The organism is Streptomyces sp. NPDC050988 (assembly GCF_044456225.1).
Lineage (GTDB): Bacteria > Actinomycetota > Actinomycetes > Streptomycetales > Streptomycetaceae > Streptomyces.
Map to the genome: position 1 here is coordinate 1 of NZ_JBITFQ010000042.1, position 57671 is coordinate 57671.

The window sequence follows — 57671 nt, forward strand, 5'->3', positions numbered from 1 at the left end:
GGGAAACCAGAGACGACATGCACGACGCCTTCCTCCAGCTCGCCCACTGCATGACCCTCGCCCGCAAACACCCGGCTTTCTGAAAGCACCCCTTACTGGCTCGTGCGGGGGCGGAGCGATCACCCTCGATTAATATGCTCACTTCATGACGGGCGGTTTCCGCTGTTTGACAGCTCCAAGGTCGTCCATGGATTGCAAGGTCAATGAAGCAGGTGGCCCGAGAAAATGCTGAGGAAAGTTGGCGCGACCCGCTACGTCGAACCCCTCCGGGCAGGCGGCTCCGTCCCCGGGATCGTCGAAGCGGACGACCTGGGCACCTACGTCGTGAAGTTCACGGGCTCGGCGCAGGGGCGCAAGGCGCTGGTCGCCGAGGTGATCGTGGGCGAACTGGCGCGCGCCCTCGGACTGCGGTTCCCCGAGCTGGTGCTGGTGGACTTCGACCCGGCGGTCGGCGCGCACGAGCCCCATCAGGAGGTCCAGGACCTGCTCCGGGCGAGCGCGGGCCTGAACCTCGGCATGGACTACCTGTCCGGCGCCAAGGACTTCACCCCGGAGGTCGCGAAGACGTTCTCCGTCGACCCGCTGGAGGCGGGCCGGATCATCTGGCTGGACGCCCTCACGGTCAACGTGGACCGTACGACGCACAGTTCGAACCTGATGATCTGGCCCACGCTCGGCTTCGCGCCCCCGCGGCTGTGGCTGATCGACCACGGCGCCGCCCTGGTCTTCCACCACCGCTGGGACGCGTCGGAACCGCAGAAGGCGTACGACTTCCGGCGCCACGCGCTCGGCGGCCACACCCCTGACACCCGCGCGGCGGACGCCGAGCTGGCGCCCAGGGTGACGGAGGAACTGCTGCGCGCGATCGCGGCGGAGGTGCCCGACGCCTGGCTCGCCGACGAGCCCGGTTTCGCGACCCCGGACGAGGCCCGTGAGGCGTACGTCGGCTATCTCCTCGCCCGTGCCAGAGCCTCCGAGGCCTGGCTTCCCACGGACTTCCCTACCCGCGAACAGCTCGCCGCCGAGGACGCGGACCGCGCGGTGAAGACTCGGCGGGGCCGGCCGGACTGGCTCAAGCAGGTCCCCGACCTGCACGGCAAGCCGGCGGTGGAGCACGACGGGTCGGTACACCTCGGATGACCGCCGAGAATGGTCACGTGACTACCGAGAACGTGACTACCGAGAACGTGACCACTGAGAACACTCACCGCGTCCAGATCGAGTACTGCACCCAGTGCCGCTGGCTGCCCCGCGCCGCCTGGCTCGCCCAGGAACTCCTCACCACCTTCGAGCAGGAGCTGACGGAGCTGGCACTGAAGCCCGGTACCGGCGGCGTCTTCGTCGTACGGGTCGACGACGAGGTGGTCTGGGACCGCCGTGAGCAGGGCTTTCCGGAGCCGACGGCCGTCAAGCGCCTCGTACGCGACCGAGTGGCCCCGGAAAAGTCCCTGGGCCACTCGGAGAAGTGAGACGTCCGCGGCTGTTCCGGCTCAGCCGGCCAGCTGTTCGTAGGCCGGCAGGGTCAGGAAGTCCGCGTAGTCCTCGTCGAGGGCGACGGTGAGCAGCAGGTCGTGGGCCTGCTGCCAGCGGCCGGCCGTGAAGGCCTCCTCGCCGATCTCGGCGCGGATGTCGGCCAGTTCCTGGTCCGCGATCTCGCGGGCCAGCTCGGGCGTGGCCTTCACCATGCTCCCGTCGTGCTCGAACTCGACGCCCGCGTTGATCCACTGCCAGATCTGCGAGCGGGAGATCTCGGCCGTCGCCGCGTCCTCCATCAGGTTGAAGATCGCGACGGCGCCGAGACCGCGCAGCCAGGCCTCGATGTAACGGATGCCGACCTGAACGGCGTTGACCAGTCCGTCGTACGTGGGCCTGGCGTCGAGGGAGTCGACGGCGATGAGGTCGGCGGCCTTCACGTCGACGTCCTCGCGCAGGCGGTCCTTCTGGTTCGGCCTGTCGCCGAGCACGGCGTCGAAGGACGCCATCGCGATCGGCACGAGGTCCGGGTGGGCCACCCACGACCCGTCAAAACCGTCGCCCGCCTCCCGGTCCTTGTCGGCCTTGACCTTCTCGAACGCGACCTTGTTGACCTCCTCGTCCCGCCGCGAGGGGATGAACGCCGCCATGCCGCCGATCGCGTGCGCGCCGCGCTTGTGGCAGGTACGGACGAGGAGTTCGGTGTACGCCCGCATGAACGGGGCCGTCATCGTCACCGCGTTGCGGTCCGGCAGCACGAACTTCTGCCCGCCGTCACGGAAGTTCTTGACGATGGAGAAGAGGTAGTCCCAGCGGCCCGCGTTCAACCCCGAGGCGTGGTCGCGGAGTTCGTAGAGGATCTCCTCCATCTCGTACGCGGCCGTGATCGTCTCGATCAGGACGGTCGCGCGGACGGTGCCCTGCGGGATGCCCACGTAGTCCTGCGCGAAGACGAAAACCTCGTTCCAGAGGCGGGCCTCCAGGTGCGACTCCGTCTTCGGGAGGTAGAAGTACGGGCCCTTGCCGAGGTCGAGAAGGCGCTGGGCGTTGTGGAAGAAGTACAGGCCGAAGTCGACGAGCGCGCCCGGGACCGGTGTGCCCTCGGCGTCCACGAGGTGACGCTCGTTCAGATGCCAGCCGCGCGGGCGCATGACGACGGTCGCCAGCTCCTCGGGGGCCTTCAGGGCGTACGACTTGCCGGTGCGCTCGTCGGTGAAGTCGATGTTGCGGGTGTACGCGTCGGCCATGTTCACCTGGCCGGTGACCACGTTCTCCCAGGTGGGCGCGGAGGCGTCCTCGAAGTCCGCGAGCCACACCTTCGCACCCGAGTTGAGGGCGTTGATGGTCATCTTGCGGTCGGTGGGGCCGGTGATCTCGACGCGGCGGTCGTTCAGGGCCTCCGGTGACGGGGCCACCCGCCAGGAGTCGTCCGCGCGGATCGCGGCGGTCTCCGGGAGGAAGTCGAGGCTGGAGGTGCGGGCGATCTCGGCGCGGCGCTCGGCACGGCGGGCGAGGAGCTCGTCACGCCGGGGCGTGAACCGCCGGTGCAGCTCGGCCACGAAGGCGAGGGCCGCGTCGGTGAGGACCTCTGCCTGCCGGGGCAGGGGCTCGGCGTCGACGATGGCCAGCGGGGACGGCGCTGGTGCGGACATGAACTGTCACTTCCTTCAGCGAGCTGACGTGAGTACGCCGCGGCACCGGGTGCCAACGGAACCTGAAGCGGCCGACGGGACCCGGAGGAGAGCCGGACGCTTCTGAACAGTGGATAGTAGTTTCCTCATGGTGGAAGTTCAATAATTTGTTGACGTCGAGATTCTCCGCTTCGAGGGAATGTGGCGCTCGGTGCCACCCCGTTCACTCAAGGTGGACCAGGTCGCTCTCCGTGTCGATGTCAAAGGGCTGTGCCACGTCCCCGCACTCGACGAGCACGATCTCGTCCTCGTGGGCCTTGAGGTAGGCGCGCGCCCCCCGGTCCCCGGTCGCGGCCGAGGCGATCCCCGCCCAGTGCCGGGCGCCGAACAGCACCGGATGCCCTCTTTCCCCGTCGTACGCGGCCGCCGCGAGCGTCTCGTCCGACGCGTACGCGGCGTGTACGCGGGCCACGGCTTCCGGCCCGATCCCCGGCTGGTCCACCAGTGACACCAGCACGGCCTTGACGCCCGTACCGGCCAGCGAGTCCAGACCGGCCCGCAGTGAGGAGCCCATGCCCTGCGCCCATTCGGGGTTGTCCACCAGCACACAGCCGGGCAGTACGGCCCGCTCGCGCACGGCGTCCGCCCCGGCGCCGAGCACCACATGGATCCTGGTGCAGCCGCCCGCCCGCAGTGTTCCGGCCGCGTGTTCGACGAGCGGGTGTCCTTGGTGGGTCAGCAGCGCCTTTGGGCGCCCGCCGAGACGCCGGCCCCCGCCGGCGGCCAGCAGCAGCCCCGCGACCTGCTCGTTGTTCTCCATCATTACCCCTGCATACCGGACCGGGGGCGGGTGCGCCCCGAAACCCCCGCGGGCCTCGCGGTGTCCGGGGACTGAATTTCGGTCCTCGTGGTGGCGCCCACCGCATCGGGTGGCGTTTACTGTCCCGCGTCCCTGGGCGCCTGACCAACGCCACGGGGCGGTTTTTGGGCGGGCGGCGCGGAGCAGGCACGACGTATCGCGCACAAGGACGTGCGAGGGGGGAGAGCTGTGTTGCGGAGCTTGGGACAGAGGCGAGTGACCGGCAGCGACGAGGACCCGAGAGTGGCGGAGTTGAGGACCGCGGTGTCCAGGCTGCGCCGCGAACTCGCCGCGCATCCGGCCGAGTTCCCGGACCGCGGCATCGCCGAGGACGAACTCGCGGCGCTCGCGGCGATGGCCGTCACCGGGATGCCGGAGGTACCCCGCCTGCGGCGCTCACTGCTCCTGATCGCCGGTTCCATCGGCTCGGTCAGCGCACTGGCCACCGGACTCGCGGGCGTACGCAGCGCGGTGGAACTCTTCGGGGAGCCACCGCGACGCTGAGACGGGCCAAGTGGCCGATCCCGGACGGGAGTTCAGGTCGCCGAGCCCCACCGGCGCTCAGGTCGCCGATCCCGAGCCGGCGCTCAGGTGGCCGATCCCGAACTGGCCAGGGCCTCCGACAGCTCCACCGCCACCTGCTGGAGCACCGGCACGATCCGCTCCGTCGCCGTCTCGGTGACGCGGCCGGCCGGACCGGAGATCGAAATCGCCGCCGCGGTGGGGGAGTTGGGCACGGAGACGGCGAGGCAGCGGACCCCGATCTCCTGCTCGTTGTCGTCCACCGCGTACCCGGCGCTCCGTACCTCTTCGAGCGCGCTGAGGAACTCGTCCGGGGTCGTGATCGTCTTCTCCGTCGCCGCGGGCATGCCCGTACGGGACAGGAGGGCGCGCACCTCGTCCGCCGGGACGTGCGCCAGCAGGGCCTTGCCGACGCCCGTGGAGTGCGGCAGCACCCGGCGGCCCACCTCGGTGAACATCCGCATCGAGTGCTTGGACGGGACCTGAGCCACGTACACGATCTCGTCGCCGTCGAGCAGTGCCATGTTCGCCGTCTCGCCGGTCTCCTCGACCAGGCGCGCCAGATAGGGGCGGGCCCAGGTGCCGAGCAGCCGGGACGCGGACTCGCCGAGCCGGATCAGACGCGGGCCGAGCGCATAGCGCCGGTTGGCCTGCTGGCGTACATATCCGCAGGCCACGAGCGTGCGCATGAGACGGTGGATGGTGGGCAGCGGCAGCCCGCTGCTCACGGACAGCTCGCTCAGCCCGACCTCGCCGCCCGCGTCCGCCATCCGCTCCAGCAGATCGAAGGCGCGCTCAAGAGACTGGACGCCACCGGAGGCGGCGGCTGGCTTGGCGTCGGTGGTGCTGGCGCTGGACGTCGGCACGGGCGCGGTCCTTTCAGGCGGGCAGGGAGGCAGCCTACCCGGCAGTTGGTTGACTGCACGGCTCGGTGTGGTTACGTTCTGCGTGGTGGAAGTGTAATTCCGCTTTGTGGAAACGTCCAGGGAATTCGCCTGCAGAGGTCGGCCGAGAAGCCGACTCTTGACGGCGTGGAGCGAGGAGTGAAGACTCCTTCAACAGAACGTTGAATTCCGTTACGTGGAAGTAAACGGCGGAAGGCAGCGGGCGGCACAGAGACATGTGCGGCGTGGAGAAACGTGCGGCATGGAGAGGGGTCCGGGTGTCCGACGACGGATGGGGCGAATTGATCCTGCGCTCAACGCGCGTGATCACCCCCGAAGGGACGCGGGCCGCCTCGGTCGCCGTCTCCGGGGGCAAGATCACGGGCGTGCTCGCGCACGACGCCGAGGTGCCGGCCGGAGCACGGCTGGAGGACTTCGGTGACGACGTCCTGCTGCCCGGCCTCGTCGACACCCACGTGCACGTCAACGACCCGGGCCGCACGGAGTGGGAGGGCTTCTGGACCGCCACGCGCGCCGCGGCGGCCGGCGGCATCACGACCCTGGTCGACATGCCCCTCAACTCCCTGCCGCCGACCACGACGGTCGACCACCTCCGTACGAAGAAGGACGTCGCCCGCTCCAAGGCGCACATCGACGTCGGCTTCTGGGGCGGCGCCCTGCCTGACAACGTCAAGGACCTGCGGCCCCTGCACGACGCGGGCGCCTTCGGTTTCAAGGCGTTCCTGTCGCCCTCCGGGGTCGATGAGTTCCCTGAGCTGGACCAGGAGCAACTCGCCCTGTCCCTCGCGGAGATCGCCGGATTCGACGGGCTGCTGATCGTGCACGCGGAGGACCCGCACCACCTCGCGGCGGCCCCGCAGAAGAGCGGCCAGAAGTACGCCGACTTCCTCGCCTCACGGCCGCGCGACGCCGAGAACACCGCCATCACGAACCTCATCGCCCAGGCCAAGCGGCTCAACGCCCGCGTCCACGTGCTGCACCTGTCGTCCAGCGACGCGCTGCCGCTGATCGCCGCCGCCAAGGCCGAGGGCGTACGCATCACGGTCGAGACCTGCCCCCACTACCTGACCCTGACGGCCGAGGAAGTCCCGGACGGCGCAAGCGAGTTCAAGTGCTGCCCGCCGATCCGCGAGGCCGCCAACCAGGACCTGCTCTGGCAGGCGCTGGCCGACGGCACGATCGACTGCGTGGTCACCGACCACTCCCCGTCGACGGCCGACCTGAAGACCGACGACTTCGCGACCGCGTGGGGCGGCATCTCCGGCCTCCAGCTCAGCCTGTCTGCTGTTTGGACGGCCGCCCGGGGGCGCGGGTACGGCCTGGAGGACGTGGTCCGCTGGATGTCCTCGCGCACGGCCCAACTGGTCGGCCTCGACGACCGCAAGGGCGCCATAGCGGTCGGCCGTGACGCCGACTTCGCGGTCCTCGCACCCGACGAGACCTTCACCGTCGACCCCGCCGCGCTCCAACACCGCAACCGGGTCACCGCGTACGCGGGCCGAACGCTGCACGGAGTAGTGAGATCCACCTGGCTGCGCGGCGAACGCATCGTGGCGGACGGGGAGTTCGCTGAACCGAGGGGCCAACTCCTGTCCAAGCGACCGTAGTTAGCCCCCGCCCTCCCCAAAAAATGGATCTGCTCATGGATCTACTCAGAGCCCACTGAAAGAGGAAGAAGAGCCGGTACCCGTACCAGCGATTCGCGCACGACCCGCACCCGCAGCGGCCGACTCCAGAAAGGCAGACCTGATCACTGTGACGGCGCAGCACCAGTCCCCCCTGGCCCGTTTCACCGGCGACGCGAACCCCTACGGAGGCGGCGACCCGTACGCGGACCACCGCAGCGCCGACTTCCCCTTCACCCAGTACGCCAACCTCGCCGACCGGCAGCTCGGCGCCGGGGTCATCGCCGCCAACGACGAGTTCTTCGCCCAGCGTGAGAACCTGCTCCTGCCCGGGCGGGCCGAGTTCGACCCCGAGCACTTCGGGCACAAGGGCAAGATCATGGACGGCTGGGAGACCCGGCGCCGGCGTGGTGCCTCCGCCGAGCACCCGTGGCCCACGGCCGACGACCACGACTGGGCGCTCGTACGCCTCGGCGCGCCCGGTGTCGTACGGGGCATCGTCATCGACACCGCCCACTTCCGCGGCAACTATCCGCAGGCGGTGTCCGTCGAGGGCGCCTCGGTCACCGGCTCCCCGTCCCCCGAGGAGCTCCTCGCGGACGACGTCAAGTGGACAACTCTCGTACCCCGTACGGCGGTCGGCGGCCACGCGGCCAACGGCTTCGCCATCGACGTGGAGCAGCGCATCACCCACCTCCGCGTCAACCAGCACCCGGACGGCGGGATCGCGCGCCTCCGGGTGTACGGCGAGGTCGTACCCGACCCGCGATGGCTGTCGGTCCTCGGCACCTTCGATGTCGTCGCCCTGGAGAACGGCGGGCAGGTCGAGGACGCGTCCAACCTCTTCTACTCGCCCGCCACCAACACCATCCAGCCGGGGCGGTCCCGCAAGATGGACGACGGGTGGGAGACGCGGCGGCGGCGGGACCAGGGGCACGACTGGATTCGCTACCAGCTGGTGGCTCGGTCGGAAGTCCGCGCGATCGAGATCGATACGGCGTATCTGAAGGGCAACTCGGCGGGGTGGGCGTCGGTTTCTCTGAGGGACGGTGGGGACGGTGGGGACGGTGGGGACGGGGAGTGGGTCGAGGTTCTGCCTCGCACTCGCCTCCAGCCCGATACGAACCACCGGTTCGTCCTCGCGGGCCCGGCCGTCGGCACGCACGCGCGGGTCGACATCTTCCCTGACGGAGGTATCTCGCGGCTGCGGTTGTTCGGTTCCCTGACGGGGGATGGCGCGGCCCGGCTTGCAGCCCGCCACCAGGAACTCGGCGGCTGACCTGGGGAGTTCCTCGCCCCCGCCGCCCCTACCCATTCCCGTCCCCTGGGGCTCCGCCCCAGACCCCGTGGGGTGTGTTTTCGGGTGCGGGCCGGTGGGGGTTGATCGCGCAGTTCCCCGCGCCCCTAAAGACCTTAGGGGCGCGGGGAACTGCGCAATCTTTTGGGGGTTCGGGGGCGAAGCCCCTGAGTTAGTGACGGGAATGGGTAGGGGCGGCGGGGGCGAAAAAAGCCCTCCCCGACGGCGTCAGGCCGCGTGACCCCCGTCGACAGAGAACTCCGCCCCGGTGACATACCCCGCCTCCACCCCCGCCAGATAAGCCACCGCCGAGGCAACCTCCTCGACCGTCCCGAACCGCCCCACCGCGGTCATCGCGGCCTGACCCCCCGCATACGGCCCACCCGCCGGATTCATATCCGTATCGATCGGCCCAGGATGCACGATGTTCGCCGTGATCCCCCGCTCACCCAACTCCCTAGCCAACGCCTTGGTCAGCCCGACCAGGGCGGACTTCCCGGTGGCGTACAGCGTGCCACCGGGACCGGGCACCCGCTGCGTCATACACGTACCGATGGTGATGATCCGCCCGCCACGCTCCATGCGCGCGGCCGCGGCCTGGGAGGCGAGGAAGACACCGCGCACATTGACGGCGAGGACCCGGTCGACGTCCGCGAGGGAGAGGGTGTCGAGGGGCCCGAGCAGCCCGATGCCCGCGTTGTTGACGAGGACGTCGAGACGCCCGAGCCCCTCCGCCGCACGCGCCACGGCACCGGCGGCCTCCTCCGCGTCGGCGGCATCCGCGCGGAGGGCGAGGGCCCGCCGCCCCAGCGACCGGATCCGGTCCACGACGTCGCAGGCGGCCTCCTTGTCGCGTACGTAGGTCAGGGCGACGTCCGCGCCCTCCCGGGCGAGCCGTAGGGCGGTCGCGGCGCCGATCCCGCGGCTGCCGCCGGTCACCAGGGCAACTGTTCCGTTCATGGTTGCTTGTGAGGTCATGGGTCCATCCCAGCGGCCGGCCCGGCGAAGTGCTGGCGGCGAACGGACACCGAGGTCACCGCCGCTCCGGCGCTCGACGTGACCCGCGCCCGGACCCACTCCCGGGCCCGCACCCGGCCGCGACGTCACCCATGCGGAGGGTGCCCGGAACTCTCCCCTCCGCTTCAAGCGTTCTCCCGTCGTGGCCCTTCAGCAAGAAATCGTCGGCACCGCCATGCAGATGGCGGTCGTCAGCCTGCAGCCCGGTCAGACGGTGTACTGCGAGGCGGGAAAGTTCCTGTTCAAGACGGCGAACGTGACCATGGAGACACGGCTCTCCGGGCCTTCGGGCGGCGGCGGTCAGCCCCAGGCCGGCGCGGGAGGCGCAGGCGGCACCGGCGGCGGCATGGGGGGAATGCTGCGGCAGGCCATGGGCACGGCCATGCAGGTCGGCCAGCGCGCGCTCGCGGGCGAGTCGCTGGCGTTCCAGTACTTCACGTCGACCGGCGGCGAGGGCACCGTCGGCTTCGCGGGCGTGCTGCCCGGTGAGATGCGGGCCCTGGAGCTGGACGGCACGCGCGCGTGGTTCGCGGAGAAGGATGCCTTCGTCGCGGCCGAGTCCACCGTCGACTTCGGCATCGCCTTCCAGGGCGGCAGGACCGGCCGCAGCGGTGGTGAGGGCTTCGTCCTGGAGAAGTTCACCGGCCGGGGCACCGTGATCATCGCGGGCGCGGGCAACTTCATCGACCTGAACCCCGCCGACTTCGGCGGCCGCGTCGACGTCGACACGGGCTGTGTCGTGGCCTTCGAGGAGGGCATCCAGTACGGCGTGCAGCGCGTCGGCGGACTCAACCGGCAGGGCGTGATGAACGCCGTCTTCGGAGGCGAGGGCCTCTCCCTCGCCACCCTGGAGGGCAACGGCCGCGTGATCCTCCAGTCGCTGACCATCGAGAGCCTGGCCAACGCCCTCAGGAAGGCCCAGGGCGGCGACAAGCAGGGCCCGACGGGCGGCCTGTTCTCGACGAACGCGGGCTAGCCCCGAAGGCGCGCGGGTCGGATCCGCTCACGTACGCGCGAGTCGGATTCATCGGCGGGCGGCCGATGAGTTGCGGGTGCCCGGAGGGTCTGAGCTGATGACAGGACACCCCGCTTCGGAAGAAGGCACGTCATGGGCAAGCTGACCCTCACCGCTTTCGTCACTCTCGACGGCGTCCACCAGGCCCCGGGCGGCCGGGAAGAGGACCGCCGTGACGGGTTCGAGCACGGCGGCTGGAGTTTCCCGTACGACGACGAGGACTTCGGGGAGTTCATCACCGAGGTCTTCGGCCGCGCGGGCGCCTTCCTGCTCGGGCGCCACACGTACGAGATCTTCGCCGGGTTCTGGCCGAAGGTGACCGACCCGGCCGACCCGGTCGCGGGGAAGCTCAACTCCCTGCCGAAGTACGTCGCCTCGTCGAGCATCACGCGGCCCGAATGGGACGGCACGACGGTGATCAGCGGCGATCTCGCCAAGGAGGTCACCGCGATCAAGGAGAACACCGAGGGGGAGCTCCAGGTCCACGGCAGCGCCGCCCTCGCCCAGTCCCTCTTCGCGCTCGACCTCGTCGACACCATGCACCTGCTGTCCTACCCGGTCGTACTCGGCACGGGCCGCCGTCTCTTCGCCGAGGGCGCCGTGCCGACCGCGTTCCGGCACGCAGGCGCGCGGCTCACGAGCAAGGGCGTCGCCATCCACACGTACGACCTGGCAGGACGCCCGGAGTACGGCACGTACGAACTGCCGGAGGCGAGCGCGTAGCGGCGGGGCGCGAGGTCGTCAGGGGTAGTCGCCGTCGGGGTGGGTGCGCCAGGACAGGAGCAGCGCGCGCAACGCCCGGTCGGCCAGGTGGGCTGCCCGTGCATGGCCCACTGTGTCGAGGTTTCCCAGGCCGGCGATGCCGTACAGGGTCGCCCAGGTGATCTCGCAGGTCTCCGTCGGGTCGGCGAGGACGATGTCGTGTGCGCCGGCCCAGTTCGTCATCAGGTCTTCGACGAGCCGGACGACAGGGGCGGCGGCACGGAAGCGGTCGTGCGCGTCGACATCGGCGCCGTTCATCAGCCGGTACAGGTGGGGGTGGACGGCCGCGAACGTCACATAGGCCCGTCCGGTGTCGAGAACGCGGTCGTCGGCGGTGACGGCGTTCCCGGCGGCCGTGGCCATCCGCGTGTGCAGTCGCGCGTAGCCGACCTCGACCAGCGCCAGCAGCAGGGCTTCCTTGTTGGCGAAGTGCTGGTAGACGACCGGCGCCGTGTACTCGACCTCGCCCGCGACGCGGCGGACGGTCACGGCTGCCGTGCCCTCACGCTCCAGCACCGTCAACGCGACCTGGACGAGGCTGTCGCGGACCTTCGCCCGCTCCCGCTCACGTCGTGTGCCGGCCGACATCGCCCTCCTTCAGGTCGTGTGGGCTTGATCGTAGCCGCGGGACGGCGAGGAGGGAGTTGACAGCCGCGGCGGGCGCTCATGAGGATGGGCGTACCTCATGTCTAACGTTGTTAGACAATCTATCGCTGTTAAATGCGCGGGAAGGAAGCCGACGGCATGCTGTTCGTGGCCCGGCAGGCGGAGCTTCGCGCGATCGAGCAGATGACGCGGGCGGCGGCGGACGGGCGCGGTGGTGCACTCGCGCTGGTCGGCGAGGCGGGCATCGGGAAGTCGGCGCTCCTGGACACCGCGGTGGGGGCGCTCGACGGGTGGCTGGTCCTGCGCGCGGGCGGCACCGAGTTCGAGCGGGATCTCCCGTACGCCGTCCTTCACCAGCTCTGCGCCCCGGTGCTCGAACACCGCGTCGGACTTCCCGAGGTGCAACGGCAGGCGCTCGAGTCGGTGTTCGGGCTCGGCGGCGGGACGGCACCGAGCCCGCTGATGGTCCGGCTCGCCGTGCTCGGTCTGCTGCACGAACTCGCCCGGCACCGCCCGGTGTGCTGCGTGGTGGACGACACCCACTGGATCGATTCCGGCACTCGGCAGGTCCTGGCCTTCGTCGCACGGCGCGTCGCCGCCGAGCGGATCGCGATGGTGTTCGCCGGACGGGACCGCGGTCCCGGGACCCGGGTCCCCGATCTCCCGCACCTGTCGCTGCCCGGTCTCGAAGACGAGGACGCACGGGCACTGCTCCAGTCGACGGCCCGGGCCGGTCTGGACGACGAGGTGATGGACCGGATCCTGGCCGAGGCGGGCGGCAATCCGCTGGCCCTGCTGGAGTTCGGGCGTGTGGCCGCCGGGCCGCTGGGCCTGCCGGGCGGCCGTGACGGACCACGGGACGGTGTCGTGGACGTACTGGAGGACGAGTTCGCCCGCCGCTTGCGGCGGTTGCCGGCCGCGACACGGACGCTGGTGGTGCTCGCCGCCGCGGAACCCGTCGGCGACCTGGCCCTGCTGCGCCGAGCGGCCAAGCGCCTGGACCTGGATCCGGCCGGGCTGGCCGACGCGGAGGACGACGGACTGGTGTTCCTCGGGCCGCGGCTGCGCTTCCGGCATCCGCTCGTGCGTTCCGCCGTCTACCGGCAGGCCGCCCCGCCCACCCGCCGACGCGTGCACGCCGCGCTCGCCGACGCGACCGATCCGGACACCGATCCCGACCGCCGCGCCTGGCACCGGGCCCACGCGGTTGTCGACACCGACGAGGACGCCGCGACGGAGCTGGTCCGGGCGGCCGGCCGGGCACAACTGCGCGGCGGCTTCGCCGCGGACTCCGCGTTCCTCGAACGCGCGGCGCACCTGACACCCGATCCGGGGCGGCGGGCCGAGCGGCTGCTCGCCGCGGCACGGTCGCGACTGCGGGCCGGCGCACCGGCCGAGGCGCGGAGGCTGGTCGCACAGGCCGAGCGGTGCCCGCCGGCACCGGGTGACCGCGCCGAAGCCCGTCTGCAGCACGCCCTGATCGACTTCCACGTCGAGCGCAGCGCGGCCGCCACCGCCGCGCTCGTGGACGCCGCCGTCGGCCTCGACCCCGACCGGGCCAGGGAGACCTACCTCGAGGCCTTCGCGTCCGCGATGTTCGTCGACCGCCTGCCGGGTCGCCTGCGGCAGCTCGGCGCCCGCATCCGCGCACAGGCACCGCCGCGGCGGCGGTCGGCGCGACCGGTCGACCTGCTGCTGGACGCGCTGCTCGACCAGGTGCTGCTGCCCGTCGAGGAGGCGGTACCCGCGATGAGACGCGCGGTCGACGCGTTCCGTACGGCCGCCGACCGCGCGTCCGCGAGCCCGTGGTGGATGGAACTCGCCTGTCTGATGGCCATCGACCTGCGCGACGACGAGGCGATGGAGGCGATCTCCGCCCGCCAGGTGGAACTGGCCCGCGGACAGGGCGCCTACGCCGTACTGCCGCAGGCCCTGCGCTGCCACGCCATCGCCAGGACGGCCCTCGGCCGGCACGGCGAGGCGTCCGCGAGCCTGGCGGAGGCCCGCGCGGTCGACGAGGCGGCAGGCACCGTCAAACTCGCCTTCGGTGAACTCATCCTCGCCGCCTGGCGTGGTGACGTCGACCGCGTCGGAGATCTGCGGGCGGCCCTGCACCCCCGCCTCGGCCGCGAGGACGTGGTGGCCGAGCTCTACGCCATCGCGGTGCTGAGCAACGGGCTCGGCGACTGCGCCACCGCGCTCGATGCCGCGCTCGACGCCCAGGAACAGCAACGACGCGGCTCCTACGTCATCTGGAGCCTCAACCAGGAACTCGTGGAGGCGGCCGCGCGGACCGGGCGTCCCGAAGCCGCCGCCACGGCGTTGAACCGCATCGAGGCGGTGGCACGCACCAGCGGCACGGAGTGGGCCGTCGCCACCCACCTCCTCGCCCAGGCACTCCTGGAGCCCGGGTCGGCGAGCACGGACAGCCGCTATCGGGAGGCCATCGACCTGTTCGCCCGGACCGAGGTGCGCGTCCACCACGCCCGCGCACGTCTGACGTACGGGGAATGGCTGCGCCGCGAAGGCCGCCGCGCCGAGGCACGGGTCGAGCTACGGGCCGCGCACGAGGCGCTCAGCGCGATCGGCGCGGACGCGTTCGCCGGCCGGGCGGCTCGCGAACTGGTCGCCACCGGGGAACGTCCGCGTCGCGACGGGACGAGCCCGCTCGGGCTGCTCACCGCGCAGGAACGTCTCATCGCCGGGAAGGTCGCCGCCGGCGCCACGTCCAGGGAGGTGGCCGCGACGTTGTTCCTCAGCCCCCGCACGATCGACACCCACCTGCGCAACGTCTACCGGAAGCTGGGCATCTCCTCCCGCCGCCAGCTCCGCGACCTGTCGCTCTGACATCTACGTAGTTCTCACGGACGCAGCCGCCCCCGCCTGCGCGGGAGGGTCGACGCAGTACCGGTTCGTCGACCGCACGCAGCAGGAGCTTGTGATGACCCTCGCCGTCGCCCGCCGCCGCAGGAAACAGATCAGTTGGGCATTGGTCGCGGTGTCCGCCATCGGGATCGCCGTCTTCTCGGCACCCGCCTACCTCACCGGCGACACGTCGGTGAGCCGGATTCCCATCAACCCGGACGTCGCGGTGCACTACCTCTCCATCGTGGTGCACGCTCTGCCCACATGCCTGGTGCTGTTCATCCGACCGTTCCAGTTCGCGGCCACCCTGCGGGCCCGCCGTCCGGCACTGCACCGCATACTCGGCCGCGTCTACATGATCAGCATGGTCATCGCCTCGATCGCCTCGATCGCGGCGGCCACCTTCACCACCTCCGGCTTCTCCGTCCAGGTCGGCTTCTACCTGCTCACCGCCGCGTGGCTCTACAGCCTCGTCATGGCATTCCGCAGCATCCGGCAGGGCCAGGTCCAGTTGCACCGCATCTGGATGATCCGCAACTACGCGCTGACCTTCGCCGCCGTCTTGCTGCGAGTCTTCCTGGGCACCGGCCTGCTCCTTCGGGAGGGACCACTCCCATGGCTGACCTTCGACGAGGTCTACGCCGCCAGTGTCTCGGCCTCGATCCTCGTCTGCGCGGTCTACGCGGAGTACTTCATCATCCAGAAGACGCTCACCCCGCTGCTGCGCAGGAGGGAACGCGGCCCGGAGGCAGCGGCGCGCGCCGCGAGCACGCCGTGACACCCGGCGATTCCACAACAGGGGACGCTCCGGCCAGGGCGACGACCCCGGAGCACACTGCCTGCCGGGCCGGTCGGCGGCTGCCGCCCTCCAGGCCGGGCATACCTGGCCCCGCGGCCGATGAGCGTGGGGGGTCCGCGGGGCGAGGAACTCGTGGGGCGGGTTCGGGAAGCGCGGGGTGCCGTCGGCCTGGTGCGCGAACTCTGTCGTTCGCGCGGTTCGCGCTGTTCGCTGCTGAGGGAGTCGCGAGCCCGGTCGCTGCTGAGTCGGCCGGAGGCACCGGAGGTGCACACACCGGGCCTCCGGCCGACCGTGCGTTGAGCGGGATCGCTCCTACACGCGGGTCAGCAGCTGTAGTTGACCAGCTTGAACGAGGCGTAGTGATCGGAGGTGTAGTAGTCCTCCTGGCTCCTGTTGCCGGTGACGATGCGACGGGCACCGCGCGTGGAGGAACCAGGGGTGATCACGGTGTACTCGTGATAGTAGCCAGAGGACTGACTGGGCAGGATGCCTTCCCGGTTCTGGAAGACGCTGCCGTCCTGCGAGAAGGGGTAGGGGCCGCCCTGCTCGATGAGGTCGAGCGTGTCGTGTGCCTGGGACGGCAGGCTGCCGTAGCAGATGCTGCCGACCGCCGCGGCGGACGTGCCCGCGGCGTTGGCGGTGACGGTGCCGCCGACGAGAAGGGCGGACAGAACGGCGGCCGCGGCGCCGATGCGAGTGATTCGTGGGGGGAATCTCATGCCTTCATGATGACGCGCGTAGACAGTGGCATGTCAATGTCAAGTTCGAAGATTTTCCCGTCAAGTCCGATGAGTTTTCCGGAAGTTAACCTCGTGATCTGCGCCTCCGCGAAGCGGAACCCGACACATCGAGGGAGGCCGGGCGTGGTCCCCGCCCGTCAGGGCTTCCGGCTCTCGGCCGCCGCGAACAGCGCGAACGCCAGCACCAGCAGCGCGATGCTCCCGTAGATCTCGCGGCCGTCCAGGAAGTCGAGCCGCTGTACGAGGCCCCAGCCGCGCAGCCGGCCGGTGAACTCGTACACCAGGCCCGCCACGCCCTGAACGAGCGCGATCACACCGAGAAACTCCAGCACCTGCTTCATACAAGGATCCTCGCCCCGCGGACCCCCCACTCTCATCGGCCGCGGGGCGAGGTACGCCCGACGGAAGTCCCCGACCGGCTAACCGTGGCTGCGTCCAAAGTCTGTCGCGCGACGACTTTGGTCGGTGATCGGGCGGCAGGGGCGGTGCGAGCGGACAACGATGCGTAGATTTGCCGACTGTGAGTGATACCGCGCCACTGCCGAAGCCTCCGCCCGTCCCAGGGCGCCGGTGGTTTCTGCCGTCGGCCGTCACCGCCGAACTCGACCCCGACCCCGACCAGTCCGGCCGGAAGAGGCGCCCCAAGCGCACCGCGCGCGACTGGCTCGTCGACTTCGCCTGTTTCCTGATCGCCGTCACGGTGGGGCTGATCGGCGCGGACGAGATGTCCGGGAACACCGACATCCCGTACGCCCTGCAAGCCGTGGACCAGTGGCTCGGCGCGCTCGCCTGCGCGGCGGTCTGGCTCCGGCGGCGCTGGCCGGTCGGCCTGGCCGTGGCGATGGTCCCGGTCTGCTTCATCTCGAACACGGCGGGCGGAGCGGGCCTGGTCGCCCTGTTCACGGTCGCCGTGCACCGGCCCTTCAAGTACGCCGCCTGGACCGGCGGTGCCTCCGCGGCCCTCCTTCCCCTCTTCTACTGGCTGCGCCCCGATCCCGAGGTCCCGTACATCCTGATCGTCGCCCTGGGCTGGCTGCTGACCGCGACGGTGGTCGGCTGGGGCACACTCGCGCGCTCCAAGCGCCAGCTCATGCTGAGCCTGCGGGACCGGGCGCGGCGGGCCGAGACCGAGTCGGCGCTGCGGGCCGAGCAGGCCCAGCGGCTGGCCCGGGAGGCGATCGCACGCGAGATGCACGACGTCCTGGCCCACCGGCTGACCCTGCTCAGCGTGCACGCCGGGGCGCTGGAGTTCCGCCCGGACGCGCCCCGGGTCGAGGTGGAGCGGGCCGCGGGGGTCATCCGGGAGAGCGCGCACGAGGCGCTGCAGGATCTGCGGGAGATCATCGGCGTACTACGGGCCTCCGGTGACGGCGCCGAGGAGTCCGGGCGGCCTCAGCCGACCCTCGATGCCCTGGAGGGGCTGGTCTCCGAGAGCCGTGAGGCCGGCATGAAGGTCACGCTGGACAACCGCGTCACGGACGCCGGCACGGTCCCCGCCTCCGTCGGCCGCACCGCCTACCGCATCGCCCAGGAGGGTCTGACCAACGCCCGCAAGCACGCCCCGGGCGCGGAGGTCACGGTCACGGTGGCCGGGGTTCCGGGCGACGGTCTCACCATCTCCGTACGCAATCCGGCGCCGCCCGGCGATGTGCCCCATGTCCCCGGTTCCGGCCAGGGGCTCATCGGCCTCACCGAGCGGGCCACGCTCGCGGGCGGGCGCTTCGAGCACGGGCCCGGGGAGGACGGCGGCTTCCAGGTGAGCGCGTGGCTGCCCTGGGGGTGAGCGCGCCCTGAGGTCCGCGCCGGAGCGTGAGCAGGGCGCGCGGCCACGACGACCGAGTGAGGGGGCACTTCCGCTGATGAGCCGGGGAAAAGCACAAGGTCAGACGGAGAAGGGTCACTACGGTAAGCCCATGACTCCGATCCGTCTGCTCCTCGTCGACGACGACCCACTGGTCAGGGCCGGCCTCTCCTTCATGATGGGCGGCGCCGACGACCTCGAGATCGTGGGCGAGGCCGCCGACGGCAGCGAGGTCGAGGCACTGGTCGACCGCACACGCCCGGACGTCGTCCTCATGGACATCCGCATGCCCACGGTGGACGGCCTCACGGCCACCGAACGCCTCCGGATCCGCAAGGACGCCCCGCAGGTCATCGTTCTGACCACCTTTCACGCCGACGAACAGGTACTGCGGGCACTGCGCGCGGGCGCGGCCGGCTTCGTCCTGAAGGACACCCCGCCCGCGGAGATCCTCGACGCGGTCCGCCGGGTCGCGGCCGGCGATCCCGTGCTCTCGCCCACCGTGACAAGGCAGTTGATGGCCCACGCCGCGGGCACCTCCGCCGACACCCGGCACACGAGCGCCCGTACACGCGTCGCCACGCTCAACGACCGTGAGCGCGAGGTCGCCGTCGCCGTCGGCCAGGGCCGTTCGAACGCCGAGATCGCGACCGAACTGTTCATGAGCATCGCCACCGTCAAGACGCACGTCTCCCGCATCCTCGCCAAGCTCGACCTCAACAACCGTGTGCAGATCGCCCTGTTGACGTACGACGCCGGACTCCTGGAGGAGGACGGGCACTAGCCGATGGCCATGGCCGTTGGAGTGGACGGAGGGGGGAAGCACATGGCGGACGTGATCGATCTCGGGAAGTACGGACCGGCTTTCACGGAGGACCCGCATCCGGTGTACGCGGAACTGCGCGCGCTCGGACCGGTCCACCGGGTGCGGCTGCCGGCACCCGACGCACACCACGAGACCTGGCTGATCGTCGGGTACGAGGAGGCGCGGGCCGCGCTCGCCGACCCCCGCCTCGCCAAGGACGGCCAGAAGATCGGCGTGACGTTCCTCGACGAGCAGCTGATCGGGAAGTACCTGCTGGTGGCAGACCCGCCGCAGCACACACAGCTGCGGTCCCTCATCGCCCGTGAGTTCACCGGGCGCCGGGTGGAGAAGCTCAGGCCGCGCGTCCAGGAGATCACGGACACCCTGCTCGACGAGATGCTGCCGCGCGGCCGCGCCGACTTCGTGGAGTCCTTCGCCTATCCGCTGCCCCTCACCGTCATCTGCGAGCTGCTCGGGGTGCCGGAGGTCGACCGGGCGGCGTTCCGCGCGCTCTCGACGGAGGCCGTCGCGCCGACCAGCGGGGAGAGCGAGTACGAGGCGTTCGTCCAACTCGCCGCGTATCTGAACGACTTGATCGAGTACAAGCAGAGCGCCGGGCCCGCTGACGACCTGCTCAGCAGCCTCATCCGGACAACCGCCGAGGACGGCGACCGGCTCTCGCCGCAGGAGCTGCGCGGCATGGCGTTCGTGCTGCTCATCGCCGGTCACGAGACGACGGTCAACCTTCTCGCCGGGGGCGTCCACGCGCTGCTCACCCATCCCGACCAACTCGCCGCGCTGCGCGCCGACATGACGCTGCTCGACGGGGCCGTGGAGGAGATGCTGCGATACGAGGGGCCGGTGGAGAACGCGACGTTCCGGTACGCGGCGGAGGCGTTGGAGATCGCCGGTACGGCCGTCGGGGCGGGGGAGGCGGTGATGGTCGGGCTCACGGCGGCCGATCGCGACGGGGTCCGCTATCCGGCCCCCGACCGCTTCGACATCCGGCGCGACGCCCGTGGCCATGTCGCCTTCGGCCACGGCATCCACTACTGCCTGGGCGCCCCGCTGGCCCGCCTGGAAGCGAGGGTGGCGCTCCGCGCCTTGTTGGACCGCTGCCCCGACCTGGCCCTCGACGGGCCGACGGGTGGCTGGCTGCCGGGGATGCTGATGCGGGGAGTACGCAGCCTGCCGCTCCGCTGGTGAGGATCTCCTGGGCGTCGTCGGGTGCGGGTCTGACAGTGGCTGATCGCGCAGTTCCCCGCGCCCCTTTTCAGGGGCGCGGGGAACTGCGCAATCTTTTGCGGGGGTTCGGGGGCGAAGCCCCTGAGTAAGTGACGGGAATGGGTAGGGGCGGCGGGGGCGAAGAAAACCCCTCAGTCCCGCGCCCCCGCGATCTCCCCAAGACGCACGACCCGGCGCTCGCGCCGAGACAACTCACACGCCTCGGCGATCCGCAGCGCCTGCAACGCCTCCCGCCCGTCACAAGGGTTGGCCCGTTCCCCCCGCACGACCTCGACGAACGCGTGCAGCTCCGCCTCGTACGCGGGCCCGAACCGCTCAAGGAACCCGGTCCACGGCTTCGTCGCGGCAGGCGGCCCGGCCGGCTCGGTGGAGGCGATCGGCGTACGGTCGTCAAGCCCGACCCCGATCTGGTCCAGCTCACCGGCCAGCTCCATGCGCACGTCGTACCCGGCGCCGTTGAGCCGGGTCGCCGTGGCGGAGGCGAGCGTGCCGTCGTCCAGGGTGAGGACGGCCGCGGCCGTGTCGATGTCGCCCGCGTCGCGGAACATCTCGGGCCCGGCGTCCGAGCCCATCGCGCACACCTCGGTGACCTCGCGGCCCGTCACCCAGCGCAGCATGTCGAAGTCGTGCACGAGCGTGTCCCGGTACAGCCCGCCGGACAGCGGCAGGTAGGCGACCGGCGGCGGCGACTGGTCGGACGTCATGGCGCGCACGGTGTGCAGCCGCCCGAGCGAGCCGGAGCGAACGGCTTCCCGCGCGGCCGTGTACCCGGTGTCGAAACGCCGCTGGAACCCCATCTGCAGGATCGTTCCCGCAGTCTCGACCTCCGCGATGGCCGTTAATGTGCCTTGCAGGTCGAGGGCGATGGGCTTCTCGCAGAACACCGGAAGCCCGGCCCGTGCTGCCCGACCGATCAGTTCGCCGTGTGCTGAGGTGGCGGCCGTGATCACCACGGCGTCCACGCCCCAGGTGAAGATCTCGTCCACGCCGGGCGCCGCCGTGGCGCCCAAGCGGTCCGCGAGCCGACGGGCGCGTGCGGTGTCCGCGTCCGTGACGATGAGAGAGCCGCCGACCTCGCGGTGCCGGCTGAGGGCGGTCGCGTGAAATGTACCAATTCGACCCGTCCCGATGAGTCCGATGCGCATGGGACCAAACTGAGGGCGGACCCTACACCCTGTCAACGCTTTGTCCGGACAATCGAACTTCACAACTTCCCGTCATCACCCCCCGGAGCTACGCTCGGCCCCGTGCCCAAACCAGACGTGGACCCGACCGTGCCGCTCCAGCTCAGCGTCGACCGGAACAGCCCGGTGCCGCTGTACTTCCAGCTCGCCCAGCAGCTCGAAGCCGCGATCGAGCACGGCGCCCTGACTCCGGGCAGCCTGCTGGGCAACGAGATCGAGCTCGCCGGGCGTCTCGGCCTGTCCCGGCCCACGGTCCGCCAGGCCATCCAGTCGCTGGTGGACAAGGGCCTCCTCGTACGCCGTCGAGGCGTCGGCACCCAGGTCGTGCACAGCCAGGTCAAGCGGCCACTGGAACTGAGCAGCCTCTACGACGACCTGGAGGCGGCCGGTCAGCGCCCGGCGACCCATGTCCTCGTCAACACCGTCGTCCCGGCGTCGGCCGAGGTCGCCGCCGCCCTCTCGGTGGCCGAGGGCAGCGACGTGCACAGGGTGGAGCGGCTGCGCCTGGCTCACGGCGAGCCGATGGCGTACCTCTGCAACTTCATGCCGCCGGGTCTCCTCGACCTGGACAGCTCGCAGCTGGAGGCCACCGGTCTGTACCGGCTGATGCGCGCCGCGGGCATCACCCTGCACAGCGCCCGCCAGTCCGTCGGCGCCCGCGCCGCCACGGTCGTGGAGGCCGAGCGCCTCGGCGAGCCCGAGGGGGCCCCGCTGCTCACCATGCAGCGCACCACTTTCGACGACACGGGCCGAGCCGTCGAGTTCGGCACCCATACGTACCGCGCCTCGCGCTACTCCTTCGAGTTCCAGCTGCTCGTACGCCCCTGAGTGTGTGGATCCCTCAAGGCGTGGATCTCTGACCGCATACTCCCCCGACCGCATACGCCCCTGACCTCGTACGACTCGACGTGCGCCGCAGGCACGCCCGGGTCGCCGTGATGTGCTCGCGCGGTATCCGCCGTCCGAATGGGTGATCGCTGGGTCCGATACTTGGTATCTCCATGTATCGGATTCGAGAAGGGCACGACTTCGTGGCACGGTTTCGGATCTGAGTCGGCATCGCGGTGGCGGGGCAGCGGTGGGCACGCCCCGCTGGATCTTCGCGATGATCACCCACTCGGGTGACGGCGACCGAGCGCCAGTGCGTGGCGGGCGGCACGGAGCCGGACGACCTGCGCCACGAGCTGGAGAACCCCGCACACCAGGGCGCCACCTTCAGGGGCGCGGGGCTGTGTCGATGCGTGGCTCCGCCGCGTGGGCGCGACCAGCCACAGCGGTCCCGCGGACAGCGGACGACGGGCAGCCTTACAGGGCCGCTCCAAGCGCGGCGAGGGACGCCGCCGTGCAGCCAAACCCCCACGTGCGGCAGAATCGGCGCGATGAGCACCTACCGCGACCTCGCACTCCCCAAGGCGCTCGGCTCCGCCAGAGCCGCGGGCGCCCCCATCGGCTCCCGCCGGGCCACCGTCCTGCGCACCGTGGGCACACGCGAGCGCCGTTCACACCTGACGGCGCCGCGCGTTCCGACCGTCGGCATCGACATCGGCGGTACGAAGGTGATGGCGGGAGTCGTCGACGCGGACGGCAACATCCTGGAGAAGGTCCGCACGGAGACCCCCGACAAGTCCAAGAGCCCCCGGGTCGTCGAGGACACCATCGTCGAGCTGGTCCTGGACCTCTCCGACCGGCACGACGTGCACGCGGTCGGCATCGGCGCGGCCGGCTGGGTCGACGCGGACCGCAACCGCGTCCTGTTCGCGCCCCACCTGTCGTGGCGCAACGAGCCCTTGAGGGACCGCATCTCGGGCCGCCTCGCGGTGCCCGTCCTGGTGGACAACGACGCCAACACCGCCGCCTGGGCCGAGTGGCGCTTCGGTGCCGGACGCGGCGAGGACCACCTCGTCATGATCACACTGGGCACCGGAATCGGCGGCGCGATCCTGGAGGACGGCCAGGTCAAGCGCGGCAAGTTCGGCGTCGCCGGCGAGTTCGGCCACATGCAGGTCGTGCCCGGCGGCCACCGCTGCCCCTGCGGCAACCGCGGCTGCTGGGAGCAGTACAGCTCCGGCAACGCGCTGGTCCGCGAGGCCCGCGAGCTCGCCGCCGCCGACTCCCCGGTGGCGTACGGGATCATCGAGCACGTCAAGGGCGACATCTCCGAGATCACCGGCCCGATGATCACCGAGCTGGCCCGCGAGGGCGACGCCATGTGCATCGAGCTGCTCCAGGACATCGGCCAGTGGCTCGGCGTCGGCATCGCGAACCTCGCGGCGGCCCTCGACCCCTCCTGCTTCGTCATCGGCGGCGGCGTCAGCGCGGCCGACGACCTGCTGATCGGCCCGGCCCGCGACGCCTTCCGACGCCACCTGACCGGCCGTGGCTACCGCCCCGAGGCCCGGATCGCCCGCGCCCAGCTCGGCCCCGAGGCCGGCATGGTCGGCGCCGCGGACCTCGCCCGGCTCGTCGCGCGCCGCTTCCGTCGCGCCAACCGGCGCCGGGTGGAGCGCTACGAGCGGTACGAGCGGTACGCGGAGTCCCGCCGTTCCGCACAGGACTCGCTGTGACGGCCTCTCTACCCCGCCAGGCCTCGCCGCCGGACGAGCCACCGCGGCCGCCCGAGGACCGCGGCCACATGATCCGCCGCCGTGCGCTGACCCTGCTGATCATCGGGCTGCTCATCGGTGTCCCGGCCGGCTACCTGGTGATCTCCGCCAACCAGAGCCGCGACAGCGGCAAGGACAAGGAGGAGAAGTACTCGGCGACCGGTCTCACCCCGGGCTGGCCCTCACGCGTCCAGCGCCGCCTCTACCGGATCCCCATCCCGGGGTCCTCGGCCGAGGTCGCGTACTACGAGACGAACAACTGGAAGACCAGCCGTCTCTACGTCCAGTTCCTGACCAGCGACGAGGGCCTCGACAAGTTCCTCAAGACCATCGGCACCAGCCGTGCCGCCCTGAAGAAGAACGACGTCGCCATCGGCGCCCGCGACCGGCGGGTCGTCGGCTGGGAGTTCACCGGCCCCGGCCCGTGGTCGGGTCTGACCCACGCCCAGAAGAACCCGGCGCCCACCCAGGACATCGTCGTGGACTGGGCGAAGCCCGGCCATCCCATGGTCTACGTGGTCTCCAGAACCACACCCTGACCCGCCCCGCTCCGCCGCCGGGCCGCACTGTCAGACCCGGCCCGTAGAGTCGAAGACGAGTGATCCGACCAGGGCGGGTCGTCGAGTCGGACCGGGGCGAGGGAGGTGGCCGGGAGCATGAGCGTGGTTCAGACGCGTGCCGCTGTCGGCACCGAGCCCGAGGTGTCCGCGCGGCTGGCCGCCGTCTTCCTGCCCGCCGCCCTGCCGCGCGACGGCCGGATCGCCTTCTGGGCCCCGGACGAGGACGCACCACTCCTCGGCCCGGACACCGAGCTCACGGTCGTACGGAGGCACGGTGCGGGTGTCCGAAGGGGGTCGGTGCCCGCGCTGACGTTGCCGGTCGTCGAGGCACTGCCGCTGCTGGTGCGCGCCCGGCGGGACCCGGCGGCACACCCCGCCACGGCCTGCTGGGGCGCCGCCGCACTGCACGCCCTGCGCCTCGTCGCGCGCGGGCGGCTGCTGCCCGGCCTCACACCCGACGGATTCGACGCTTGGCGGGCCGGCCCGCTGGACCCGGACGACATCGCCCACCTGAGGGCGGTGGCCGCCTCCCTTCCGTACGAGGGACACGCCGTGCCCCTGCCGGGCCGAGGCCCGCTCCAGCTGCCCGACCGGGAAGCGCTGATGCGCGCCTTCGTGGACGCGGTCGCCGACGCACTGCCCCGCACCGCCGCCGCGCCGTACGCCACCGGGAAACCCTTCGCCGCCGCCGGGCCCCAGCGGCTGCCGGGCGCCCAGGACTGGGCGGCGGAGGTCGCCGCGGGCATGGACGCGGGGGTGCGGATCTCGCTGCGCCTGGACCTGTCCGCGTACGACCTCTTCGACGACAGCGAGGGCGCGCGGCGCGCGGGCGCCGCCGTCGTCCAGGTGCACAGCCTCGCCGACCCCACCCTCGTCGTCGACGCCGCGGCCCTGTGGGCGGGCGCCGCCGACACGGCGTTCGGGCCGCGTGCCCGTGTCGACGCGGCTCTGGCCGTGCGCCGCGCGGCCCGAGTCTGGCCGCCCCTGGACCGGCTGTCCGCACAGGATGTGCCGGACGTACTGGCGCTGTCCGATGACGAGTTGTCGGACCTGCTCGGCGTCGCCGCGACCCGCCTCGGCGCGGCCGGGGTCGCCGTGCACTGGCCCCGCGACCTCGCCCAGGACCTGAGCGTGGCGGCGGTCGTCCGTCCCGCGCCGGGCTCGGCCACGGACGGCACGGGCTTCTTCGAGAGCGAGGAACTGCTCCAGTTCCGCTGGCAGTTGGCGCTCGGCGGCGACCCGCTCTCCGAGGCCGAGATGGACGCGCTCGCCGAGGCACACCGCCCCGTCGTGCGGCTGCGGGACCAGTGGGTGCTCGTCGACCCGGCCCTCGTCCGCAAGGCGCGCAAGCGCGAACTGGGTCTGCTCGACCCGGTGGACGCCCTCTCCGTGGCGCTCACCGGCACCGCTGAGGTCGACGGCGAGACGGTCGAGGCGGTGCCGGTCGGCGCGCTGGCAGCCCTGCGCGACCGCCTCACGGCAGGACTGCGCCCCGCCGAACCGCCGCCCGCCCTCAAGGCCACCCTCCGGGACTACCAACTCCGCGGACTGGCCTGGCTCGACCTCATGACCTCCCTCGGCCTCGGCGGCTGCCTCGCCGACGACATGGGCCTCGGCAAGACCGTCACCCTCATCGCGCTGCACCTGAAGCGGGCGCGCACCGAACCGACCCTCGTCGTCTGCCCCGCCTCGCTGCTCGGCAACTGGCAGCGGGAGATCGAGCGGTTCGCCCCGGGCGTGCCCGTGCGCCGCTATCACGGGCCGGGCCGCTCCATCGAGGACATGGACAACGGGTTCGTCCTCACCACGTACGGGACGATGCGGTCGACGGCACCGCAGCTCTCCCGCCAGAAGTGGGGCATGGTCGTCGCGGACGAGGCCCAGCACGTCAAGAACCCGTACTCGGCGACGGCCAAGGCCCTGCGGACGATCGGCGCGCCGGCCAGGGTCGCCCTCAGCGGCACCCCCGTGGAGAACAACCTCTCCGAACTGTGGGCCCTGCTCGACTGGACGACCCCGGGGCTGCTCGGCCCGCTGAAGTCCTTCCGGGCCCGGCACGCGCGCGCGGTGGAGAACGGCGAGGACGAGGAGGCCGTGACCCGCCTCGCCCGGCTGATCCGGCCCTTTCTGCTCCGCCGCAAGAAGTCCGACCCCGGCATCGTCCCCGAGCTGCCGCCCAAGACGGAGACGGACCACCCCGTCCCCCTCACCCGCGAACAGGCCTCCTTGTACGAGGCCGTGGTCCGAGAATCGATGCTGGCGATCGAGACCACCGACGGCATCGCCCGGCGCGGACTGGTCCTCAAGCTCCTCACCGCGCTCAAGCAGATCTGCGACCACCCCGCGCTGTATCTGAAGGAGGACACCGGTGAGCACCTCGGCAGCGGCGCAGGAGGGGCCGCCCGCCAGGCCGCCCGCTCCGGCAAACTCGCCCTCCTGGACGAGCTGTTGGACACGCTGCTCGCCGAGGACGGCTCGGCGCTCGTCTTCACGCAGTACGTGGGGATGGCCAAGCTGATCACCCACCACCTCGCGGCCCGCGCGGTCCCCGTCGAACTCCTTCACGGGGGTACGCCGGTGGCCGAGCGCGAGCACATGGTGGACCGATTCCAGAGCGGGGCGACGCCGGTCCTGGTCCTCTCCCTCAGGGCGGCCGGCACAGGCCTGAACCTCACGCGCGCGGGGCATGTCGTCCACTTCGACCGCTGGTGGAACCCCGCCGTGGAGGAGCAGGCCACCGACCGCGCCTATCGCATCGGCCAGACCCAGCCCGTCCAGGTGCACCGCCTCATCACCGAGGGCACCGTCGAGGACCGCATCGCCGAGATGCTCGCCTCCAAGCGGGCCCTGGCCGACGCGATCCTCGGCTCCGGCGAGGCGTCCCTGACGGAACTGACCGACCGCGAGCTGTCCGACCTGGTCTCGCTGAGGAGGTCGACGTGACGTCTTCGACGGATCGGCCCGACTGGTCGGAGAGGCCTGATCAGCCGGAACAGCCGGAACAGCCGGAACAGCCGGAACAGCCGGAACAGCCGGAACAGAGGGATCAGCGGGACCTGCCGGACCAGCGGGACCAGCCGGATCAGCCGGCGCAGGAGGGCTCGCCCGGCACCGGGGCGTCTCCGGCCGGTGGGGCGCCCTCGGCCGGTGAAGCACCGGTTGGTGAGGCCCGGCCCGCCGACGCCGCTCGGCGTGCCCTGCGGGCGGCGCGGCGGGGAGATGGCGGAGGGCCGGCGGCCGGCGCGGGGGAGGGGCACCCCACGAAGGCGGACGCGCGTCCGGCGGAGCCCGGAAGGGCGACGGGAGCCGCCCAGGGGACCGTGTCGCCGGGGCCCCGGCCAGGTGACAAGGCACGCGAGGCGCTGCGGCGCACGGCTGCGGCCGGTCGCGCGGGTGGCGCTGTTGCCCCGCGAGTGGAGGAGTCGCAGGGGGCGCAGGGCAGGCAGGGTGTGTCAGGCGCGCAGGACAGGCAGGGCAGGCAGGCCAGGCAGGACGCGCCAGGCTCGCAGGGGATGTCAGGCGCGCAGGAGACGCCAGGCGCGCAGGAGGAGCCGGACACTCAGTGGCCCTGGCCCTCGAATCTGCAAGGGACGCCGGACGCGCATGGGGCATCGGACGCGCGTGGGGCGCCGGACGTCGGTGGCGGCGAGGGTTCCGGGTCGGACGTCGAGCCGTCGGTGCCTGGGCGATCCGACGCGGCTTCCGGACCTCCGCGTCCCGGTGATGTGGCCCGCGAGGCGTTGCGTGCCGCGAGGATTCAGGCGGAACGGGAGCGAACTGCCGCCCGGGACAAGGGAGTCGAGCGCCGGAAGCGGCGCGGAGTGGCCGAGTCCGGCACTCCCACGCCCCGTCCGACCATGGCGAACCGCCGCGCCGCGGCACAGGTCCGGGAGCTGGCCGACCGGTTGGGCGATGCCTTCGACCTGACGGCCCGGCTGGAGAGGGAGGAGTCCGAAGACCGACCGGCTCGACCCGACGCCGCGCCGTGCAGCACCCCTCCATCGGAGGGTCCCGCCCCCGAAGACCGGCCTGTGGGCCGGCCCGCCGGCCGGCCGTCCCCGGACGTCACAGGGCCCATGGACACGGATACCGCCACCGCGGCGCCCAACACGGCCCAAGCCTCGGTCGCCGACCAGCACCCGTCCACCGGACCCGAGCTGGCGCCGCAGCCGGAGCCGAATCCGGGACTGGGGCGGGAGCCGAGGCCCGAGCCCCAGCGCGGACCCGCGCCAGCACCCGCACCCACCCCCACCCCCACCTCCCACGCGGCAGCAGCACCCGGCGGCGGTTCCATCGCCGACACCGTGCGAGCCGCCATGGCCAGGGCGGCCCGCGACCCTCACGCCGATCCCGATCCCGATCCCGATCCCGACCCCAGCACCACCCCCACATCCGCACTCGCACCCCACCCCGGTGTCACCCCCACCTCCACCCCAGCCCCCCACTCCGATACGCCCGCCACCCCCGCCCAACTCCCCATCGCAGCGCCCCCGCGCTCCATGGCCGCCCCAGGCCGTGACGGCGAGCTGCGGCGGACCTTCCCAGCGCTCCCCGCACCGCCCGCGCGGCCGCAGGGCACGGACGGATTCGCCGAGACATGGTGGGGGAACGCGTGGGTGGCCGCGCTGGAGGAGATGGCGTTGGACGCGGCGCGGCTCGGGCGGGGGAAGGCGTACGCGCGGGCGGGGCACGTGGACGCCATCACCGTCACGCCCGGGCTCGTACTCGCCTACGTGCACGGCAGCCGACCGCGGCCGTACCGCGTGCAGATCCGGATGCGCACCCTCTCGGACGACGACTGGGAGCGGTTCCTGGACGCCGCGGCCGAACGGCCGGGGCACATCGCTGCGTTGCTCGACAAGGACCTGCCGCAGTCACTCGCCGACAGCGGAGTGGGCCTGCTCCCGGGCCCCGGCGACCTGGTGCCGCATTGCAGTTGCCCCGACTCCGGCCACCCCTGCAAACACGCGGCCGCGCTCTGCTACCAGACGGCACGGCTGCTGGACGAAGACCCCTTCGTGCTCCTCCTGTCGCGCGGCCGGGGCGAACGCGAGCTGCTGGACGCGCTGTCCCGCCGCAGCGCGACCCTGGCGGCCCGCTCGGCCCGCGCCGAGCGGGAACCCGCACTTCCCGGCGTACGAGCCACCGACGCCCTCGCCCCCCGCACACTGCCGCCGCTCCCGGCCCCGCTGCCGCCGCCCGCGCACCCCGAGCAGCCCCCGGCCTACCCGGCGTCACCGGGCGGCCCGGACCCGTTCGCACTGGACCAGTTGGCCACCGACGCGGCGGCCCGCGCGCACGCGCTGCTCACGACGGGCCGCGACCCCGTGGCGGAGCTGACCCTCTGGCAGGACGCCGTCCGCCTCGCGGCCACCCGCCCCGGCTCCGGCCTCACCGCCACGACCCGCGCCCTGTACGCGTCCCTGGCCACCGCGGCCGGACGCACCCCGGCGGACCTGGCGCGGGCGGTCGCGGCCTGGCGGCAGGGCGGACTGGAAGGGCTCGCCGTCCTCGAAGAACCCTGGGACCCGCCGGCCGGCCGTTTCGACCGGGCCCGCCCGCTCCTCCTGGCCGCCGACTTCCCCGCCTTCCGCCCCTGGCACAACCACCTCACCCACCCCCGCGGCCACATACAGCTCCGGCTGGGCCACGACGGCCTCTGGTACGCGTACGAGTCGGAACCGGGCCACGACGACTGGTGGCCCAGGGGTACCCCCGACCTCGACCCGGTCGGCGCTCTCACGGGCCTCGGCTCCCCGACCGACCTGTGAGCGCGAAACCGTTCGCGCGCCCCCAACTTTTTTCCTGGACCCCGGAGGGCCGTAACACTCCGCTGACCTGCCCTCCGGCCCGCCCTGAGACATGTGGTGGCTCCGTGCAGGCCGCGTGGACAAATCGGGCTCGTTTCCGCGACCACAGGTGCGGAAGTTAGCGTGGAGCGGTGAGTGAGATGAAGTCCCCAGCCCTCCAGTACCGCTTCGACGGCCCGGAAGACGCCCCCGTGCTCATCCTCGGTCCCTCGCTCGGTACGACCTGGCACATGTGGGACCGGCAGGTCCCGGAGCTGGCCAAGCAATGGCGGGTCTTCCGCTTCGACCTGCCGGGCCACGGCGGCGCGCCCGCCTACCCGGCCGGTTCCGTCACCGAGCTGGCCGAGCGGCTGCTCGTCACGCTCGACGGACTCGGCGTCCAGCGGTTCGGGTACGCGGGCTGCGCGCTCGGCGGTGCCATCGGAGCCGAGCTGGCGCTGCGCCACCCGGAGCGCCTCGCCTCGCTCACGCTGATCGCGGCCTCACCGCGCTTCGGCACGGCTGACGAGTTCCGGCAGCGCGGCGTGATCGTACGGTCGAACGGCCTGGACCCGATCGCCCGGACGTCCCCGGAGCGCTGGTTCACGCAGGGCTTCGCCGCGGCGCAGCCCGCGATCACCGAGTGGGCCGTGCAGATGGTGCGCACCACGGACCCGGGCTGCTACATCGCCGCGTGCGAGGCACTCGCCTCGTTCGACATCCACGCCGAGCTGGGCCGGATCGGGGTGCCGACACTCGTCCTGGTCGGCTCCGACGACCAGGTCACCGGCCCCGCCGAGGCCCGCACCCTGGTCGCCGGCATACCGGACGCCCGCCTCGCCGTCGTACCCGGTGCCTCGCACCTGGTCCCCGTGGAACAGCCCGCCGCGGTCACGGACCTTCTCGTACGGCACTTCTCCACCGCCTGGCAGCAGCCCGCCTACGACTCGTCCACCGGGCAGATGGCGGTCGTGGTGCCGCAGGCGAGCCCGGTCGTGGCCGCGCCGCAGCAGATGTCGCCCGTCGCCGAGATCGCCCCGGCCGTACAGCCCGAGGCGGTCCTGGGCAGACCCGACCCGTACGACGCGGGCATCAAGGTCCGCCGGGAGGTACTCGGGGACGCGCACGTGGACCGCGCGCTGGCCCAGGCCGACGAGTTCTCCGGGGACTTCCAGGAGTTCATCACCCGCTACGCCTGGGGCGAGATCTGGGACCGGCCCGGCCTCGACCGGCGCTCGCGCAGCTGCGTCACGCTCACCGCCCTGGTCGCGGGCGGCCACCTCGACGAACTGGCTTTCCACACCCGGGCCGCCCTCCGTAACGGCCTCACCCCGGTCGAGATCAAGGAGGTGCTCCTCCAGGCGGCCGTCTACTGCGGTGTACCGGCCGCGAACAGCGCCTTCAAGGTGGCCCAGCAGGTCATCCGCGAGGAGACCACACCCCAGGAGTGAGCACGAGGAGCGGGTACGAGGAACGGGCGGCCAGGAAGCTGGAGCTGGGGACGACCGGGGATGAGAAGCAGGTGTGAGATTCCGGGAGCACGCCCCCTGAAGTGAGTCCGCGCACCCGCCCGGAGGCAGGATGGGAAGCATGAAGCTCACCAAGAAGTCGCACGCCTGCGTCCGCCTGGAGAAGGACGGCCGCACGCTCGTCATCGATCCCGGCGTCTTCAGCGAGGAGGACGCCGCGGTCGGCGTGGACGCGATCCTCGTCACGCACGAGCACCCCGACCACTTCAGCGAGGGCCACCTGCGCGCAGGCCTCGAGGCCAACCCGGGCGCGGAGATCTGGACCCTGAGGTCCGTCGCCGACCAGCTCTCGGCCGCGTTCCCGGGCCGCGTCCACACCGTCGGCCACGGCGACACGTTCACCGCCGCGGGCTTCGACGTACGGGTCCACGGCGAACTCCACGCCGTGATCCATCCGGACATCCCGCGCATCACGAACGTCGGCTACCTCGTCGACGGCGGTCGCGTCTTCCACCCCGGCGACGCCCTCACCGTCCCCGACCAGCCGGTCGAGACGCTGATGCTCCCCGTCATGGCCCCCTGGAGCAAGATCTCCGAGGTCATCGATTATGTCCGCGAGGTCAAGCCGCAGCGCGCGTACGACATCCACGACGCCCTGCTGACCGACCTCGCACGCCCCATCTACGACCGCCAGATCGGCGCCCTGGGCGGCTCCGAGCACCTGCGGCTGGCACCGGGGGAGACCGCCGACCTCTGAGTGTCAGAGGGGCCCGGTAGGTTGTGTGGCATGCGTATCGCGACCTGGAACGTGAACTCGATCACCGCTCGTCTCCCGAGGCTGCTGGCCTGGCTGGAGAGCAGCGGCACGGACGTGCTGTGCCTCCAGGAGGCCAAGGTCGCTGCCGAGAAGTTCCCGGTCACCGAGCTGCGGGAGCTGGGCTACGAGGCGGCGGTCCACGCGACCGGCCGGTGGAACGGCGTGGCGGTGATCTCCCGTGTGGGCCTCGAAGACGTCGTCAAGGGCCTGCCCGGCGACCCCGGCTACGACGGCGCCGAGGAGCCCCGGGCGGTCTCCGCGACCTGCGGCCCGGTCCGCGTCTGGTCGGTCTACGTGCCGAACGGCCGCGAGGTGGACCACGCCCACTACGCGTACAAGCTCCAGTGGTTCGAGGCCCTGAAGGCGGCGGTCGCGGGCGACGCGACCGGCAGCCGCCCGTTCGCGGTGCTGGGCGACTACAACGTGGCACCGACGGACGACGACGTCTTCGACGTGGCCGCCTTCGAGGGCCTCACCCACGTCACCCCGGCCGAGCGCGCCGCCCTCGCCTCCCTGCGCGAGGCCGGCCTCTCGGACGTCGTCCCGCGCCCCCTCAAGTACGACCACCCGTACACGTACTGGGACTACCGCCAGCTCGCCTTCCCCAAGAACCGCGGCATGCGCATCGACCTCGTCTACGGCAACGAGCCCTTCGCCAAGGCCGTAACCGACTCCTACGTAGACCGAGAGGAACGCAAGGGCAAGGGCGCCTCGGACCACGCCCCGGTGGTAGTCGACCTGGACGTCTAGCCCCTTATGGGGCGCGGGGAACTGCGCGCCCAGCCACAACGGACCCGCAGCCGAGCGCCCCTAAGGGGCGCGGGGAACTGCGCGATCAGCCACAGACGGCCCGCACTCAGCTACGACCTGCAGCGAAGCGCCCGGCACCTACAGCAACTTCAGGTCCACAGACTCCGCGAGCGCAGCCAACCCCGCATCCCCCGGATGCAGATGATCCCCGCTGTCATAAGCGGGGAGAATCCGCGCGGGCCGCTCCGGGTCCCGCAACACCGCATCGAAGTCGAGCACACCGTCGAATACGGCCCCGGACGACCGGATCCACCGGTTCACGGCAACCCGCTGGGCGTCAACCACAGCCGTACACCGAGCCTCCCCCTCACAGGGCGCGATCGTCGCGGCCAACACCCGCAGCCCCCGCCCGCGCGCCCGATCAGCGATCTCCCGCAGCCCGGCCACGACCTGCTCCGCGCTCGCGCCCCAGCGGACGTCGTTGACCCCCTGGAAGACGACGACGGTACGCGCCGACGTCTGGGCGAGGACGTCCCGGTCCAGGCGATGCAGTGCGCTCACACCGCCAGTGTCCGTGGAGACCCCATCACCCGTGTAGCGGTCGCTCACCACACGGTTCGCCGAGATCCCATGGTTCAGGACCCCATAGCGCGGGACCACACTCTGGTTCCGCAACCGCGCGGCGAGCACATCGGGCCAGCGCCGGTTCGTGTCCCGCGTCGACTTCTCGCCGTCCGTGATGGAGTCGCCGAGCAGCACGACGGACCCGGGCCCGCCGCCCACGTCGACACCGGTCAGCAGCGGCCAGTTGGTGATCGTCGAGGTGTACGCGTCCGGGGCACCGTCCCCGGCATGGTCGCCCGGCGTGCTGACGTACGAGGTCTGGACGGCCAGGCTGTGCACGGGAGCCGCCGTCACCATCCCGGGCAGATGGAAGCTCACGAGCAGATTGGCGTCCGCGGGCACGTCGAAGGCCAGCGGATCGCTGAACGCCTGTGCTCCCGCCGGGATTTCGGTGCCGGCCGCGCCACCGAACGACAACGGCACGGGCGCGCCACGAGGCCTCGCGCCGGACGCCTGCACGGCCACCGTCGCGCCGCCGATCCGTACGGGCGAGGCGGCGAAGGTGTTGTCGAGCCTGATCCGTACCCGCGGCCCGCCCGCCGAGGTGTGCACCACGAGCCGCAGCGTCCGGTCCGTCCACGGCCCGACCGCCGTGTAGCCGGACGTCGACGCGGCCCAACTCCCGGTCCAGCCACGGGAGTCGGCGCGCACCGAGAGCGCGAACACATGAAGGTCGGGGTTGCGCGGCAGCTCCACCGAGGCCACCTCGCGCCCCTGGACGAGCGGCACGGTCACGACGTACAACCGTGCCTTCTCGGCGAGTTGACCGCCAGGCGTGTTGATGTGCGGCAGCGCCACGGCCTTGGTGGCGAGCGGGCCGCCGCGCCAGTCGGACGCGGTCAGCCGGTACGAGGAGCGCGAGCCGTTCGCATACCGCACCACGCCCGTACCGCTCGCGGCGGCACATTGCTCCGCCTCCGGGGCGCTCCAGTCGGTGCCGGGACCACGACCGTGCTCAACCCTTCGGGCCTCCGCGCGCTCGTGGTCCCGGCACCGACGCGCCCCTGCGTCTCCGCGGCCACCGCCTGTGCCCGCGACGAGGAAGGCGAGCGCGTCACCGCGGCCGCCGACCCGTACGGACTGGCCGTCGGCGCGTACGTTGTCGGGCTCGCCCGCGGCCCGGCGGGGCCAGGCCAGCCGGGCGCCCTGGACCGTCAGCGAGCGTCCGGGCGTCCAGCCCGCGGCGGTCAGGTCCTGCGCCGACAGGGAGCGGCCCGAGCCGTCGAAGTCCGCCTCCGCGGGCCGCGCGTCGTCACTGACGGCGGTGTTGTCGAAGAGCCGCTCCAGCGGCAGCGGCCGCTTTTGGGCGGCCGCTGAGGGCAACGCGGACGCCTCGGACACCGCGGACGACTCCGCCGTGGCGGTTGTCGCGGGAACCGTCACCGCCGCCGAGAGCAGAGCGAGAACGACGGCCGTACCCCAGACACGTCGGCGCACACCGACTCCTCCCACTTACGACTCACGGACCAACGGCTCACGAACCGTTCGGGCACGGTTCACGGACGAGGTGACAGGTGCACCGTGAAGCTAAGGAGGCGGCAGGGACTCGTCAATGATCCGGGCGCGAACTCGGCGCGAACTCCCTGGGAACAGGTGTTCCGCGTGCCCTGTGGTGCGCCGGGCGACAGAGATGACAGGCTGGGTGTATGAACATCCCTTTCCTGGGCAACTGGCGCAAGAGGCGGGGCCCTGCCGGAGGAGTCGCGGTCTTCTCCGACAGTGAGAGCGACCGCGAGGGGGTGGCCGAACTGCTCTCCGAGTGCGAACTGCTGCGCTCGCAGGCACATCAGGCGGGGGTCGAACTCGACGACTCCGCGGCCTCGTTGGAGGCACTGGACCAACTCGTGCCGCGCTGGCGCGACGACGAGGAGAGCCTGCCCTGGCTGGGCAACGACGCCGGCCTCTACCTCGGCACGGTCATCGTGCGCACGGTCCCCGGCGCCCGCTGGGAGATCTGGCCGGACGGCCAGCCGGTCGTACAACTTGCCTCCGGCCGTGAGTTCGACGTGGTCGCGATCGGTCACGAATGGGCGGCCAGCGGCGCCCCCGAACTCTCGCAGCTGTACGCCGAGGTCGCGGAAGCGTAAGGTTCTGGCCCTGGCTGCCGCCTTAAATACGGCTAATGCCCGAAAAGTGCGTGTCGGGCACTGACTCCACTCTTGTGTGGATAGCTTGCGGGAATCGCGACACAGCTGAGAGTGGGTAGGGCTGAGGATGGCCGTCGATCCGTTGATCGAGCTGCGTGACGTCAACAAGTACTTCGGGGAGCTGCATGTCCTACAGGACATCAACCTCACCGTCGGCAAGGGGGAGGTGGTCGTGGTCATCGGCCCTTCGGGGTCGGGTAAGTCGACTCTGTGCAGGGCCATCAACAGGCTGGAGACGATCCGTTCCGGGGAGATCAGGCTCGACGGGAAGCTGCTGCCGGAGGAGGGCAAGGACCTCGCGACACTCCGCGCCGAGGTCGGGATGGTCTTCCAGGCGTTCAACCTCTTCGCGCACAAGACGGTCCTGCAGAACGTCTCGCTCGGTCAGATCAAGGTCCGTGGCCGCAAGAAGCAGGAGGCCGACAAGCGCTCGCTCGAACTCCTCGACCGTGTGGGCCTCGTCTCGCAGGCGCCGAAGTACCCTGCCCAGCTCTCCGGCGGCCAGCAGCAGCGCGTGGCCATCGCCCGCGCCCTTGCCATGGACCCCAAGGCTCTCCTCTTCGACGAGCCGACCTCGGCACTCGACCCGGAGATGATCAACGAGGTCCTGGAGGTCATGCAGCAACTCGCGCGCGACGGCATGACCATGGTGGTCGTCACCCACGAGATGGGCTTCGCCCGTTCGGCCGCGAACCGCGTCGTCTTCATGTCCGACGGCCGTATCGTCGAGGACCGCACCCCCGAGGAGTTCTTCACCAACCCGCGCAGCGACCGCGCCAAGGACTTCCTCTCAAAGATCCTCAAGCACTGAGCGGGGGAGCGAGATCATGATCACATTCCCGCCACCACTCTCGTTCCCGTCCCAACTCCACGTCCAGGCAACGGAGTTGATTCCGGCGGCCGGATCCGGTGCGAAGTCCCTCCGGGCCGACGGGCCGACCGCGCCGAACCTCGACTACGATATGCCGTTCACTGCCGTGGTGATGGGGACAGAGGCCGTGGACACCACCCCGGCCGAACCAGGGACGCTGCTGCCGGGCACGCGGTAGCGAGGGGCAATGGCCCGCCCGGCAGCAGCCGGAGATCACTGCTCGCGCAGCGGTACCGACACGTACGACTGGTCGGCCGCGGGCGAGGAGAAGGTCAGCTGCGCGCCGGTCGGGTTGTGCTCGATGTAGAGCGGGTCGACCGTGTCGACCACCAGGGCGAGTCGATGCCCTGCCGGGACGTCGTAGGCCGTGGAGAACAACTCCAGGTCGACGCCGAACGGCTTGCCGGGCGTCTGCCCGTGGAAGGTGTACGGCGCGTTGCTGACCAGCTTGCCGAGGCCGAGCGGGCCCACGTCGTAGAGGTACGCGACGAGGGTGCCGCTCTCCTTGGTGCTCGTGAGGGTTGTGTGCAATTTCGTGGTGCCGCGCACCCGTTGGGCGCTCGCGAACTTCTCCGACTGCCAGACCGCGGCGTACCGGCGCGGCAGCAGCGGGATCGACGCCACCGGCGGCAGCTGGGCGAGCTGGTCGAGGATGCTGGAGAGGAAGATGATCCCGCCGTCCGCGCCCGAGTTGACGTTCGCGCGGATCGTGGTGGAGCCCGTGAGGGCGATCTTCTTGCGCGTCGCGCCGACCGACTTCCAGTCCGGATAGCCCTCGTAGCCGCCCGTGGAACGGGACTTGAGCCGGACCGGCTGCTCGCGGTCGATGCCGTTGTCCACGCCCTTGAGGTAGTGGTCGAACCAGCGGCTCGTGTCCGTCCACACGTCGTTCGGGAGCCCGAACAGGCCGGTCATCTCGGCGGTGGCGTGGTCGCCCGGCCGGTACTCCAGCCGCTTGGGGCCGGTCAACCGCTCGTAGAACTCGGCGTACTGGTTGGGCGGGAAGATCGTGTCGCCCCAGCCGTTGGCGAGCAGGATCGCCGCGCCGTTCTTGTTGAGCTGGTCGACGTAGGTCGAGGGGGAACGTTTCTTCCCCCAGGCGATCAGCTCCTGCTCCTTGTCGAGATTGGATGCGAAGAAGTCCTTGAAGATCTGCTGGAGTTCGGCGCTGGGGCGGCCCGTGATCTGCCCCGCGCCGTTGAGCAGGGCGGCGGCCTGGGAGTGCTGGGTGCGGCCCGAGTAGATCGAGTCGATGAGGTCGGCCCAGCCGCTGAGGGACGCGACGGCCTTGACGCGCTTGTCGTGCGCGGCGGCGAGGAGGCTGATGCCGGCGCCGTACGAGACGCCCGCCATGCCGATGTTCCGGGCGTCGGACGGGGTGTTGGCGAGGGCCCAGTCGATGACCTTGGAGGCGTCGGCTATGTCGGGTGGACCCGCCACTTCTATCTCTCCGCCCGACTGCCAGAAGCCGCGGACGTTGTAACTGACCACGACATAGCCGGAGTCGGCGAGTTTCTGGGCCTGGGCGAGGTACTCGACCTGGGGCAGGCCCCAGCTCGTGGGCAGCACGATGAGCGGGTAGGCGCGGGAGGCGTCGGCGTTCGCGGGCGTGACGACATTGGCCTTGAGGACGGTCCCGCCGTCCCCGGTGATGTCCACGAACCGGACAGCGGCGGGCGCCGCCTGTGCGGCGGGGGCGAGCCCGAGAGCCGTGCCGGCGATCAGGGTCGCCGAGACGGCGCCTACGGCGGTGGTCCGCAGGGCCTTGCGCGGGTTTCCCACAGGTCACTCCTCACACGTGTAAGTGCCAAAGTGACCCGACGGTAACCTCGTTGCCTTACCGCAAGTAACCCGTCGGTAAGTTACGCACGAGTAACGATTGTTGAAATGTGTTGGAACCTAGGAGGCGCGGTGGCTGCTCCGTGCGGGAACCGCAGGTAGTGGGGTCTGTGAGGCGCGAGTGACGTCCGCGACGAGCTCGACGACATCCGGCCCGTACGCCTGGGAGTTCACGACCTTCAGGAGGATCACGAAGGAGTTGTTGCCGTGTTTGCGGGCCAGCCGTTCGTGGTTGCGCGCGACATAGCGGGTGGCGGCCTGGTTGGTGATCGCGCGCTGGCCGCAGAAGAGGAAGACGGGCCGTGCCGTGTTGCCCGCCGTGAGCCGGGCGAGGATCACGTACTCGCCCTTGCCGGGCTCCAGCCGGTAGCGCTCGCTGCCTATCTGGAACGCGCCGCGGTCCGGACCCGGTTCGGGGTCGACGTTGACGCGGATGCCCGGCAACAACGAGTGCAGATGCGCGGCCATGCGCCGGTTCGACGACGGCCCGCCCACGCAGAACTCCGTGCGCTCCCCGAAGCCCTGCTGGGCCGCGTCGTGCGCGATGACCTGGGCGTGGGCGCCGCAGTCCTTGATGAGTGCGGAGAGTTCGAGCAGCGCGAAGACGTCATGGCGCATCACCGAGAGTTCCGGGCCGCCGGCCTCGCGGTTGACCACCAGGAGCGACTCGGAATTGTCGGGCAGGCCGAAGAAGGCCTGCTTGCGGCGCAGCTTGCGCTTCCACAGGTACGTACGGGCGAGCCAGCCCAGCGCGGCGCTGAGGCCGGCGGCGACCACGCCGAGGACGATGTTGCGCACGTCGTCATTCATGGGCGCGCATGCTAGCGGGCACCTGCACCGGTGTTCGAGAGGGACCTGACGCGGCCATGCCGAGGAAGTTACGCTGCGCAGACGGTCGTCTACTGGAGGTACGGATGCGGCGCTCGGGCGCGCGGAGTCTGGCTGTGGTGGCGGTTTCGGCCGCGGTGATGTCGGTGGGGGCGGCGCCGCCCTCCTCAGGGTCTTCCGGGGGCTCGGGTCCGGCCGAGAAGGTGCCGGTCGCGGTCGGGTACGGCGGGGCCGTCGCGAGCGTGGACGCGGACGCCTCGGCCGCCGGGATCGAGATCCTCCGCAAGGGCGGCAACGCGGTGGACGCGGCCGTCGCCACGGCGGCCGCGCTCGGCGTCACCGAGCCGTACTCGTCGGGCATCGGCGGGGGCGGCTATTTCGTCTACTACGACGCCAAGTCCCGTACGGTGCGGACGATCGACGGCCGTGAGACGGCGCCCCTGACGGCCGACTCGGGGCTCTTCCTGGAGAACGGCCAGCCGATCCCGTTCGCCGACGCGGTGACCAGCGGACTGGGCGTGGGCACGCCCGGGACGCCGGCCACCTGGCAGAAGGCGCTGGACAGCTGGGGCAGCAAGCGGCTCGGATCGCTACTGAAGCCCGCGGAGCGGCTCGCGCGCGACGGGTTCACCGTCGACGCCACGTTCCGCTCGCAGACCCAGTCCAACGAGGCGCGGTTCCGGAACTTCCCCGACACGGCCGAGCTGTTCCTGCCGGGCGGCTCGCTGCCGGTGGTCGGCTCGACGTTCAAGAACCCCGATCTGGCCCGTACGTACGAGGAGTTGGGTCGCAAGGGCGTGGGCGCGCTCTATCGCGGCAAGCTGGCCAAGGACATCGTCGACACGGTGAACAAGCCGCCGGTGGACCCGGGTTCGGGCTACAACGCGCGCCCCGGCGAGCTGTCCCTGAAGGACCTGGCGAAGTACGAGGCGAAGCGGCAGGCGCCCACGAAGACCTCGTACCGCGGACTGGGCGTCTACTCGATCGCGCCCTCGTCCTCCGGTGGCACCACGGTCGGTGAGGCTCTCAACATCCTTGAGAACACCGACCTTTCGAAGGCCACGGACGTCCAGTACCTGCACCGCTACATCGAGGCGAGCCGGATCGCCTTCGCGGACCGGGGGCGCTGGGTCGGCGACCCGGCCTTCGAGGACGTACCGACGAAGGAACTCCTCTCGCAGAAGTACGCCGACTCGCGCGAGTGCCTCATCAAGGACGACGCGGTGCTGACGAGCCCGCTGGCGCCCGGCGACCCGCGCGATCCGGCGGCGTGCGCGGCCGGTGGCACGGCCGCGCCGACGACGTACGAGGGCGAGAACACGACCCATCTGACGGCGGCCGACAAGTGGGGCAACGTCGTCGCCTACACCCTCACCATCGAGCAGACCGGCGGCAGCGGGATCACCGTCCCCGACCGGGGCTTCATCCTCAACAACGAGCTGACGGACTTCTCCTTCGCACCGGCGAGCCCGGCCGTGCACGACCCGAACCTGCCGGGTCCTGGCAAGCGTCCGCGCTCGTCGATCTCGCCGACGATCGTCCTCGACGCCCACGCCAAGCCGGTGGTGGCACTGGGCTCGCCCGGCGGCGCGACCATCATCACGACGGTCCTGCAGACGCTGACCGGGTTCGTCGACCGGGGCCTCCCGCTCGTCGACGCGATCGCCGCCCCGCGCGCCAGCCAGCGCAACCAGACGACCACCGAGCTCGAACCGGGCCTGTGGAACAGCCCGTTGAGGGCCCAGCTGGAGGCTCTCGGCCACGGGTTCCGGCAGAACCCGGAGATCGGCGCGGCGACCGGTGTCCAACGCCTGCCGAACGGCAAGTGGCTGGCGGCGGCCGAGACCGTACGCCGGGGCGGCGGCTCGGCGATGGTGGTGCGGCCGGAGCGGTAAGCCGCGGGCTGCCGGATTCGTGAGGCGTCGGCAGGAGGTCAGCGGGCCGTCAGGATGCGCGGCCCCGCGTCTGTGATGGCCACCGTGTGCTCCGTGTGGGCCGCTCGGGTGCCGTCGTTCGTGCGGAGGGTCCAGCCGTCGGCGGCGGCGTGGTACTCGTCGGTGCCGCCGGCGATGAGCATCGGCTCGATGGCGAGGGCCATACCGTGCCGGAGGGGCAGGCCGCGGCCGGGCCGCCCCTCGTTCGGCACGGGCGGGTCCTCGTGCATGCGGCGGCCTATTCCGTGGCCGCCGAAGCCGTCCGGGATGCCGTACCCCGCCTCGCGGCACACCGTGCCGATCGCGTGCGCGATGTCGCCGATGCGGTTGCCGACGACGGCCGCCTCGATGCCCGCCGCGAGGGCGCGCTCGGTGGTCTCGACGAGGTGCAGGTCGGCGGGGCGCGGTGTGCCGACCACGAAGCTGATTGCCGAGTCGCCCACCCAGCCGCCGAGTTCGGCGCCGAAGTCGATCGAGACCAGGTCGCCGTCGCGCAGCCGGTAGCCCGTCGGGATGCCGTGCACGATCGCGTCGTTCACGGAGGCGCAGATGACGGCCGGGAAGGGCACGGGGGCGAAGGAGGGCCGGTAGCCGAGGAAGGGGGAGCCCGCGCCCGCGTCCCGCAGGACCTGGTGCGCGACCTCGTCCAGCTCCAGGAGCGAGACGCCCACGCCGGCGGCCTCCCGCACCGCCGTGAGGGCCCGGGCCACGACCTGGCCGGCTTCGTACATCGCGTCGAGAGACGTGTCCGTCTTCAGTTCCACCATGCCAATTACTATACCGGTCGGGGTGCGGGCGGTGGCTCCCGCCCTCCTATTCAAATAACGGTCGCCGGTATTAGGGTGGGCGCATGGTGCGAACCCCGCTGACCCCCGAAGAGCACGAACGCGGCGAGCGGCTCGGCAAGCTGCTGCGTGAGGCCCGCGGCGGCCGCAGCATGGTGGAGATCGCCGCGAGCGCGGGCATCTCCGCCGAGACCCTCCGCAAGATCGAGACCGGCCGCGCGCCGACCCCCGCCTTCTTCACGGTGGCGGCGCTGGCGCGGGTGCTGGGCCTCTCCATGGACGAGATCGCGGGCAGTTGCGCGCTCGCCCCGGCGTGACGCGCGGGTGACGCCCCGTCGGGTCGAGGGTGCCTCACATCGCGTTCCGGGTCAGTAATCGCACTCTGCGTCCGGGTCGAAAACTCGTTGTAGCCATTCCGTAACACGAACGGTGTTTTCTATCGAACCGGAATACTCCAGTCTGGCGTGGGGTGAAGGTAATGGCGGTGGAACAACTCCCGGGCCAGGTGCGGGAGTTCGCGCAGTATCTCAATGGCCTGCTGTCCCGGCTCGACCAGGGCGGCGGCTGGTGCGGCGTGTTCTGGCAGCGCGACCCCGAGGGGATGCGGGCCTGTCTGGACGGCACGGAGGTACCGCCCTGGGACGTCGTGCAGGCGCTCCTCCAGGATGTCGCCACGGAGTTCGGCGACCGTGCCGCCGCCCAGGAGTCCGACCGGGCGCGGGCACTGCACGGCGCGTCGCTGGCCGCGTACGACGGGCGGCCCGGTGGCCGCGACGCTCTCAGCGACCGCCTCGACGTCATGCTCCGCGAACAGCGCTACGCCGCCGAACGGCTCTCGGAACTCGGCCGCTCATTGCGTACGGCCACCGGTCCGGAAGAGGCCGAGTCCTACCGCATCGACCTGGCCTGGGCCCGCGACGACCACGACCGTGCGACGGCCCGTTGCGACGAACTGCGCTCCCGCATGGACGAGTTGGACCAGCGCGCGGTCGGCGGCCGGGCGCAGGGAGCACTGACCATCCCGCCCGGCGAGATCGGCACCGACGTCTTCTGGGACGAGGAGCCCCGCATCGACAGGAGCGCCGGCGGGCCGTCCACGGGCCGCGGGGGCCCGCAGCGCCCCGCGCCGGACGAGGACGACTGGCCGGACCTCTGGCGCGACGCGTCCGCCGACCGGGCCGCCGGGGAGGCCGTCAGACAGGCGGCCGAGAGCGGCTGGCAGGCCGCGGCACCCGCTCCCGAAGCCTCTCCGCGCCCCACGGCCGCCCAGGAGGACGAGGCGGCGGCCCCCGAGGCGCCCGAGCCCGTCAAGGCGCGCGCCCCCAAGCAGCGCTCGAAGCGCCGTGCGCGCGGCAGCGCCCGGTTCGCCGGGATGATGGACGAGGACGCCGCCGCGGCCGCCGCACCGGCCATGCCCGTGCCGTCCACCGCGGAGCCCACGCTGCGTGGGGCCCGCTTCGCCGGAGCCGCCGAGGAGCCTGCGCGGCCGAAGGCACGGCGTGAGCCGTTGGACGACGAGGCGCGCCGGACCACCGTCCAGACCGTCGAGCGGCTCGTCCGGCTGCGGCGCGAGGGTCACAGCGGCGAGGCGCACGCCCTGCTCGTCGAGGCCGCGTACTGGCCCGCCGCCCGCTTCCCGCTCCTCGCCGCCGAGCTCCACCGCGCGGGTCTGGGCGCCGACTGGGCCACCCTCCTCTGGGAGGCCGCCTCCCTGCCCGCCGACCGCCTGGTCGCCGCCGCCGACGCGCTCGCGGTGGCGGGACGCACCGCGGACGGCGACCAGATGCTCCGCCAGGGCGTCGTACGCCCCGCCCCGGAAATAGGCAAGGCCGTACTGGGCCTGGTCGGGGAGGACCGCCACCGCGAGGTCCGGGCCCTCCTCGACGCGTACGTCCGCATCCGCACCCCCGAAGAGGCGGCCCGCAGCGTCGAGACCGACCCGCCCCGCCTCATCCCCCTCCTCCTGGAAGCGGCCCGCCACGTCTCACAACAACGCCACTGGGACCTGGTCCACGCCCTGAGGGTCGCAGGCTACACGGCGTGAGCCGACCCGGGTGTCGGGGCCGAATGTGTGCCTGCGTGGCGCTCTGGGAAGTTCACATTCCAGGCTCCGGCCCACTGGTCAGGGGCGCGGGGAACTGCGCGACCGGCCCACGACCACCCGCACTCGCCCATGACCCGCACCACCCACCCCGGAAGGCGCCCCCAACCGCCGGAAGCTAACCCACAGGGGTAGGAAACAAGATCGACTCAGCCGGTTAACGACGATGGTCTTGCCCAGCGCAGCGCCTCCGCCTACTTTCGGGGCTCTACGCCCATCATCTACGGGCGTAGAAGCTCTCTGACGTCCCGTCGAAGGAGCAGCTCATGGCCAACGTCGTACGCGCCGCTCTGGTCCAGGCCACCTGGACCGGCGACACCGCATCCATGGTCGCCAAGCACGAGGAGCACGCCCGCGAGGCGGCCCGTCAGGGTGCGAAGATCATCGGATTCCAGGAAGTCTTCAACGCCCCCTACTTCTGCCAGGTCCAGGAGCCGGAGCACTACCGCTGGGCGGAACCGGTACCGGACGGCCCCACCGTCACCCGCATGCGGGAGCTGGCCCGCGAGACCGGCATGGTGATCGTGGTCCCGGTCTTCGAGGTCGAACAGTCCGGCTTCTACTTCAACACGGCCGCGGTGATCGACGCCGACGGCACGTACCTCGGCAAGTACCGCAAGCACCACATCCCCCAGGTCAGGGGTTTCTGGGAGAAGTACTACTTCAAACCGGGCAACCTCGGCTGGCCCGTCTTCGACACCGCGGTCGGCAAGGTCGGCGTCTACATCTGCTACGACCGGCACTTCCCGGAGGGCTGGCGTCAGCTCGGTCTGAACGGCGCCCAGCTCGTCTACAACCCGTCGGCGACCTCCCGCGGTCTGTCCTCCTACCTCTGGCAGCTGGAACAGCCCGCCGCGGCCGTCGCGAACGAGTACTACATCGCCGCGATCAACCGTGTCGGCGAGGAGGAGTACGGGGACAACGACTTCTACGGGACGTCGTACTTCGTCGACCCGCGAGGCCAGTTCGTCGGCGAGACCGCGAGCGACAAGAGCGAGGAACTCGTCGTGCGCGACCTCGACTTCGACCTGATCGAGGAGGTCCGCCGGCAGTGGGCCTTCTACCGGGACCGTCGCCCCGACGCGTACGAAGGACTGGTGCAGCCATGACGACAGACGACTCCCAGGGCCAGGCCCACGGCTCGGCCAAGCACCTCTACCAGCGCCACCAGTCGGTCCTCCCCGACTGGCTCGCCGTCTACTACGCCGACCCCATCGAACTCACCCACGGCGAGGGCCGCCACGTCTGGGACGCCGAGGGCAACAAGTACCTCGACTTCTTCGGCGGCATCCTCACCACGATGACCGCGCACGCCCTGCCCGAGGTGACCAAGGCCGTCAGCGAGCAGGCCGGCCGGATCATCCACACCTCCACGCTGTATCTGAACCGGCCGATGGTCGACCTGGCCGAACGCATCGCCAAGCTGTCGGGCATCCCGGACGCCCGCGTGTTCTTCACGACCTCGGGCACGGAGGCCAACGACACGGCCCTGCTGCTGGCCACCGCGTACCGCCGCAGCAACCAGATCCTGGCGATGCGCAACAGCTACCACGGACGTTCGTTCAGCGCGGTCGGCATCACCGGCAACAAGGGCTGGTCGCCGACCAGCCTCTCACCCCTCCAGACGCTGTACGTGCACGGCGGCGTCCGCACCCGCGGCCCGTACGCCGATCTCGACGACGCCGCCTTCATCGCGGCCTGCGTCGCCGACCTGGAGGACCTGCTCGGCCATGTCCGCCCGCCCGCGGCCCTGATCGCCGAACCCATCCAGGGCGTCGGCGGCTTCACCGCACCGCCGGACGGTCTGTACGCGGCGTTCCGCGAGGTCCTCCAGGAGCGTGGCATCCTCTGGATCGCCGACGAGGTGCAGACCGGCTGGGGCAGGACCGGCGACAACTTCTGGGGCTGGCAGGCGCACGGCCAGAACGGTCCGCCGGACATACTGACCTTCGCCAAGGGCATCGGCAACGGTATGTCCATCGGCGGCGTCGTGGCCCGCGCCGAGGTCATGAACTGCCTGGACTCCAACTCCATCTCGACGTTCGGCGGCACCCAGATCACCATGGCCGCGGGCCTCGCCAACCTCACGTACCTCCTGGAACACGATCTCCAGGGCAACGCCCGCCGTGTCGGCGGCCTGCTCATCGAGCGGCTGAGGGCCATCGCGGCGCAACTGCCGGGCGTACGGGAGGTCCGGGGCCGCGGTCTCATGATCGGCATCGAGCTGGTGAAGCCCGGCACGGATCAGGCCGACCCGGACGCGGCCGCCGCCGTGCTCGAAGCGGCCCGCGAGGAAGGCCTGCTGATCGGCAAGGGCGGCGGGCACAACACCAGCGTCCTGCGCCTCGCCCCACCGCTGTCGCTCACCGTCGCGGAGGCCGAGGAGGGCGCCGCGATCCTGGAACGCGCTCTGCGGAGCAGCCAGTCCTGACGAGGCATCGGCCCTGAGGAGCGTTCAGCAACGCAAGATTGAAGGTTCGCCGCATGACCACCGCCTTGGAACCCGCCCTGTCGGTCCGCCAGGTCCTCGCCCTGGAGCGGGTGCTCGCCGGGGAGCCCGAGGTGGTGGCCGGCGCGGGCCAGCTCGACCGGCCCGTGCGCTGGGTGCACGTCGCCGAGGCCGCCGACGTCGGCGTGATGCTCAGCGGCGGCGAGATGGTCCTCACCACCGGGGTGCTGCTCGCGGGCGACCCGGAGGCCCAGGCCGAGTACATCCGCTCACTGCACCGCGCGGAGGCCTCGGCCGTCGTCCTCGGACTCGGCCGGGCCTTCCCGACCCCGCCCGAGGTGATGCGCCGGGCGGCCGAGCGGTGCGGGCTGCCGATGATCGTCCTGCACCGCCCGTTCCCCTTCGCGGAGTTGACCGAAGAGGTCCAATCCAGGCTCGTACGGCGGAAGTTCGCGGCCGTCAGCCTGTCGGAGTCCGTCCGGACGGCGCTGACCGGGCTCATCACGGCGGGTGCCCCGCTGCAGAGGATGCTCGACGAGATCGCCTCGCACAGCGCGTGTCCCGTCGTCGTCACCAACCTCGCCCACCGCGTCCTCGCCACGGCGGGGGAGCGGTCCGCGGTCGACGACGTGCTGCGCGACTGGGAGCGCATCGCGCGGCAGGCCGGCGGCAGCGAGGGCGACGGCTGGGTCCGTGCCGAACTGGGCGGACGTGGTGAACGCTGGGGCCGCATCGTGCTGTGCGGCTACCGCGGCGACGCCGCCACCGGACGGCTGCTCGCCGACCGCGGGGCCGAGGCCCTGGTCCTGCACCGCATGCTCGGCGGCACCGTGCACTCCTGGGAGGAGCAGTCCGCCGAGAGCCTGCTCACCGACCTCGTCTCCGGAGTCGTACCGGCCCGCCAACTGCTGCCCCGGGCCCGGGCGGCCGGACTCCCGGTCAACCGCCGGACGTTCGTGCCGTTGGTCGTACGGGACACGGAGGCGGCCCAACTCGACCGGGTACTACGCCTGTTGGGGCTGCCCGGGCTCGTCGCCGAGCTGGCCGACGGGGTCATCGCCGTACTGCTGAGCCTGGCCAGGGACCAGGACGCGGAGGCCCTCGCCGCCCACTTCGCCACCCGACTGCGTACGGAGGCGGGCGGTGGTGCGGACGGCGACTGCAAGGCGGCCGTCGTCGCGGCGGCGGACGCGCGGACCGGGTGGGACGACGTGCCCGCCGGGCTGCGCGAGGCCCGGCACGTTGCCGACGCCGTCGCCGAGAGCCCCGCAGGCCTCGACCTGCCGGTCGTGGTGCGGTTGCGGGACGTCCATCTACGCGGCCTGGTCCGGCTGCTGCGGGACGACCCGCACGTCCAGTCGTTCGCCGAGCGGGAGCTGGACGGGCTGCTGTGCGGGGCGGACGCGGAGTCGGAGCTGCTGCCCGTGCTGCGGACGTATCTCGCCACCGGCCGCAACAAGTCGCGCACCGCGCAGCTGCACCATGTCTCGCGACCCGCGCTGTACCGGCGGTTGGAGGCGATAGAGGCGCGGCTCCGGGTCGATCTCGACGACTTCGAGCAGGCGGCCTCCGTGCACATCGCCCTCCTCGCGCACGACGCGCAACAGGGCTGAGACCCTCGACGCGCAACAGCTCCGAAACACAGAAGGACCTGGGAAAACGGTGGTGAAACATGGGCCTTGGCAAGGGTGACACCGTGGAACGCCACACGCCCTCAGACGTGACACGCTGCAACTCAAAGAGCACTTCCGGACTTCCTAGGCTCGCCGCACACCGAGCGACCGGAGGTCCCGATGAGCAGAGTGATCCGCGCCGCCGTCTTCCAGACCGCATGGACGGGCGACAAGGAATCGATGATCCAGGTCCACGAGCAGGCGGCCCGCGACGCGGCCGCACAGGGTGCTCAGGTCCTGTGTTTCCAAGAACTGTTCTACGGGCCCTATTTCTGCCAGGTCCAGGACAAGGCGTTCTACGAGTACGCCGAACAGATCCCCGAGGGCCCGATCGTCCAGCGCTTCCAGGCGCTCGCCAGGGAACTGGGCATCGTCCTCGTGCTGCCGATGTACGAGGAGGAGCAGCCCGGCGTCCTCTACAACACCGCGGCGGTGATCGACGCCGACGGCTCGTACCTCGGCAAGTACCGCAAGCACCACATCCCGCAGGTCGAGGGTTTCTGGGAGAAGTTCTACTTCCGCCCCGGCAACGCCGGTTGGCCGATCTTCGACACGGCGGTCGGCAAGATCGGCGTCTACATCTGCTACGACCGGCACTTCCCGGAGGGCTGGCGCGCGCTCGGTCTCGCCGGGGCCGAGATCGTCTTCAACCCGTCCGCCACCTCACGCGGACTGTCCGCCTACCTCTGGCAGTTGGAGCAGCCGGCCGCGGCCGTCGCCAACGAGTACTTCGTGGGCGCCATCAACCGCGTGGGCGTGGAGGAGCTGGGCTCCAACGACTTCTACGGCACCTCGTACTTCGTGGACCCGGAAGCCCAGTTCGTCGGGGAGGTGGCGAGCGACAAGGAGACCGAACTCGTCGTCCGCGACCTGGACATGGCCAAACTCCGCGCGGTACGCGACCGCTGGCAGTTCTACCGCGACCGCCGCCCCGAGGCGTACGAGCCGCTGACGGCTCCCTGAGTGGGGGGTACGTCGGAGGCTCCCCCGCGCCCCGGGTCTTTTCAGGGGCGCGGGGAACTGCGCGACCAGCCACGACGCACCCGCACGTACCCAACGACCGCATCCCACCGGGGAACCCACGACAGGAGAGGAATCATGAGCACCCGTACCGTCATCCGCGGTGGCCTAGTCATCACCGCGTCGGACGAACTCCACGCGGACGTCCTGGTAGAGGACGGCCGTATCGCCGCCCTCGCCGCGAGCGGCACCCCCGCCGCCGAGGCCTGGACGGCCGAGCGGACCATCGACGCCACCGGGAAGTACGTGATCCCGGGCGGAGTCGACGCCCACACCCACATGGAGCTGCCGTTCGGCGGCACCTTCGCCTCCGACTCCTTCGAGACCGGCACCCGGGCCGCCGCCTGGGGCGGCACGACCACGATCGTCGACTTCGCGGTGCAGAGCGTCGGCCACTCGCTGCGCGAGGGCCTCGACGCCTGGAACGCCAAGGCCGACGGCAAGTGCGCCATCGACTACGCCTTCCACATGATCGTCTCCGACGTGAACCAGGACACGCTCAAGGAGATGGACCTGCTCGTCGAGGAGGGTGTCACCTCCTTCAAGCAGTTCATGGCCTACCCGGGCGTCTTCTACAGCGACGACGGCCAGATCCTGCGCGCCATGCAGCGCTCCGCCGAGAACGGCGGCCTGATCATGATGCACGCGGAGAACGGCATCGCGATCGACGTGCTGGTGGAGCAGGCGCTGGCCAGGGGCGAGACCGACCCCCGGTACCACGGCGAGGTCCGCAAGGCGCTGCTGGAGGCCGAGGCCACCCATCGCGCCATCAAGCTCGCCCAGGTCGCCGGAGCCCCGCTGTACGTCGTGCACGTCTCGGCGCAGCAGGCGGTCGCCGAGCTGACACGGGCGCGCGACGAGGGCCTGAACGTCTTCGGCGAGACCTGCCCGCAGTACCTGTTCCTGTCGACCGACAACCTCGCGGAGCCCGACTTCGAGGGCGCCAAGTACGTGTGCTCGACGCCGCTGCGGCCCAAGGAGCACCAGGCCGCCCTGTGGCGGGGCCTGCGGACCAACGACCTCCAGGTCGTCTCCACCGACCACTGCCCCTTCTGCTTCGTCGGCCAGAAGGAGCTGGGCCGCGGCGACTTCTCGAAGATCCCCAACGGGCTCCCGGGCGTCGAGAACCGCATGGACCTGCTCCACCAGGCCGTCGTCGACGGACACATCTCGCGCCGCCGCTGGATCGAGATCGCCTGCGCCACCCCGGCCCGGATGTTCGGCCTGTACCCGAAGAAGGGCACGATCGCGCCGGGCGCCGACGCGGACGTCGTCATCTACGACCCGCACGCCGAGCAGGTCATGTCCGCCGAGACGCACCACATGAACGTCGACTACTCGGCGTACGAGGGCAAGCGCACCACCGGCCGCGTCGAGACGGTCCTCTCGCGGGGCGAACTCGTCATCACCGAGCGGGAGTTCACCGGGCGCGCCGGGCACGGCGTCTACACCCCCCGCTCCACCTGTCAGTACCTTCTCTGAGCGACTAGGAGTGGCGCCATGGACTTCGGACTCGTCCTGCAGACCGACCCCCCTGCCTCCCGCGTCATCAGCCTGATGAAGCGGGCCGAGCGCAACGGCTTCACGTACGGCTGGACGTTCGACTCCGCCGTGCTCTGGCAGGAGCCGTTCGTGATCTACAGCCAGATCCTCTCCAACACCACGAAGCTGAAGGTCGGCCCGATGGTGACGAACCCGGGCACCCGCACCTGGGAGGTCACCGCCTCGACCTTCGCCACGCTCAACGACATGTTCGGCAACCGCACGGTCTGCGGTATCGGGCGCGGCGACTCGGCGATGCGTGTGGCCGGCCGCAAGCCCAACACGCTCGCCCGGATCAGCGAGGCCATGAAAGTCATCCGTGCGCTGGGCCGCGGTGACGAGGCGGACCTCGGTGGCACGGTCATCAAGTTCCCGTGGATCAAGCCGGGTGCCGAACTCCCCGTCTGGATGGCCGCGTACGGTCCCAAGGCGCTGAAGATGACCGGTGAGGAGGCCGACGGCTTCATCCTCCAGCTCGCCGACCTCTACCTGACCGAGTACATGGTCAAGGCCGTGAAGACCGCGGCCGCCGAGGCCGGACGCAACCCTGACGACGTCAAGATCTGTGTGGCGGCGCCCGCGTACGTCACCGAGGACGACTCGCCCGAGGCGCTCGCCCACGCGCGTGAGCAGTGCCGGTGGTTCGGCGGGATGGTCGGCAACCACGTCGCCGACCTCGTCTCCAAGTACGGCGAGCACTCCGCCGCCGTACCCGACGAACTCACCGACTACATCAAGTCCCGTGAGGGCTACGACTACTCGCACCACGGACGCAGCGGCAACCCCGACACCCAGTTCGTGCCCGACGAGATCGTCGACCGGTTCTGTCTGATCGGGTCGGCCGAGAAGCACATCGAGAAGCTGAACGCGCTGCGCGAGCTGGGTGTTGACCAGTTCGCCCTGTACGACATGCATGACGCTCAAGAGGCGGTCATCGAGGCGTATGGATCAACGGTCATTCCCGCCGTCAACGGTTGAGGGCCGGCTGCGGCCGTTGACGATCTCTCCCAATAGTTGACGACCGGTCTCAGCGGTTGATGGTCGACCCATTCATCAACCATTGACGGCATCGGATCAACTCGGCTCCACCCTGTTCCACCCCCTCAAGTCGTCCCCTTCCCACCTCCCCGGGAAGGGGGCCGCACCACCGCATCATCATCACCACCGCACCACCACCCCCACGGCGCCACCCGCACGGCCTTTCCCGTCCCGCCTCATCGATTGGCCTGCCCATGACCGACACCGTCCCCACGGGGCCGCCGATATCCCAGTCCGCCGACACCGACGGCCGGATCGAACTCAGCCCCGGGGCCTTCCCCGCCGACAGTCCCTTCGCCAACGAGGACCTGCGTCCCGTCCCCGTCTCCGAGCGCAAGTGGACGACGTACAACTTCGCGGCGCTGTGGATATCCATGGCCCACTGCATCCCCAGCTGGACCCTGGCCTCCGGCCTGGTCGCCCTCGGCATGGACTGGAAGCAGGCCGTCTTCACCATCGCCCTGGCCAACGTCATCGTGCTGCTGCCGATGCTGGCCACGGGCCACGCGGGGCCGAAGTACGGCATCCCGTTCCCTGTACTGGCCCGCGCCTCGTTCGGTCTTCGTGGTGCCAACGTTCCGGCGCTGATCCGTGCCGCCGTGGCCTGTGGCTGGTTCGGCATCCAGACCTGGATCGGCGGCAGCGGCATCTTCGCCCTGGGCTCCAAGCTCACCGGCGGTGAGTGGGAGAACGCGGGAAAGATCGCGGGCAACCCGTGGCCGCTGTGGCTCTGCTTCATCCTCTTCTGGGCCCTGCAGATCGCGATCATCTACCGCGGTATGGACTTCCTGCGGCACTTCGAGAACTGGGCCGCGCCCGTCGTGATCGTCGGCGCGTTCGCGCTGCTCATCTGGATCGCCGTCAAGGCGGACGGCTTCGGCGCGCTGCTCGACCAGCCCTCGAAGCTCGGCTGGGACGCGGACTTCTGGCCGGTCTTCTTCCCGTCCCTGATGGGCATGATCGGCTTCTGGGCGACCCTGTCCCTCAACATCCCCGACTTCACCCGCTTCGGCGCCAGCCAGAAGGCGCAGACCTGGGGGCAGTCCCTCGGTCTGCCGACGACGATGACGCTCTTCGCGATTCTCGCCGTGCTGGTCACCTCCGGTTCCGAGGCCGTCTACGGTGAGGCGATCTGGGACCCGGTGGCCCTCGCGGCCAAGACGGACAACGCCTTCGGTCTGCTCTTCGCACTCTTCATCGTGTTGATCGCCACGATCTCCGTCAACATCGCGGCGAACGTGGTCTCCCCGGCATACGACCTGTCCAACCTGGCCCCGAAGTTCATCAACTTCCGTACGGGCGCGCTGATCACGGGTGTCATCGGCATCCTGATCTTCCCGTGGAAGCTGATCTCCACGCCCGAGTTCTACATCTTCACCTGGCTCGGTGTGGTCGGCGGTCTGCTCGGCACGGTCGCGGGCATCCTGATCGCCGACTACTGGATCATCCGCCGTACCGTCCTGCACCTCGCCGACCTCTACACACCCGGCGGGCGCTACTGGTACACGAACGGCTGGAACTGGCGGGCGGTGCTGGCCTTCGCGGTCGGCGGCGTTCTGGCGGTCGGCGGCTCGTACTCGAACGTCGACGCCAAGGGCGCGAAGCTCGGCCCGTTCCCGACGGACGGACTCATCCCGTTCCTCAAGCCGCTCGCGGACTACGGATGGGCGATCGGCCTCGCCTCGTCGCTCGTCCTGTACGTCGCGTTGATGGCGCCGTTCGCTCGGGTGGAGCGCGCGGAGCGGGAGGGGCGCACGGTGAAGGCCGACCAGGTCGTCTGACGACGGCGGGCCGCGTTGGGATCCGCTCCTACTGAGCGGCCTCCAGCGCGGCCATCGCCTCCTTGGCGGCCTTGATGGCGCCCTTGTTGATCTCGTCCGTACTCGGCGCCTTCTTCGACTCGAAGTCACTGCCGTTGTACGTGATGACCACCATGGCGTTGGACGCCTGGACGAACACCTGGCCCTCGCGCGTCTGCTGCTTGTCCTCGGTGGTGAGGTTCACCACCGAGTAGGCCGCGTCCCCGAGACCGGGAACGACCCCTCCGCCGCTCTTCTCCGTCGTGCGCTGCTTGTAGGCGGCCTGGGCGGCCTGGTCCGATTTCTTGATTTCGTATGAAATGTCGAGCCAGCGGTAGTCGAAGCCCTTGAGCGCGTTCCACGAACAGGTGCGGCGCAGCGACTCGTCGGTCGACGGGATCTCCTTGCCGGCCGTCTTGGCGTCCGGCACCAGCGAGGTCACCGTCTTCTTCGACACGCCGGTGCAGGGCGCGGGCGAGGTGCGGTACGTGCGGCTCGCCGCGGCGGTCGACGGCGCGGACGGAGACGACCCGCCGTCGGGGGCGGCCTTCTTCTCCGCGGCCGGGGTCGCGGCGAACGGCCCGGACGACAACGACCAGCCCGCCAGGGCGAGCACGACAACCGGCAGCAGACGCGCGGTCAGAGCGAGAGGAAGAGAACGCACGGCGCACATTTCGTGGGGGACGGTGCGGGGAGTCCGCACAGCGGACGGGACGCCAGTGTCACATGCCTGCCTGTGGGGCGGTAGTACAAACTCGCTCCGTACCCGCGTGGTGACAGGCACTCACCCTTGACGGTCCATGAGCTCGTGCGATATCGGGGCATCGAGGGGCAGAGCCCGCTCGATACGGTCCACGGCGGCGAACGCCCCATACGCGACGAGCCGGACCAGACAGCGGTCCGTGTACGGCGGCCGCTTCCACGCCTTCCATGCCGCCACATCCTCGTCGGTGATCCGGTACGGAGCCAGCGCGGCCAGTATCGCCAGCCGCGCCCCGGGCCTGTTCCTCCGGTCCGGCAGGGCGTCCCACACCAACGGCTGATGCGTACCGTCCCACTCCGCGACGACGTTTCGTACGAGGTCCTGGTCGGCCTCGGTCAGCAGGTCGGCGCCTGCCAGGGCGGCCGTCCGCAGTGCCGCGTAGGCCGGGGCGACCGTCGTGCCTGCCGCCCAGGACGGGCCGGGGCCCGGGTCGCCGTCGAGGAGGGCGAGGCTCGTGCCCGGGGTGAGACGCCGGCGCAGGGTCTTCGCCAGGGAACGGCCGGCGAGGCTGCGGACCGGCCTGAACCGCTGGGTGTTGCCCGGCAGCAGGTTCTCCGTCAGCAGGGCCGAGACGATCCGGTTGATGAAGTGGAAGGACAGGGCGGTCCCCACGTACGCGGCGGTGTGCCGGGCGAAGAAGGGCAGCGGGGTGAGATCCGGGTGGCCCGGGACACGGGTCGCCTCGCCCCAGGCGACCATGCGCGCCTGCACCTCCTTGTCCGGGGTCCCGCCGCGGGCCAGACGCTCAGCGAGGGCGTGGTTGCCGGTGGCGTGCAGCAGGACGGTGTGCGCGTCCACGCAGAACGGACACCTGTTGGCGCGGGACACCCCGAGCGCGGCCAGCTCCTTGCCGGTGCGGCTGCCGTCGCCCGCGAGCAGCGACTCACGCATCAGGGCCCAGGTGGCGGCGAGGAGTTCGGGCGCGGACGACAGGACGACGAAGGTGACGGCGCCGTCGATGCCGAAGTCCTCGGAGAGCTGCCGGTAGACCTCGGCGGTCCGGCCGGTGGCGGACCTGGGCGGCGGAGGCTGGGTGTAGCGAAAGGGCGTGGTCACGAACGGGTAGCTGAAGGGTGTGGTCATACCGAGAACCCTCACTCCCGAGGGTGCCCCGAGGCGTCGTACGGCCGGAGGCAGTTGGCGGTGATCCGACACGACCGCGCCGGGCGCCGGACTACTGCGCCGGGAGTAGTCGCGGGGCCGTCCACAGGGCTGACGACCCTGTCCGTACGGCGGTCTACCGTACGGACATGAACGCGGACCAGGCCACCCTCAAACGGCTCGCCGACCTGGCGCTCGCCGTCGTGATCGGCGCGATCGTCGTGTCCGTGGCGGCCTTCGACAAGGACACCGCGCCGGTCGACTACGCGCTGATCGTGACCGGTTCGCTCGCGCTGGCCGCGTACCGGAAGGCGCCTCGCGCGGTGCTCGCCGTCACCACGGCCGCGCTGGCCGGCTATGTGCTGCACGCCGAGCCAGGGCTGGTGGCTGCCCTTCCGGTGATGGCCGCGGTCCACACGGCGGCACAGGCCGGGCACCGGAGCGCTGGCGCGGCCGCGGGCGGGGTGTTCCTCGGGGCGTGGCTCGCGACGGGAGTCACCTCCCAGGACACCGTCGAGCAGACCGCGTTGCTCGCGGGCTGGTTCCTGTGCGCCGTCGTGACCGGTCTCGCGGGCCGCAACTGGCAGGCGTATCTGCGCCAGACGGAACAGCGCGCGCTGGAGGCCGAACGCACCCGTGAGGAGGCGGCCCTGCGCCGCGCGGGCGAGGAACGCCTGCGCATCGCCCGCGAGTTGCACGACTCCCTCACGCACAGCATCTCGATCGTCAAGCTCCAGGCGGGAGTCGCCGTCCACCTCGCGCGCAAGCGCGGCGAGGAGATACCCCCGGCCCTGCTCGCCATCCAGGAGGCGAGCAGCGAGGCCATGCGCGAACTGCGAGCCACCCTGGAGGTGTTGCGCACCGACGAGCCGACCGGCAGCCCGGCCCTGCTCGTGGAGCGCGCCCGGGCCGCGGGCCTCGCCGTCGACCTGACCGTGACCGGCCACGAGCGCCCGCTGACGGCGACCGTGGACCGCGCCACGTACCGCATCGTCCAGGAGGCCCTGACGAACGCCGCCCGGCACGCCGGGCCCGCCAAGGTGGCCGTCCAACTGCAGTACGAAGAGCGCGAGTTGACGATACGCGTCGACGACGACGGCACCGCCGAACCGTCCCGGCCGTGCGCCGAGGGCATCGGGCTCACCGGCATGCGCGAACGCGTCACGGCCCTCGGCGGCACCCTGCACGCCGCCCCGCGCGCGGAGGGCGGTTTCTCGGTACGGGCCCGAGTGCCGCTGGACCTGCCGTGAGCGGCCTGATCAGGGTCGCGCTGGTCGACGACCAGGCCCTGATGCGCGCCGGGTTCCGGGCCCTCCTGGACGCCGAGGAGGGCATCGAGGTGGTCGGCGAGGCCGCCGACGGGGAACAGGGCCTGGCGCTGGTGCGCGCGCAGGTCCCGGACATCGCCCTCGTTGACGTCCAGATGCCGGTGATGACGGGCATCGAGGCGACCCGCCGCATCGCCGCGGATCCGCAACTGTCCGGCGTACGTGTGGTGATGCTGACCAACTACGGCCTGGACGAGTACGTCTTCGAGGCGCTGCGGGCCGGTGCCAGCGGTTTCTTGCTCAAGGACACCGAGCCCGCCGACCTGCTCCAGGCCATCGAGGTCGTCGCGCGCGGCGAGGCCCTGCTGTCGCCGTCCGTCACGCGCACGCTGATCGGCGAGTTCGTGGCCCGTCCCCCGGACCGGGCCAGCGCCCCCGGCCTGGAGTGCCTCACCCGCCGCGAACGCGAGGTCACCGCGCTCGCCGCCCGCGGCCTCACCAACGAGGAGATCGCCGCGCACATGGTCATCAGCCCCTTCACGGTCAAGACCCATGTCAGCCGCGCGATGACCAAGCTCGCCGCGCGGGACCGCGCCCAACTGGTCGTGTTCGCCTACGAGTCGGGCCTGGTCGCGGCCCGCGGGACGGCGGAGTGAGAGACGCGGGCGGGGGCGCGGGCGGCGCGAGTGCGGGCGGAGTGAGGGTGCCGGGGAGTGGAGTGAAGGCTTCCGTCGGGGTCTCGTGTGATGA

The 57671-nt window shown here is 71.1% G+C and carries 49 protein-coding genes; 35 read left to right on the forward strand and 14 right to left on the reverse strand.

Going from position 1 to position 57671, the window contains the following annotated elements; genetic code table 11:
* Window positions 1-225: 225 nt before the first annotated feature.
* Both ACIBEI_RS45360 and ACIBEI_RS45365 read left to right on the forward strand, forming a co-directional pair.
* Window positions 226-1140 carry a HipA family kinase gene (locus tag ACIBEI_RS45360; protein WP_398896992.1) on the forward strand — a complete coding sequence of 305 codons (915 nt, stop codon included), beginning with the start codon at window positions 226-228 and terminating at the stop codon, window positions 1138-1140.
* Between the two features lie 17 nt (window positions 1141-1157).
* A complete protein-coding gene (locus ACIBEI_RS45365; protein WP_398896993.1) occupies window positions 1158-1469 on the forward strand; it encodes a SelT/SelW/SelH family protein in 312 nt (103 codons plus the stop codon).
* A gap of 21 nt (window positions 1470-1490) precedes the next feature.
* On the opposite strand, the gene aceB is transcribed toward ACIBEI_RS45365, so the two are convergent.
* A complete protein-coding gene (aceB, locus tag ACIBEI_RS45370) occupies window positions 1491-3125 on the reverse strand; it encodes a malate synthase A (protein WP_398896995.1) in 1635 nt (544 codons plus the stop codon).
* Between the two features lie 202 nt (window positions 3126-3327).
* Window positions 3328-3927: an NTP transferase domain-containing protein gene (locus ACIBEI_RS45375; protein WP_398896998.1), complete on the reverse strand. Its 600-nt coding sequence runs from the start codon at window positions 3925-3927 to the stop codon at window positions 3328-3330.
* Window positions 3928-4152: 225 nt separating this feature from the next.
* Between ACIBEI_RS45375 and ACIBEI_RS45380 the strand changes: the two genes are divergently transcribed.
* Entirely contained in the window at window positions 4153-4467 is a 315-nt protein-coding gene (locus tag ACIBEI_RS45380) for a DUF5955 family protein (RefSeq protein ID WP_398897000.1), read from the forward strand.
* Window positions 4468-4550: 83 nt separating this feature from the next.
* Here the strand turns inward: ACIBEI_RS45380 and ACIBEI_RS45385 are convergent, their stop codons facing one another.
* Window positions 4551-5351 (reverse strand): IclR family transcriptional regulator, encoded by an 801-nt coding sequence (locus ACIBEI_RS45385; protein WP_384094847.1) that lies wholly within the window; start codon window positions 5349-5351, stop codon window positions 4551-4553.
* 296 nt (window positions 5352-5647) lie between these two features.
* Between ACIBEI_RS45385 and allB the strand changes: the two genes are divergently transcribed.
* On the forward strand, window positions 5648-6997 hold the full coding sequence (allB, locus tag ACIBEI_RS45390) for an allantoinase AllB (RefSeq protein ID WP_398897002.1): 1350 nt from the start codon (window positions 5648-5650) through the stop codon (window positions 6995-6997).
* Between the two features lie 148 nt (window positions 6998-7145).
* The gene (gene alc, locus ACIBEI_RS45395) at window positions 7146-8294 is read left to right on the forward strand and encodes an allantoicase (protein ID WP_398897004.1); all 1149 of its coding nucleotides are present in this window, start codon (window positions 7146-7148) and stop codon (window positions 8292-8294) included.
* A gap of 246 nt (window positions 8295-8540) precedes the next feature.
* Here alc and ACIBEI_RS45400 read toward each other — a convergent pair whose 3' ends face one another.
* Entirely contained in the window at window positions 8541-9290 is a 750-nt protein-coding gene (locus ACIBEI_RS45400) for an SDR family oxidoreductase (RefSeq protein WP_398897005.1), read from the reverse strand.
* 181 nt (window positions 9291-9471) lie between these two features.
* Here ACIBEI_RS45400 and ACIBEI_RS45405 point away from each other — a divergent pair, with 181 nt between their 5' ends.
* Together ACIBEI_RS45405 and ACIBEI_RS45410 are read left to right on the forward strand one after the other, a co-directional pair.
* Window positions 9472-10305 (forward strand): AIM24 family protein, encoded by an 834-nt coding sequence (locus tag ACIBEI_RS45405; RefSeq protein ID WP_398897006.1) that lies wholly within the window; start codon window positions 9472-9474, stop codon window positions 10303-10305.
* Window positions 10306-10437: 132 nt separating this feature from the next.
* Complete coding sequence (locus tag ACIBEI_RS45410) at window positions 10438-11067, forward strand: dihydrofolate reductase family protein (RefSeq protein ID WP_398897007.1); 630 nt, start codon at window positions 10438-10440, stop codon at window positions 11065-11067.
* Between the two features lie 18 nt (window positions 11068-11085).
* Here ACIBEI_RS45410 and ACIBEI_RS45415 read toward each other — a convergent pair whose 3' ends face one another.
* Window positions 11086-11694, reverse strand: coding sequence for a TetR/AcrR family transcriptional regulator (locus tag ACIBEI_RS45415; RefSeq protein WP_398897009.1), 609 nt, complete (start codon window positions 11692-11694; stop codon window positions 11086-11088).
* A 132-nt stretch (window positions 11695-11826) separates the two neighbouring features.
* Between ACIBEI_RS45415 and ACIBEI_RS45420 the strand changes: the two genes are divergently transcribed.
* Window positions 11827-14559, forward strand: a complete 2733-nt coding sequence (locus ACIBEI_RS45420; RefSeq protein ID WP_398897011.1) for an ATP-binding protein — start codon at window positions 11827-11829, stop codon at window positions 14557-14559.
* Window positions 14560-14653: 94 nt separating this feature from the next.
* Complete coding sequence (locus tag ACIBEI_RS45425; protein WP_398897013.1) at window positions 14654-15355, forward strand: DUF2306 domain-containing protein; 702 nt, start codon at window positions 14654-14656, stop codon at window positions 15353-15355.
* A gap of 344 nt (window positions 15356-15699) precedes the next feature.
* Here the strand turns inward: ACIBEI_RS45425 and ACIBEI_RS45430 are convergent, their stop codons facing one another.
* The gene (locus ACIBEI_RS45430) at window positions 15700-16095 is read right to left on the reverse strand and encodes a ribonuclease domain-containing protein (RefSeq protein ID WP_398897016.1); all 396 of its coding nucleotides are present in this window, start codon (window positions 16093-16095) and stop codon (window positions 15700-15702) included.
* A gap of 158 nt (window positions 16096-16253) precedes the next feature.
* On the reverse strand, window positions 16254-16457 hold the full coding sequence (locus tag ACIBEI_RS45435; protein WP_398897017.1) for a hypothetical protein: 204 nt from the start codon (window positions 16455-16457) through the stop codon (window positions 16254-16256).
* Window positions 16458-16636: 179 nt separating this feature from the next.
* Here ACIBEI_RS45435 and ACIBEI_RS45440 point away from each other — a divergent pair, with 179 nt between their 5' ends.
* From ACIBEI_RS45440 to ACIBEI_RS45450, 3 genes are all read left to right on the forward strand, one after another.
* Window positions 16637-17899 carry a sensor histidine kinase gene (locus ACIBEI_RS45440; RefSeq protein ID WP_398897018.1) on the forward strand — a complete coding sequence of 421 codons (1263 nt, stop codon included), beginning with the start codon at window positions 16637-16639 and terminating at the stop codon, window positions 17897-17899.
* Window positions 17900-18029: 130 nt separating this feature from the next.
* Complete coding sequence (locus tag ACIBEI_RS45445) at window positions 18030-18701, forward strand: response regulator (RefSeq protein ID WP_398897019.1); 672 nt, start codon at window positions 18030-18032, stop codon at window positions 18699-18701.
* Between the two features lie 42 nt (window positions 18702-18743).
* Entirely contained in the window at window positions 18744-19928 is a 1185-nt protein-coding gene (locus tag ACIBEI_RS45450) for a cytochrome P450 (protein ID WP_398897020.1), read from the forward strand.
* 170 nt (window positions 19929-20098) lie between these two features.
* On the opposite strand, the gene ACIBEI_RS45455 is transcribed toward ACIBEI_RS45450, so the two are convergent.
* Window positions 20099-21112, reverse strand: coding sequence for a Gfo/Idh/MocA family oxidoreductase (locus ACIBEI_RS45455; protein ID WP_398897022.1), 1014 nt, complete (start codon window positions 21110-21112; stop codon window positions 20099-20101).
* A gap of 129 nt (window positions 21113-21241) precedes the next feature.
* Here ACIBEI_RS45455 and ACIBEI_RS45460 point away from each other — a divergent pair, with 129 nt between their 5' ends.
* The 8 genes from ACIBEI_RS45460 to ACIBEI_RS45495 all read left to right on the forward strand — a co-directional run bounded on the left by ACIBEI_RS45460 (window position 21242) and on the right by ACIBEI_RS45495 (window position 33139).
* Window positions 21242-21979 (forward strand): GntR family transcriptional regulator, encoded by a 738-nt coding sequence (locus ACIBEI_RS45460; protein ID WP_269653477.1) that lies wholly within the window; start codon window positions 21242-21244, stop codon window positions 21977-21979.
* 551 nt (window positions 21980-22530) lie between these two features.
* Window positions 22531-23715 carry an ROK family glucokinase gene (locus tag ACIBEI_RS45465; protein ID WP_398897024.1) on the forward strand — a complete coding sequence of 395 codons (1185 nt, stop codon included), beginning with the start codon at window positions 22531-22533 and terminating at the stop codon, window positions 23713-23715.
* Entirely contained in the window at window positions 23712-24293 is a 582-nt protein-coding gene (locus tag ACIBEI_RS45470) for a sugar kinase (protein WP_398897026.1), read from the forward strand. The genes ACIBEI_RS45465 and ACIBEI_RS45470 overlap by 4 nt, the downstream gene beginning before the upstream one ends.
* Window positions 24294-24410: 117 nt before the next feature.
* Entirely contained in the window at window positions 24411-27257 is a 2847-nt protein-coding gene (locus ACIBEI_RS45475) for a DEAD/DEAH box helicase (protein WP_398897028.1), read from the forward strand.
* Between the two features lie 914 nt (window positions 27258-28171).
* Complete coding sequence (locus ACIBEI_RS45480) at window positions 28172-30085, forward strand: SWIM zinc finger family protein (protein ID WP_398897029.1); 1914 nt, start codon at window positions 28172-28174, stop codon at window positions 30083-30085.
* Between the two features lie 179 nt (window positions 30086-30264).
* Window positions 30265-31554 carry a 4-carboxymuconolactone decarboxylase gene (gene pcaC, locus ACIBEI_RS45485; RefSeq protein WP_362084752.1) on the forward strand — a complete coding sequence of 430 codons (1290 nt, stop codon included), beginning with the start codon at window positions 30265-30267 and terminating at the stop codon, window positions 31552-31554.
* A 139-nt stretch (window positions 31555-31693) separates the two neighbouring features.
* Window positions 31694-32329, forward strand: a complete 636-nt coding sequence (locus ACIBEI_RS45490; protein ID WP_398897030.1) for an MBL fold metallo-hydrolase — start codon at window positions 31694-31696, stop codon at window positions 32327-32329.
* Between the two features lie 30 nt (window positions 32330-32359).
* Window positions 32360-33139, forward strand: coding sequence for an exodeoxyribonuclease III (locus ACIBEI_RS45495; protein WP_398897031.1), 780 nt, complete (start codon window positions 32360-32362; stop codon window positions 33137-33139).
* Between the two features lie 138 nt (window positions 33140-33277).
* Here ACIBEI_RS45495 and ACIBEI_RS45500 read toward each other — a convergent pair whose 3' ends face one another.
* A complete protein-coding gene (locus ACIBEI_RS45500; RefSeq protein WP_398897032.1) occupies window positions 33278-35200 on the reverse strand; it encodes a GDSL-type esterase/lipase family protein in 1923 nt (640 codons plus the stop codon).
* A 209-nt stretch (window positions 35201-35409) separates the two neighbouring features.
* Between ACIBEI_RS45500 and ACIBEI_RS45505 the strand changes: the two genes are divergently transcribed.
* The 3 genes from ACIBEI_RS45505 to ACIBEI_RS45515 all read left to right on the forward strand — a co-directional run bounded on the left by ACIBEI_RS45505 (window position 35410) and on the right by ACIBEI_RS45515 (window position 36959).
* Window positions 35410-35850 carry a DUF6278 family protein gene (locus ACIBEI_RS45505; protein ID WP_398897033.1) on the forward strand — a complete coding sequence of 147 codons (441 nt, stop codon included), beginning with the start codon at window positions 35410-35412 and terminating at the stop codon, window positions 35848-35850.
* A 127-nt stretch (window positions 35851-35977) separates the two neighbouring features.
* The gene (locus ACIBEI_RS45510) at window positions 35978-36721 is read left to right on the forward strand and encodes an amino acid ABC transporter ATP-binding protein (RefSeq protein WP_398897034.1); all 744 of its coding nucleotides are present in this window, start codon (window positions 35978-35980) and stop codon (window positions 36719-36721) included.
* 16 nt (window positions 36722-36737) lie between these two features.
* Complete coding sequence (locus ACIBEI_RS45515) at window positions 36738-36959, forward strand: hypothetical protein (RefSeq protein ID WP_398897036.1); 222 nt, start codon at window positions 36738-36740, stop codon at window positions 36957-36959.
* Window positions 36960-36994: 35 nt separating this feature from the next.
* Here the strand turns inward: ACIBEI_RS45515 and ACIBEI_RS45520 are convergent, their stop codons facing one another.
* Entirely contained in the window at window positions 36995-38563 is a 1569-nt protein-coding gene (locus tag ACIBEI_RS45520) for an alpha/beta fold hydrolase (RefSeq protein ID WP_398897038.1), read from the reverse strand.
* Window positions 38564-38680: 117 nt separating this feature from the next.
* Window positions 38681-39430 carry a hypothetical protein gene (locus ACIBEI_RS45525; protein ID WP_398897039.1) on the reverse strand — a complete coding sequence of 250 codons (750 nt, stop codon included), beginning with the start codon at window positions 39428-39430 and terminating at the stop codon, window positions 38681-38683.
* A gap of 104 nt (window positions 39431-39534) precedes the next feature.
* Here ACIBEI_RS45525 and ggt point away from each other — a divergent pair, with 104 nt between their 5' ends.
* The gene (ggt, locus tag ACIBEI_RS45530) at window positions 39535-41343 is read left to right on the forward strand and encodes a gamma-glutamyltransferase (RefSeq protein WP_398897042.1); all 1809 of its coding nucleotides are present in this window, start codon (window positions 39535-39537) and stop codon (window positions 41341-41343) included.
* A 38-nt stretch (window positions 41344-41381) separates the two neighbouring features.
* Here ggt and map read toward each other — a convergent pair whose 3' ends face one another.
* Complete coding sequence (gene map, locus ACIBEI_RS45535) at window positions 41382-42149, reverse strand: type I methionyl aminopeptidase (RefSeq protein ID WP_398897043.1); 768 nt, start codon at window positions 42147-42149, stop codon at window positions 41382-41384.
* A gap of 83 nt (window positions 42150-42232) precedes the next feature.
* Between map and ACIBEI_RS45540 the strand changes: the two genes are divergently transcribed.
* The 9 genes from ACIBEI_RS45540 (at window position 42233) to ACIBEI_RS45580 (ending at window position 53771) form a co-directional block, all read left to right on the forward strand.
* Window positions 42233-42484 carry a helix-turn-helix domain-containing protein gene (locus ACIBEI_RS45540; protein ID WP_143641016.1) on the forward strand — a complete coding sequence of 84 codons (252 nt, stop codon included), beginning with the start codon at window positions 42233-42235 and terminating at the stop codon, window positions 42482-42484.
* Window positions 42485-42645: 161 nt separating this feature from the next.
* Entirely contained in the window at window positions 42646-44211 is a 1566-nt protein-coding gene (locus tag ACIBEI_RS45545) for a hypothetical protein (RefSeq protein ID WP_398897045.1), read from the forward strand.
* A gap of 323 nt (window positions 44212-44534) precedes the next feature.
* The gene (locus tag ACIBEI_RS45550) at window positions 44535-45377 is read left to right on the forward strand and encodes a nitrilase-related carbon-nitrogen hydrolase (protein ID WP_398897048.1); all 843 of its coding nucleotides are present in this window, start codon (window positions 44535-44537) and stop codon (window positions 45375-45377) included.
* Window positions 45374-46699: an aspartate aminotransferase family protein gene (locus ACIBEI_RS45555; RefSeq protein ID WP_398897050.1), complete on the forward strand. Its 1326-nt coding sequence runs from the start codon at window positions 45374-45376 to the stop codon at window positions 46697-46699. The genes ACIBEI_RS45550 and ACIBEI_RS45555 overlap by 4 nt, the downstream gene beginning before the upstream one ends.
* Before the next feature lie 53 nt (window positions 46700-46752).
* Window positions 46753-48330, forward strand: a complete 1578-nt coding sequence (locus ACIBEI_RS45560) for a PucR family transcriptional regulator (RefSeq protein ID WP_398897051.1) — start codon at window positions 46753-46755, stop codon at window positions 48328-48330.
* 180 nt (window positions 48331-48510) lie between these two features.
* On the forward strand, window positions 48511-49353 hold the full coding sequence (locus ACIBEI_RS45565; RefSeq protein WP_055614864.1) for a nitrilase-related carbon-nitrogen hydrolase: 843 nt from the start codon (window positions 48511-48513) through the stop codon (window positions 49351-49353).
* Between the two features lie 135 nt (window positions 49354-49488).
* Complete coding sequence (hydA, locus tag ACIBEI_RS45570; protein ID WP_398897054.1) at window positions 49489-50892, forward strand: dihydropyrimidinase; 1404 nt, start codon at window positions 49489-49491, stop codon at window positions 50890-50892.
* A gap of 18 nt (window positions 50893-50910) precedes the next feature.
* Entirely contained in the window at window positions 50911-51930 is a 1020-nt protein-coding gene (locus ACIBEI_RS45575) for a TIGR03842 family LLM class F420-dependent oxidoreductase (protein WP_398897055.1), read from the forward strand.
* Window positions 51931-52184: 254 nt separating this feature from the next.
* Window positions 52185-53771: an NCS1 family nucleobase:cation symporter-1 gene (locus ACIBEI_RS45580; protein ID WP_398897056.1), complete on the forward strand. Its 1587-nt coding sequence runs from the start codon at window positions 52185-52187 to the stop codon at window positions 53769-53771.
* A 28-nt stretch (window positions 53772-53799) separates the two neighbouring features.
* Here the strand turns inward: ACIBEI_RS45580 and ACIBEI_RS45585 are convergent, their stop codons facing one another.
* Together ACIBEI_RS45585 and ACIBEI_RS45590 are read right to left on the reverse strand one after the other, a co-directional pair.
* Entirely contained in the window at window positions 53800-54462 is a 663-nt protein-coding gene (locus ACIBEI_RS45585; protein WP_398897059.1) for a hypothetical protein, read from the reverse strand.
* A 111-nt stretch (window positions 54463-54573) separates the two neighbouring features.
* Entirely contained in the window at window positions 54574-55608 is a 1035-nt protein-coding gene (locus ACIBEI_RS45590) for a carboxymuconolactone decarboxylase family protein (RefSeq protein ID WP_398897085.1), read from the reverse strand.
* 194 nt (window positions 55609-55802) lie between these two features.
* On the opposite strand from ACIBEI_RS45590, the gene ACIBEI_RS45595 reads away from it, so the two are divergent.
* Window positions 55803-56903 (forward strand): sensor histidine kinase, encoded by a 1101-nt coding sequence (locus ACIBEI_RS45595; RefSeq protein ID WP_398897061.1) that lies wholly within the window; start codon window positions 55803-55805, stop codon window positions 56901-56903.
* Window positions 56904-56908: 5 nt separating this feature from the next.
* Entirely contained in the window at window positions 56909-57577 is a 669-nt protein-coding gene (locus ACIBEI_RS45600; protein ID WP_398897086.1) for a response regulator, read from the forward strand.
* Window positions 57578-57671 lie beyond the last annotated feature (94 nt).

Coding starts and splice junctions, on each gene's coding strand:
- ACIBEI_RS45575 (WP_398897055.1), top strand. CDS start 50,911: ATGGACTTCGGACTCGTCCTGCAGACCGACCCCCCTGCCTCCCGCGTC.
- ACIBEI_RS45555 (WP_398897050.1), top strand. CDS start 45,374: ATGACGACAGACGACTCCCAGGGCCAGGCCCACGGCTCGGCCAAGCAC.
- ACIBEI_RS45545 (WP_398897045.1), top strand. CDS start 42,646: ATGGCGGTGGAACAACTCCCGGGCCAGGTGCGGGAGTTCGCGCAGTAT.
- ACIBEI_RS45525 (WP_398897039.1), bottom strand. CDS start 39,430: ATGAATGACGACGTGCGCAACATCGTCCTCGGCGTGGTCGCCGCCGGC.
- ACIBEI_RS45415 (WP_398897009.1), bottom strand. CDS start 11,694: ATGTCGGCCGGCACACGACGTGAGCGGGAGCGGGCGAAGGTCCGCGAC.
- ACIBEI_RS45505 (WP_398897033.1), top strand. CDS start 35,410: ATGAACATCCCTTTCCTGGGCAACTGGCGCAAGAGGCGGGGCCCTGCC.
- ACIBEI_RS45495 (WP_398897031.1), top strand. CDS start 32,360: ATGCGTATCGCGACCTGGAACGTGAACTCGATCACCGCTCGTCTCCCG.
- ACIBEI_RS45420 (WP_398897011.1), top strand. CDS start 11,827: ATGCGCGGGAAGGAAGCCGACGGCATGCTGTTCGTGGCCCGGCAGGCG.
- ACIBEI_RS45515 (WP_398897036.1), top strand. CDS start 36,738: ATGATCACATTCCCGCCACCACTCTCGTTCCCGTCCCAACTCCACGTC.
- ACIBEI_RS45400 (WP_398897005.1), bottom strand. CDS start 9,290: ATGACCTCACAAGCAACCATGAACGGAACAGTTGCCCTGGTGACCGGC.
- map (WP_398897043.1), bottom strand. CDS start 42,149: ATGGTGGAACTGAAGACGGACACGTCTCTCGACGCGATGTACGAAGCC.
- ACIBEI_RS45430 (WP_398897016.1), bottom strand. CDS start 16,095: ATGAGATTCCCCCCACGAATCACTCGCATCGGCGCCGCGGCCGCCGTT.
- ACIBEI_RS45560 (WP_398897051.1), top strand. CDS start 46,753: ATGACCACCGCCTTGGAACCCGCCCTGTCGGTCCGCCAGGTCCTCGCC.
- ACIBEI_RS45595 (WP_398897061.1), top strand. CDS start 55,803: ATGAACGCGGACCAGGCCACCCTCAAACGGCTCGCCGACCTGGCGCTC.
- hydA (WP_398897054.1), top strand. CDS start 49,489: ATGAGCACCCGTACCGTCATCCGCGGTGGCCTAGTCATCACCGCGTCG.
- ACIBEI_RS45425 (WP_398897013.1), top strand. CDS start 14,654: ATGACCCTCGCCGTCGCCCGCCGCCGCAGGAAACAGATCAGTTGGGCA.
- ACIBEI_RS45360 (WP_398896992.1), top strand. CDS start 226: ATGCTGAGGAAAGTTGGCGCGACCCGCTACGTCGAACCCCTCCGGGCA.
- ACIBEI_RS45450 (WP_398897020.1), top strand. CDS start 18,744: ATGGCGGACGTGATCGATCTCGGGAAGTACGGACCGGCTTTCACGGAG.
- ACIBEI_RS45510 (WP_398897034.1), top strand. CDS start 35,978: ATGGCCGTCGATCCGTTGATCGAGCTGCGTGACGTCAACAAGTACTTC.
- ACIBEI_RS45585 (WP_398897059.1), bottom strand. CDS start 54,462: ATGTGCGCCGTGCGTTCTCTTCCTCTCGCTCTGACCGCGCGTCTGCTG.
- ACIBEI_RS45455 (WP_398897022.1), bottom strand. CDS start 21,112: ATGCGCATCGGACTCATCGGGACGGGTCGAATTGGTACATTTCACGCG.
- ACIBEI_RS45465 (WP_398897024.1), top strand. CDS start 22,531: ATGAGCACCTACCGCGACCTCGCACTCCCCAAGGCGCTCGGCTCCGCC.
- ACIBEI_RS45410 (WP_398897007.1), top strand. CDS start 10,438: ATGGGCAAGCTGACCCTCACCGCTTTCGTCACTCTCGACGGCGTCCAC.
- ACIBEI_RS45475 (WP_398897028.1), top strand. CDS start 24,411: ATGAGCGTGGTTCAGACGCGTGCCGCTGTCGGCACCGAGCCCGAGGTG.
- ACIBEI_RS45565 (WP_055614864.1), top strand. CDS start 48,511: ATGAGCAGAGTGATCCGCGCCGCCGTCTTCCAGACCGCATGGACGGGC.
- ACIBEI_RS45550 (WP_398897048.1), top strand. CDS start 44,535: ATGGCCAACGTCGTACGCGCCGCTCTGGTCCAGGCCACCTGGACCGGC.
- pcaC (WP_362084752.1), top strand. CDS start 30,265: ATGAAGTCCCCAGCCCTCCAGTACCGCTTCGACGGCCCGGAAGACGCC.
- aceB (WP_398896995.1), bottom strand. CDS start 3,125: ATGTCCGCACCAGCGCCGTCCCCGCTGGCCATCGTCGACGCCGAGCCC.
- ACIBEI_RS45540 (WP_143641016.1), top strand. CDS start 42,233: ATGGTGCGAACCCCGCTGACCCCCGAAGAGCACGAACGCGGCGAGCGG.
- ggt (WP_398897042.1), top strand. CDS start 39,535: ATGCGGCGCTCGGGCGCGCGGAGTCTGGCTGTGGTGGCGGTTTCGGCC.
- ACIBEI_RS45435 (WP_398897017.1), bottom strand. CDS start 16,457: ATGAAGCAGGTGCTGGAGTTTCTCGGTGTGATCGCGCTCGTTCAGGGC.
- ACIBEI_RS45375 (WP_398896998.1), bottom strand. CDS start 3,927: ATGATGGAGAACAACGAGCAGGTCGCGGGGCTGCTGCTGGCCGCCGGC.
- ACIBEI_RS45445 (WP_398897019.1), top strand. CDS start 18,030: ATGACTCCGATCCGTCTGCTCCTCGTCGACGACGACCCACTGGTCAGG.
- ACIBEI_RS45490 (WP_398897030.1), top strand. CDS start 31,694: ATGAAGCTCACCAAGAAGTCGCACGCCTGCGTCCGCCTGGAGAAGGAC.
- ACIBEI_RS45480 (WP_398897029.1), top strand. CDS start 28,172: ATGGCGAACCGCCGCGCCGCGGCACAGGTCCGGGAGCTGGCCGACCGG.
- ACIBEI_RS45580 (WP_398897056.1), top strand. CDS start 52,185: ATGACCGACACCGTCCCCACGGGGCCGCCGATATCCCAGTCCGCCGAC.